Origin of the sequence: Marinobacter sp. (assembly GCF_041984545.1) — a bacterium.
In the GTDB taxonomy this organism is placed as follows: Bacteria; Pseudomonadota; Gammaproteobacteria; order Pseudomonadales; family Oleiphilaceae; genus Marinobacter.
This window is the reverse complement of the sequence record NZ_JBHIXV010000002.1, coordinates 1-57,671: the sequence shown is the minus strand read 5'-3', so window position 1 is coordinate 57,671 and position 57,671 is coordinate 1. Positions and strand designations below refer to the sequence as shown.

The following is a 57,671-nucleotide window of genomic DNA, read 5'->3' as shown; positions in this document are numbered from 1 at the left end:
GGTGATGACCGATTCCTTCCTGGCCCTTGGTTCGACCCTGACGCTGGTGGGCCTTATTGTGCGTCTTCAGGGAGGCCCTGAACGGTGGGGCTGGCTGTTTTTCGCAGGTCTGGCCATTGGCCTGCTTGCCAAGGGTCCGCTGGTACTGGTTTTGACCGGGTTGCCGGTGCTGCTCTGGGTCGCCGTCACCCGGAACTGGCTGACGCTATGGCGGGCGCTGCCCTGGGTCAGGGGCACCCTGCTGATGCTGGCGCTGGCTGTGCCGTGGTACGTACTGGCCGAGCTCAAAACGCCGGGGTTTCTGGACTACTTCCTCGTGGGCGAACACTTCAAGCGCTTTGTGGTCAGCAGCTGGCAGGGAGACCTCTACGGTAACGCTCATGAATTCCCGCGAGGCACCATCTGGCTGTATCTGGTGGCGGCGAGTTTTCCCTGGGGCCTGATTGCACTGGTGCTTGTGGCAAGAAGGCTCTGGCTCGGCCAGTCGCCCCGGCAGGAATGGCAAAACCACAACGCAGGGCTCGACGGACTGGTCCTGGCCGCCATGCTGAGCCCGGCCCTCTTTTTTACGCTGGCCGGCAACATTCTCTGGACTTACGTGCTGCCGGGGCTGCCGTTCCTGGCCGTGCTTGCCTCCGGCCTGTGGCCAGCGTCGCTTACACGGATGGCACACGTCGGGGCGCGTCTCGCGGTCTTGCTGGTACCGGTTCTGGCCACCGCAGCAGGTGGATGGTTTGCCCTTCACCCCGGGCAACTGAAAACCGAGCGGGAGCTGGTCGCCAGGGTAAACCAGATCCCGGGCATGGACGCCAGCGACCTGTTCTACCTTGACCATCCGCCATTCTCCGCGCGCTTTTACAGCCACGGTGAGGCCCGGGGCATCGACGATGAGAGCGTTGTCCGCCTGCTCGACGCCGGCACCCTCCCGCAGCCCATGGCGCTGGCCATCGAGAAGGGCAATGCCGCCCTGCTCGATCGTCTTGGCGACATCGCCCGCCCGGTCGCTGAAAATCGACGCTATCGCCTTTTCCTGCTGACGCCGACATCCGCCAGCACCGCCGTTGTACCCGATGGAAGCCGCAAAGCCGGCGGGATCGATTACAATTCACAGACACACGGTCCGCTGGGCTGAGGAACATCAACCGGATTGCCGCATGCGAATATTACTCGTAGAAGACGATCACCCCCTGGCCAACACCATGCTGGGCATGCTTCGCGACCAGCAGAACACCGTTGACTGGCTGGACGATGGCCAGCAAGCGCTGAACGCCCTGCTCAACGACAGCTTTGACCTGGCCATACTTGACCTGACCCTGCCTCGAGTGGACGGGATGGATATCGTCAACAGGGTCCGGAAGGAGGGCATCCAGACGCCTGTCATCATCCTGACGGCCCGCAGCGAGCTGAACGAAAAGTTGCAGGGCCTGAACGCCGGCGCCGATGATTACCTGACCAAACCCTTCGCCATGGCGGAACTCAAGGCGCGGATTCGTGCGGTCACGCGGCGCGGCGCCGGGGTTCGGTGCGGCGGCCTGCAAGTAGGCCGGCTGATCCTGGATCCGGATTCAGGCCAGCTGCAGGTTGGCAGTGAATCGGCGGCGCTGCCACGCAGTGAATTCCAGATCCTGCATTACCTGATGCGGCATCCCGACCAGGTGGCGACCCGCCGCCGGCTCGAGGAACAGCTCTATGGCTGGGAACACGGCGCGGAGAGCAATGCCCTGGAGGTCCATGTCCATCATCTTCGGCGTCGGGTTGGCAAACAAACCATTCGCACGATCCGGGGGGTGGGTTACATGCTCGACAGCAAGGCCGCCGCTGAGGGCACTCCGGAATGAGCCTGACTCGAAAGCTGACCTTACTGGTCACCAGCACCGTCTTTTTCATCACCCTGATTGCCGCGGGCTGGGGCTTCTACGTGAGCGACCACCAACTGGAAGAACTCTTCGACGCGGAGCTGGCCCAGAGCACCCGCATCGTACAGGGCCTGGTGGAACACCTGTCGTCAACCCAGTCGACGGAGCAAATTACCCATACCCTGGAAAAAACCCTTCAGTTGCCGGACAGCGTCTACCAGGGAGACGAAGAAGAGGATGAGATTCTGCCCGGCGGCGCGGGGCACAAGTACGAGCGCAAGATTGCGTTCGAAGTCTGGTCGCCGGACCGGGAACCCATTCTCGATACCCTGCGGGCCAATGACGCCCAGGGTCTTGAGCGCGGCTTTAGCTGGCAGGAGGTGGCCGGTTACCAGTGGCGTACGTTTACGCTTCAGGACCCGGCCACCGGCTTCTGGATCCGCACGGCGCAGAGGGAGGATGTGCGGGACGAGCTCAGCCAGGAAATCGCCATGGGTAACGTGCTGCCCTTCCTGATTGTGCTGCCTCTGCTCGCGCTCTCGGTGCTGATATCAATACAGGTGGGCTTTCAGCCGCTGCGGAAGCTGGAAAAGCCCGTCCGCAACATGGCCCCTGAAAACATCCACCCCCTGGACGACCGCCAGGCACCGAAGGAGGTGGCCGGCCTGGTGCAGGCAGTGAACGGCCTGCTGCGACGACTGAACCAGGCACTGGAGCGGGAGCGACGGTTCTCGGCGGACGCCGCCCATGAGTTACGCACGCCCCTCACCGCGCTGCGCCTGAACCTTGAAAAGGTCTGCGAGACCAATCCCGGGCAGTACGAGGACCTGATCCAGTCCGTGGATCGCATGGTGCACCTGGTGGAGCAGATGCTGCTGCTCAACCGGGTGGATTCGGGCGCCGACTTCACGCCCGAATACCACAACCTGTCAGCGATTGTGGAGCAGAGCATTGCCGACGTGGCACCGCTGGCCCTGAAAAAGCACATCGACCCGGTGCTTGAGGATCATACCGGCCAGGCCCTGGTGTGCTGTCATAGCGCCCTGATCAATACCCTGATGCGTTCCCTGCTGGCCAACGCCATCCAGTACAGCCCGGAGCACACCACCATCGAGACCCGGCTGACTCCCTCGGGAGAGGGTTACCTCATCACCGTCTGCGACCAGGGGCCGGGCATTCCCGCAAACGAACGGGAACGGGCCCTGAGCCGGTTCGTGCGCCTGGATCAGCGCCTGGGAGGCGGCGCCGGCCTCGGCCTTGCCATCGCCCGGCGCATTGCCGAGCTTCATGGCGGCCAGCTCACCCTCGCCGACCGGCCCGACGGTCAGCGGGGCCTGTGTGCCACCATCTGGCTTCCCGCCCGCCCATCCTCAAAGCGGAAGCGCGCTTAAGGTTGGTTTAAGGTTCAAGGCGGATACTCCTGCCCATCGCCAACTCCCTTTTCTAAGGATGATGCTTGATGGGCCAGGAACGAACTCTCTCGCTGGTTATCCCAGCCAAGGACGAAGCGGCCAACATTGCCAGCCTGCTCACCGAGGCCTTCGGTGTGATGCGGGACTACCATGGCTTCGAAGTGGTACTGGTGGACGACGGCAGCACCGACAACACACTCGATACCGCGATCCGGACCGCCCGGGCCCTTGGGGGACGACTGGCCACGGTTCGCCACGACCAGAGCATTGGCCAGAGCGGTGCACTGGCCTCCGGCATTCGTCGGGCCCGCAGCCGGTTGATCGTCACCATGGACGGCGACGGCCAGAATGACCCGGCCGACATTCCCGCGCTGCTGCAGAAAGCCAACACGCTGACCAATCCGGATTTCTGCATCGCCGGCTATCGGAAGAACCGCAAGGACACGGCATGGAAGCGATTCCAGTCGAAGCTGGCCAACCGCGTTCGCGACGCCCTGCTCCACGACGGGGTACCCGATACCGGCTGCGGCCTCAAGCTGTTTCCGCGGGACACCTTCCTGAAGCTGCCCTGGTTCGACCATGGCCACCGCTTTATCCCGGCGCTGGTGCGCGGTATTGGCGGAGACATAGCCGTGGTGGAGGTCAACCACCGGCCCCGAACCGCCGGCACCTCCAAATACAATGCCTGGAATCGTGCCTGGGCGGGGATCGTTGATCTGCTGGGTGTCCTCTGGCTGCTGCGTCGCACCCGGGTACCGGTAATTCGCGAGCTCGACCATGCCGGCACTCACGCATCCATGGCGGAGCGTACCTGAGATGCCAGACGGCTCCCGATGGCTTGCTTTCTCGGCGCTGGTGCTGGTTGGCTACCTCGCCATCCACTATGGCTGGCTGGACTTCATGACCAGTCAGACGGCGGTGGCCAGTTACCTGCAGAGTCATGGCGTAGTGGGGTTGGCGGCGCTCGTGATAGCCGGCGCCGTATTCACCGGCCTGGGTGCTCCCCGGCAGATACTCGCTTTCGTGTTCGGGTTTGCCCTGGGCGGCGTCAACGGCACCCTGGTGTCCACCCTGGCCACGGTGCTGGGCGCCACCGGCTGTTTTCTGGCGGCCCGGTGGCTTCTGCGAACCCCCCTTAGCCGCAGGTTCAGCAAACGCATGCAGACCTTCGACCGTCTGTTTCGCGAGCAGACCCTGTTGAAAGTGCTGATGGTCCGCCTGCTGCCGGTGGGCAGCAACCTGCTGACCAACCTTGTCGCCGGCTGCTCGGGCATCCGTTTCGCGCCATTTCTGGCCGGCAGCACCCTGGGGTACCTGCCACAGATGCTGGTGTTTGCCCTGGCGGGCGCCGGCATTGGCAATGCCAACGCCTATCAGCTTGCCCTGAGTATCGGCTTTTTTATTCTGGCCTCAGCCATCGGCGCCATTCTTTTCTACAACCAGAGGGCCAGAACCCTGGCCGATTCCGTTTCCGACACGCTTTAAGACCTGACCATGCCTGCATCGCCTTTCGTCCGGCACTTGCCGGAAACACTGTTCAATCTGTCTCGCCACCGACTGCTGCTGGTGTTGCTGGCTCTGGCGGCCCTCGTCATTTTTTCCGGCATTGGCCTGCGTTCACCCTGGCCGGCGGACGAGCCCCGATTTGCGGAAGTCGCCCGAGAGATGGTGGCCTCGGGGCAATGGCTGATCCCCATGCGCGGCGGCGAGTTCTACCCGGACAAACCCCCGGTGTTCATGTGGAGCATTGCCCTGTTCTATTGGCTGACCGGCAACCTCAAGATCGCCTTCCTGCTGCCCAACGCCCTTTGCAGCCTGCTGACACTGGGCCTGGTCTTCGATATGGGCACCCGTCTGTGGAACCAGCGCACGGGCGCCGTCGCGGTAATGCTGCTGATGCTGGCGCCGCAGTTTCTGATCCAGGCGCAAAAAGCCCAGATCGATGCCATGGTGGCCTGCTGGATTGCCGTCGCCTGCTACGGCCTGATCCGGCACTTTTTCCTGGGGCCGGCCTGGGCCTGGTACTTCGTTGGCTGGGCGTTCATGGGGCTCGGCATCATCACCAAAGGGGTGGGCTTCCTGCCAGCGCTCATGCTCATTCCGCTTTTGGTGATGAAGTTGCGCGATCGCTCACTGTTCCGGGACACCCTGACCTGGCGCAGCGCGCTGGGCCCACTGGCCATGCTGGCAGTGGTGGCAGCGTGGCTCATTCCCATGGTGCTCTACGTTAACCATCTCGGCACCGAAGAGGCGTTCGCCTACCGTGACAACATCCTGTTCAAGCAGACCGGCGAGCGCTACGCCGACTCCTGGGGTCATATCCAGCCCTGGTACTACTACCTCACCAGCGTGATCCCCGCGCTCTGGTTTCCTCTTCCCCTGTTGCTGCTGGCCCTGCTCCGGCCTCTGTCGGAAACCGCCCGTTACCGGCCCATCATTCCGGTGCTTCTGGTCTGGATCCTGCTGGTCCTTGTATTTTTCAGCCTCAGTCCCGGCAAGCGCGGTGTCTATCTGCTGCCGGCGCTGCCCATGCTGGCCCTGGTGCTGGCACCGATTGTCAGCAGCCAGCGGCCGGCACGCTGGTTCCCGCCGGTGTTGACCGGCCTGCACCTCCTGATTGGCGCGGCGCTGCTGACCGTGGGCGTTCTGGCCTGGAACGATCACCCACGACTGGTCGACAAGGTGAGCGACTACACCAGCGACCCGGCACGACTCCACGAGGCCGGCACCCTGGTCTTTACCATGGGTTCGGTGTGGCTGCTCAGTCTGTTCGGATTCTGGCGCTCGCGCCCGCTGGGACGGCTGTTCGCGGCCATGATGGTGAGCTGGCTGCTGCTGTCCACCTGGGGCTACCGGATTCTTGAGCCGCTGCGAACGCCGAAGAATATCCTGGCAGCCGCCGAACAGACTATTCCGCCCGGCGGGCAGCTTGGCATGATCGACTTCCGTGAGCAGTTCCTGCTGTTCTCAAAACGCGACTTTACCCATTTCAGCTTCTTTACCAGCCGGGAACAGGAAAACCGGAATGCCTGGCTGTGGATGAGCGACACTGCCGACAGCTACCTCCTCGTCGCCGAGCAGATCGAATTGCCCTGCTTCACCAAAGAGGGCGCCATTCCCCTGGGCACCGCCCACCGTGACAACTATCTTCTATTGTCCGATGAACAGATGACCCCGAGCTGTGCGACTCCGGACCGGATAAGACGCTTTACCACGTCCAATCCCGGAGATTGGCTGGACTGAGGCGAGGGGCTTGAAGTTTGCCAGTTGCCCTACTGGACGGGATGGATGGAGATCTTCTCATCAGGAAGCGGCAGCCCGGGAAGCAGGGCCTCCACATCAATCCTGTAGTCGGCAAAAAACGCTTCCGCCGCCTGAATCAAAGCGGTCTCGGTTTTGAGGATACCCAGGAAGATCGGCCACTCCGCGTCGACCAGTTCGGTGCTGTACTCGTCAGGATTGATTGCCAGCAGCTGAGCCAGAAACCGGAATTCCATGTCATTCATGACGATGTAATCGCACCGTTTTTGCAGAAAGATGTTCAACATCTGCTGCGCATCATACCCGTCGATGCGAACAAGATTGGCACCGAGGCGCCGCTCAAGCTGGTCACTGTAGACAAACCATCGTCGCAGACAGACGTTGCCCTGAAGGTCATCGAAGGAAAGGGGTTTTTGACCCGGTTGCGCAAACACCCGGTCACGCCAGGTTAACACCGGTCCTACGGCGTGCATCCGGTCCGGCAGCGGCATCCACAGAGGGTTGGCGAAAACCGCGTTGGCGTGTCCGTTTTCCAGGGCCCAGGCCTGTCGTTTACGGGGCATCGGCCGGAACCTGGCCGCGATACCGGTCTGCCCACTGAACTCCTGGATGACCTCGGCCAGAATGCCCTTGTCCAGGCTGTGGCCGTAATAGAATGGGAGAAAACCCTCACTCGATCCCATGATCTGGAGCGTTTGAGATGAAACTGGAGTGAACCACAATGCTGCCAGGATCAGCAGGCCTACTCTCATCAAGTCATTCTCTCAGTGATCGAGTGGGTCAGGCCGCATAGTCTCCGCTTGAGTGCGCCCAACATATCCCCAGCGTATCACAGGGGTGCTGATTTAAATGACGGAGACCATCACTTTTATCACAACCATAGAATCACAGTTCAGCGCTTTGCGACATTTAACATTTTCAGGGAGGTCGCCCGACTGCCGGCGGGGTGGGGGCCTGGCCAGACGGTAAATCAGCCCGGTACAAACACCGGAAATCCGTCCAGTTCGGCGGAAAGCAGACGTTGACCAAACAGGCTTTCGAGTGCCGACGTCACCAGCATGTCCCGGGCAGGGCCCCAGCAAGCCTGGCCGTCGGGGTATAACAGGAGGATCTGGTCGCACCATCGTGCAGCCAGGTTGAGGTCGTGGAGGCACATGAAGACCGCCCGATCGCATTGTGCCTGCTGGCGTAGCAGCGTCATGACGGCCGTCTGGTGCTGCAGATCCAGATGATTGGTCGGCTCGTCCAGGAGCCAGATTTCCGGGCTTTGGGTCATCAGGGTGGCAATGGCGACCCGCTGGCGTTCACCCCCGGACAGGGTGCTGACCAGTCGATCTTTCAGGTGGATAACGTCCAGGGCTTCCAGAGCCTGTTCGGCAATTGCCAGATCCTCACCGCTCTCCATCTGCCAGGCGGACAGCCAGGGGTGTCGACCAATCAGCGCGGTTTCCAGTGCCGTGGCGGGGAATCCATCCTGCCGGTCCTGGAACACCAGGCCCATCCGTTGCGAGACGATTTTGCGGCGGATATCGCCCAAAGGGGTGCCATCCAGTCGCAGCTGCCCGCGCCTGGGCTCCCGCAACCCCGCCAGGGTATGCAGCAGAGTGGTTTTGCCCACGCCGTTGGGACCCAGCACCCCCCAGACCTGCCCCGGCTCGATGGCCAGATCCAGCGGCGCACCGGAAGCACGCCCCGGAATATCGATGATCAGCGATTCCGTGGTCAGGCGCGTCATCATCGGCTCCGATACAGCAGATACAGGAACGTGGGCACACCGAGCAGCGCGGTAATCACCCCCACCGGCAACTGCTCCGGCGCAATCACCACCCGCGCCAGGGTATCCGCCAGCACCAGCAAAGTGCCGCCGGCCAGGACGCACGCTGGCAGCACCAGTCGCTGGTCGTTACCAAGGACCAGCCGCAGCATGTGCGGCACCACCAGGCCCACAAACCCCACCGAGCCGGCCATGGTCACTGCCGTGGCCGTCAGCAGGCTCGCCATGAGGTAGATGGACCACTCCAGGGGCCGCACCGACACGCCGAGTGCCGCCGCCTGCAGGGAACCCCTGGCCAGAACATTCAAAGCCCGCCCAAGAGGGAAGACCAGTACACACACCAGCACCAGAATGATGAGGCCGGGCCAGGGCGTGGCGGCGTGGGACAGATCGCCCATCAGCCAGTACAGCATGCCAGGCAGCCGACTGGCCGGCGTCATCGACAGGATCAGGGTGATGATGGCACCCCAGCCTGCGGCCACTACCACCCCCGTCAGTAGCAGCCTCGATGGCGTCCAGCTGCCACTGCCATGGGCCAGGCCGAACACCAGCAGGGTCGCCAGCAGGGCACCGGCAAAGGCCGAACCGGACACCAGGAACCCGGCAGCGCCGGCCAGCATGGCCAGCAGGGCGCCAACGGCGGCTCCGCCGGACAGCCCGAGCACGTAGGGATCGGCCAGCGGATTACGCAGCAGCACCTGCATCAGGGCTCCGGCCACCGCCAGCAGCCCACCGGTGGCGAAGGCACTCAGGGTGCGGGGCAATCGAAGCTCCAGGACCAGGGTCTGTTGCAAAGCGGTACCGCCACCGGTAACCACGCGCAGCGTGTCATCAATGCCCATAGGCGAGCTGCCGACACTCACCGACAGAAGGGCCGCTGCCAGGGCGGCCAGCAGCAGCACAATCAGGGGTTTGGAATAACTAGAGATTGGCACGGGCCTGCTCCAGGGTCTGGCACAGGTGGCGCGCACCTTGGGCAAAGCGGAGTGTGGGGCGTGCCAGCAGATCTGGCGGTTCCAGGAACAGGTTGCCTAGCGAAACCGCGGCCAGCTCAGGGTATTGCTGCCATTCCTTCAGCCAGGTGTCTTTGCCCGCATCGCCGGCGGTAACGATGGCTTGCGGATTGGCTGCCAGCACCGCCTCGATACTGAGCCGTGGCACCAGTCGCGGCAGATGGCCGAATACATTGACGCCACCACAGAGCTCGATGGCTTTGCTGATCAGTTCTTCCCGGTTCACGGTCATCAGCGGCTGGTCCCAGATCTGGAAGAACACCCGCACCGGGCTGGCACCGTCGTAGCGCGCCTGAAGTTCGGCGATGTCTGCCCGGAAAGCGTCGGCGCGATGCTGCCCAATGGTGGCATCGCCGGTCAACAGCGCCAGGTTCTCGACTGCCATGGCGATGTCGTTGAAGGTGCGCGGCGCCAGCCAGAAGACGGTAACGCCGAGGTTCTCCAATCGCTCCAGCTGGCTGCGGGAGTTACCATCCACCCAGGCGACCACCAGATCCGGCGCCAGGGACACAATGGCCTCCAGGTCCAGGCGATTGCTGTCGCCCACCTGGGGCAGGCTGGCAGCTTCTGCCGGGTAATCGCTCCAGGCGCTCACCGCCACCACCCGGTCGCCGGCGCCGGCCGAAAACAGCAACTCGGTGGCGCCGGGAGACAGGGAAACCACTCGCCTCGCAGGCGTCTCCAGACACACCTGCCTGTCCAGCGCATCCCCGGCGCAGATTGCCTGGGCTGTCAGTGGCACCAGAACAAGGCAGGCGACAAGCAGAACGAGTCCGCGCTGGATCATGGCGGTGGCATCTTGGGTCAGTGAATTGGCCTACTGGCGGAAATCATAGCGTATGGACGCCAGGTACGTCCGGCCCGCCGCCAGGTAATCGAATGGCGCTGTGCCGAAGCCCTGGCTGGTGGTGTACCGGCGATCCAGCACGTTATCCACCTTGAACTGAGCGGACCATCCCGGCAGGAAATTCCAGGCGGCGCGCAGGTCCAGGGTTCCGTAACCGGGAAGCCGGCTGTTATTGGCGGCATCGTTGTAGCGGTCACTTTCGGCAATCACGCTGGCGCCCACGGACCACTGGTCGAACAGACGGTCCACATCCAGCCGCACATTGCGCTCGGACCGGCGGGGCAGGCGCGCTCCAGTATCCCGGTTCTCGGTGTCGGACAGGGTAATGGCCGCGTTCACATCCCAGTTCACGGTTTCAAAGCCCGAAGACAGTTCGATGCCGCGAATCCGCGCGGATTCGACGTTCTCCACGGTGCCTTCAAACGTTACGGGATCAGACACAAAGGTAATCAGATCGTCTACATCGTTCTGGTAAACGGCCACATCCCAGAACCAATGGCTATAACGGCCACTTACCCCAATTTCCACCATCTGACCCTCTTCCGGATCAACGTCGGGGTTGCCGGTGTAAAAGGGCACCTGCAGGTAAAGGTCGTTGAAGGTGGGCGCACGAAAAGAGGTGGCGTAGCTCAACCGTGCCCGATGGGCCTGATCGAACTGGTGACCCAAAGCGATGCCGCCAGTTTCTTCCTTGCCGTACGCCTCGTTGTCGTCCAGCCGGGCACTGGCCATCACATCGGTGGGTCCGAAGTTCAGACGGGCTTGCCCGAAAATCGCGGTGTTGGTGCGGCTGTCTTCGCTGAACTGGCTGGTGCCTTCCACTTCATCCACGGTCGCCTCAGTGCCAAGCACGAACTCGTGTACGCCCGCGGTGAGGGTGTTTTCCCAACGGGCCGACCGGTGCAGGGTATCGAACACGCTAGGGAAGGAGCCGAAGGTATCCTGCTCGTCACGGGATTCGGAGAACTGGATCCGGGTGCGCCAGTAGTCGCTGGCTACGGCCTCCAGATGCAGGCCCATGGCGCGGACCAGAAAGTCTGTGTCGCCACCCTCAAACTCGGTATTCCCCTCGGACTGGAAAACCGTCACGCCGGCACCACCGCCCTGATCGAACCGGTGGCTGACCTTGGCCAGTCCGCCGGCATTGCGGAAGCCTTTGTCCTCACCACCAGCCCGGAGGTTGGTACCATCGGTATCCGAATACACACCACCGGCAAGAAAGCCGGTGCGACCTTCCCGCCCGGCCACGCCAGCGGTGGTTTCCAGCAGGCTGTGGGAGCCGCCAGACAGTTCCACCCAGCCCTGCCGGGCCGCTTCCGGCTCAAGTGTAAAAGCTTGCACCACACCACCAACGGCATCCGCTCCGTAAAGGGAACTCTTGGCGCCGCGCACCAGCTCAACCCGCTCGATCAGCTCGGGCGGCAGAAACTGCCAGGGTGGGATGCCCGCCGAGGCGGAGCGCAGGCGAATGCCATCCAGGAGCAAAACAGTGCCGGCACTGCCCGCACCCCGCAGAAATACGCTGGTGGTCTTGCCATAAGTGCCGTCCGACACCACATTCACACCCGGCTGCGCGTGCAGCAGGTCCCGGAACTCGGCCGGCTGCTGGCGGCGAATATCGTCTTTCTCGATCACGGTGACGGAAGACAGGCTCTCGCCCACGGTTTGCGGCCCGAGGGTTGCGGTGACCACGATGGGATCAAGCGCATCGGCCTGGTTATCAGACTGGGCCATTACGGCCAGCGGCAGGGCGGCGAGGGACACGCCCGCCAATACAACAGGAAAGGATTTTGAGGACATCAGTTTTGCTCCGCACTCCGCGCGCACCCGCACGGGATTCTGGGTTTTGTTGCGGAACAGGCACGGAGGGCAGGCGGCAGGTCGGGCAGGCCATGGGAAAGCGGCAGACTGCCCTCGTATTTCGCCCACCTGCGTCGCCCACCGCAACACCGGGTGTTTTTCCAGGCCGGTCTCCGGGCTGGCAGGCGGAACCGACGGTTCCCGGGCAATCACCTTCCCATGTCACACGACACAGTGGCGCATCAGATTGCCGTTATCCTGCTTACCGTTGCGGGGGCAGCATCGGACTTGCGCTGGCCAGGCCAGGCTCACCGATTTCCCGTTTCACCCGTCGCGCTTCGCGACGGACACCTGAAAAAGTGCGGCAAGGCTAGCAACATGGGCCTGAGCGGTCAATGAGATCCGTCAAAGGTCGGCATGGCCGCTGGCTGGCGCCACTGCTATATTGCTGTACTGACAACGACTTTTCTTCATCAACTCCGGGAGTCTTATGCAGGCCGAGCTCATCGACATCCGCAATCACATGGCCCAGTACCCGCCGTTTGACGAGATGCCCGATAAGCTGCTCGACCAGGTGGTCGGCAGCATTGAGGTCGTTTATTTCCGGGCCGGCACGCAGATTCTCGAGTTTGGCGAATCCAATAACTGGCTGTTCTACGTGCGCAGCGGCGCGGTTGAGATCTACCGGCGTTCCGGGGAACTGTATAACCGGATCAGCGAGGGCGAGATCTTCGGCCAGTTCGGTCTGCTGATGAACAAGCGGGTGCGGTTTCCGGCAAAGGCGCTGGAAGACACCCTGGTTTACAAGATCCCCGGCGAGATCTTTCAGCTGCTCTGGGAAAGCGACGACAATTTTGCCGATTTTGTCGAGATTGAGGACCGCAGCCGCCTGCGCTCCGCCCTCTCCCGGCGGGAGAAATCCAACGAGCTGATGACCTCCAAGGTAACCCGGCTGATCTCCCGCAAGCCGGTCTCGGCACCCCACACGGTACGCCTTCAGGAGGCGGCGCGAATCATGACCGAGCAGGGCGTGTCGGCCCTGCTATTGATGGATGAAGAAGGCGAGAAGCCCCTGCTGCGAGGCATTATCACCGACCGGGACCTGCGCACCCGTGCACTCAGCGAGGCCCTGCCCTCGGAGACGCCGATCAGCGAGATCATGTCGGAAGACCTGATCACCATCGGCTCCTCCGTGTTTATCTTCGAAGCCATGCTGACCATGCTGCACAACAACGTACACCACCTGCCAGTGATGGAAGGCGACGAAGTGCGCGGCGTCATTGCCCTGTCGGACATCGTGAAATACGAGAGCCAGAGCAGCCTCTATCTGGTGAGCAATATCTATCACCAGCAACACGTTCGGGGCCTGAAAAAAGTCAGCAAGGACGTGCGCGACAGTTTCGTGCGCATGGTCAACGAAGACGCCAATTCCCATATGATCGGCAGCGCGATGGCCGGCATCGGTCGAAGCTTTACCCAGCGGCTGCTGGAACTGGGCGAGGAAAAGCTTGGTCCGCCGCCCATTGCCTACTGCTTCATGGCCCTCGGTTCCATGGCGCGGGACGAGCAGCTGGTGGTCACCGACCAGGACAACGCCATGATCCTGGACGACAGCTTCGTGCCCGAGGAGCACGACGAGTATTTCCTGGCGCTGGCCAAGTTTGTCTCCGATGGCCTCGCAGAGTGCGGCTACAGCTACTGCACCGGCGATATCATGGCCACCAACCGGAAATGGCGGCAGCCGCTGAAGGTCTGGAAGGACTACTTCACCGACTGGATTGAGAACCCCAAGGCGGAAGCGCTGCTGAACAGCAACATCTTCTTCGATCTGGACGGCATCTACGGCCAGACCGACTTCGCCGAGCAGCTGAAAACCCTGGTGGCAAACAAGGCGGCCAACAGCCCCCGGTTCCTGGCCATGCTGGCGCGCAACGCCCTGAACCGGACCCCGCCCATTGGCTTCTTCCGGACGTTTGTACTGGAGGAGGACGGCAAACAGCAGAAGACCTTCAACCTGAAACGCCGGGGCACCGCGCCGCTGTCGGACCTGATCCGGGTGCACGCGCTGGCCTGCGGCTCCCGCGCCCAGAACTCTTTCGAACGCCTCAAGGCCATCGGCAACACCAAACTGCTGCTGGACGACGACCTGGGCAACCTGCGCGATGCCCTGGAGTTCATTTCCATTGTGCGGATACGACACCAGGCCCTGGCGATCGAGGCGGGCAAGGAGCCCGACAACAACGTTCGCCCCGAGGACCTCTCGCCCTTCGAGCGCAGCCACCTCAAGGATGCCTTCCAGGTGGTGAGTAACGCCCAGAAATTCCTGCGCTTCCGCTACAACGCCCAGGTGGTCCGCAATGTCTGAGCGCTCCCCTACCGAGCCCAACCAGACAGACCCGGAAGTAACGCGGCTACCCTGGCCGGAGCAGTACCAGGCCCTGGCAGAACGCAGCCAGTCGCCTCTGCTCAAGGCTTTCTATGAAAGCGGATGCGTCTCTGCCGACACCCCGCTCCGGGATGTCCCGATGGTAGCGCTGGACTTTGAAACTACCGGCCTGGATGCCAGCCAGCATTCGATTGTCAGCGTGGGGCTTGTGCCGTTCACGCTCGACGGGGTGCAGCTGGCACAAGCGCGGCATTGGATAGTCCGGCCCCGCCTGCCCCTGCACCAGACCTCCATCACGGTGCACGGCATCACCCACAGCGACATTGATGAAGCGCCGGATCTTGAGGACATTCTGGAGGAGCTGTTTGCCTGCCTGAACGGCCGGCTGCCGGTGGTGCATTACCGGAACATCGAGCGGCCTTTCCTGGATATTGCCCTGCGCTGGCGCCTGGGCGAAGGCATCCGGTTTCCGGTCCTGGACACCATGGCCATTGAGGCGCACCTGCATCCCAACCGGAATCCGTCGCGCTGGCAGCGACTGATGGGCCAGAAACCGGTGTCCATCCGCCTGGCCGACAGCCGGCAGCGCTACGGCCTGCCCCATTACGCCGCCCACAACGCGCTGATCGACGCCCTTGCCACCGCCGAGCTGCTGCAGGCGCAAGTCTGGCACCACTTCGGCCCGGAGACGGCGGTGGGGGATCTCTGGTTGTGACCTAAGTGTCGGATTACGCTGCGCTAATCCGACCTACCAGGGCTCATCCGGCCGGTCCGGGCTACGCCAACACGGCTTTACTGGCCTGCCACGTCGGTCTTCGGCTTCACCTCGTCGATCCACTGGCCGTAGCCGGCTTCTTTCATCTGGTCGAGCGGGATAAACTCCAGGGCCGCCGAATTCATGCAGTACCTCAGTCCGGTGGGCTGCGGTCCGTCGTTGAACACGTGTCCCAGGTGGGAGTCGGCGTAACGGCTGCGGATCTCGGTGCGGCTCATGAACAGCGAGTTGTCTTCCCGTTCCACCACCGCATCCGGCGTGATGGGCCGGGTAAAGCTGGGCCAGCCGGTGCCGGACTTGTACTTGTCCCGGGAGGAGAACAGCGGCTCGCCAGAGACGATGTCCACATACAGGCCGGGTTGCTTGTTGTCCCAGTACTTGTTGTTGAACGCCGGCTCGGTGCCGTCTTCCTGGGTGACCTCATACTGCATGTCGGTCAGGCGCTTTTTCAGGGTCTGCTGGCCTGGCATCTCGAAGGTCTTGGGGTTAAAGCCCTTGCCGCCCGCGTTATCGGTGGAGGCCGTCTTCCCACTGCCGGACACCAGATCATCGCTGGCGTCCACGGTGGCGTTCTCCTGGAACCGGCTGTAGTCCAGCTCATAATCCTCGCCATACACCTTTTCAATGAACTGGTAACGCCCGGAATTGAAGGTATAGAAGTTGTAGCGCACCGGGTTCTTCTTGTAATAGTCCTGATGGTATTCCTCGGCGGCGTAGAAGTTCTCCAGCGGCACGATCTCGATGACCACCGGTTTGTCATACACGCCGGAGGCCTCCAGTTCCGCCACCGCTTGGTCGGCCAGACGCTTCTGGGCCTCGTTGTGGTAGAAAATGGCCGGCCGGTACTGCTGGCCGCGATCCACGAACTGACCCTGATTATCGGTGGGATCCATCATCCGCCAGAGCGCCTGCAGCAGGCCTTCATAGGTCATTTCTTCCGGATCGTAGTACACCTGCACAGCTTCGGTGTGGCCGGTCTTGCCCGAGGACACCTGCTGGTAGGTCGGGTTGGCCTGATCACCGCCGGCATAGCCAGACACGGCTTCCACCACGCCCGGCACCCGCTTCTCGTAGCCCGCCTCCACGCACCAGAAGCAGCCACCGGCAAAGGTAGCCACCGCCAGCCCGGGCTGGTCAGGGGCGAATCGGGTGTCTTTGTTCTGGTGCTTGTCTGCGGTGGCCTGGGCCGTAAACAGGCCGCCGGCAGTCACCAGCGCCAGGGCGATCAAAGTGCCTGCAATTGTACGTTTCATAAGACATCTCCTCTGGATGATTCGATGGCTCTACCGTAAGGCTGCGGATTCACGAAAACGTTCAGTGTTTGTTACGAATTCATAAAGCTGTGGATTGTTCCCCGTCGCCACCGGCTGATTGCCCCGCCAGTGGCAACCAGACACCGAATACCGCCCCGTTGGCGTTGGTTGCCCTGAGCCGCCCGTGCTGAAGCGCCACCATGCGCTGGGCAATCGCCAGCCCCAGGCCCGCGTGTCCGGCGCGGGACGCGCCCGACGCCTGGTAGAAGGGTTCAAACAGGTGGTCCAGGTCGTCGGGATCAATGCCGGGGCCCTCGTCGGCCACCGATATCTCGACCCCGTCATCCTCAGCCGCCACGCTGAGGGTGACCGTACTGCCCTCGGGCGCGTGGTCGATGGCGTTGCCGATCAGGTTATCGAGTACCCGTTCGGTCATGGCGATGTCCGCCAGCACCTGCGCCGGCGCCACTTCGGTTACTGCCAGGGTTACGCCTGCACGCTCCGCTCTGGGCCGATGCTTGTGGGCCACATCGTGCAGCAACTCCGCCACCGTAAAGGGCTCCGGCACCGGCTGTTTCTCCCGGGCGTCCAGGGCCGCCAGTTCGAACAATTCCTCCACCAGTCGCCCTAGCCGATGGGTTTCGGCCAGGGCAATGCCCAGGAAGCGGGAGCGCTCATCCGCCTCGAGCGAGTCCTGCTTCAACCGCAGGGCCTCCAGATAGCCCTGGATGGATGCCAGCGGCGTGCGAAGGTCGTGGGACACCTGGGCCACCAGTTGCCGGCGCTGGGCGTCCTTGTCCTTGAGCAGGTCCAGTTGGGCTTCGATGCGCCTGGCCATCTGATCAAAGCGGGCGGACAGGTAATCGAGATCGTCGCCAGCGGTGGCCACGTCCGGCGCCTGGTCCACCGACATGCCCTGATTGAAGGCCTCCACCCGGTCGGTCAGTCGCGACAGCCGCCGGGTCAGCAACCGGAAGAATACCAGGCCCGCCAACAGCCCCACGGCCAGGCTGACGGCCAGGGCGCCTGCCCCCATCTGCAGCAGGCGGTCGCTGTGCACCATGCTCTCGGCCAGATCGTACTCCTCGCCCCGGAGCACCACGTACAGGTAACCGGTCGGGTTGTCGGCATCCGGCACCGGTGTCACCGAGAACACCTTGCGACGGTCATGGCTGCGGGGATCGTCGCCGGGCAGCGGGTAAGCGTCCGGGTTGTCCAGCAGCGTTATGATCGGCTTGAGCGACACCCGGTTGCGTTTGATCTTTTCGGGGTCGGCCGAGTAAGAGAGGATCTTGCCCTGACGGTCCAGCAGGTAGATTTCAATGCTGGGGTTGATGGTCATGTACAGCTCGAACAGCTGCTTGAGGGCATCGCGATTGAGCTGGCCGTCGGTCACCAGATTGCGGTCGGCCACCAGGTTGCGGGCCAGGTCTCGGTTGAGCTGCTGATTGATCGCCGCCGAGTACTCCCGCACCGACGAGAGGCTCAAAAAGGTGAACAGACCGCCCACCACCAGCAGCAACAGGAACAGACCGATGGCCAGGCGTGCGTACAGGGTGCGGAACAGGGGCGGCGCCATGATCAGTCCATGAACCGGTAGCCCACACCCCAAACGGTCTGGACGTAGTGCGGGTCGGCCGGGTCGGCTTCAATCTTGTTGCGCAGGCGATTGATGTGGGTGTTCACCGTGTGCTCGTAGCCCTCGTGGTTGTAACCCCACACCGCGTCCAGCAACTGCGACCGGCTGAACACCCGTCCCCGGTGGGAGGCAAAATGCCAGAGCAGGTCGAACTCCCGGGCGGTCAGCTCCACCGGCTGGTTATCCACCGACACGCGTCGACGCACCGGGTCGATTCGCAACCGGTCCACCTCGATTTCACTGGCATCGTCGCCGGTAGAGACACTTTTCGAGAAAGCGTCCACCCTTCGGAACAGGGCCTTGATCCGGGCCGACAGCTCCGCCACGCTGAAGGGCTTGGTGAGGTAATCGTCCGCGCCCATCTCGAGCCCCAGCACCCGGTCAAGCTCGGTGCTTTTCGCCGTCAGCATCAGTACCGGCACATAGCCGGGGCCGGACCGGATTTCCCTGCACACCGCCAGGCCATCGAGGCCCGGCAGCATCAGGTCCAGGATCACCAGGTCAATGCCACCCTCGCGGAACCGCTCCAGCCCGGTATCGCCCCGATCCACCAGCACCGGCTCCATACCCAGATCCGACACCTGCATGCGCACAAGTTCTCCGATACCCGGGTTGTCCTCGATGATCAATACGGTTCTCGTCATGGTGACCATGGCTCCTGCACTTGGCCGTCGTGGGGAACTTTAAGGACAGCCACGTTGGCAGTGTAGGCCGAAAACTTCACAAAACCATCACAGCCCCGAGCCCGGCTGCGCGTGGCGGGTTTGTGGTTTAGTGGTTAGAATGAACCGAAATTCCGGCATGAGGTGGCAGTGACAGACAGAACCGTTCCCAGGGCAACACCCGCGGAGGCTTTCAAACGGGCCCGTCGCATGTGGCTCAAGGGTGAGCGTATCCACCTGGCACCCCTGTCGGAAGAACTCGGCATTGGCCGCGCCACCCTGTTCCGCTGGGTTGGCAACCGGGATCTGCTGATCGGCGAGATACTCTGGTCGCTGTACGAACCCCTCTGGCGGCAGGCCATGGCGGAAACACCAGGCGCAGGTATCGACTACATCGTGGGCGTGTATCGACGCACCAATTCCACCATCCTGCATTTTGAACCCCTGCGGCGGTTCATCCACCAGGACCCGGAATACGCCCTGAAGATACTTACCTCATCGCAGTCGATCCTGCACACCCGCACCGTGGAAACCAACACCCGGATGCTGAAGGACCAGGTGGCCGCCGGGCATATCAAGCCCCCGATGAACATTTTCAGCCTGTCCTACTTCATGATCCGCCTGGCCGAATCCTGTCTGTACAGTGACATTATCGCCGGTCGTGAGCCTAGAGAAGCGGAGCTGGAAGATGCCTGCACGGCTGTGCGGATTCTGCTGGGAGGAAAGGCGTAGGACGAATCTCCCAGAACCCGCTCAGGTCGGGGGTCAGACGAAAGCTTTCATCTGGCCCCTCGTTCATTCAGATTGAAATCAGACCACTTCAAACAAGCCTGCGGCGCCCTGGCCGCCACCAATGCACATGGTAATCACCACATACTTTGCACCACGACGCTTGCCTTCAATCAGGGCGTGCCCCGTCATTCGGGCGCCAGTCATACCGAAGGGGTGACCAATAGAAATGGAACCGCCGTTGACGTTCAGTTTTTCCATGGGAATACCGAGGCGGTCACGGCAATAAATGACCTGGGATGCAAAGGCTTCGTTCAGCTCCCACAGATCGATGTCGTCCATGGTCAGTCCGTTCCGATCAAGCAGGCGCGGGATCGCATACACCGGGCCGATGCCCATCTCATCCGGTTCACACCCGGCGACGGCAAGGCCCCTGAAGATTCCCATGGGTTCGATGTTGTGCTTCTCGGCGTAGGTGCTGTTCATCACCGTGCACACGGAGGCCCCGTCGGACAGCTGGCTGGCATTACCGGCCGTAATGAACTGCTCCGGGCCACGGACCGGCTCCAGACCCGCCAGGCCCTCGAGGGTCGTGTTTGGCCGGTTGCATTCGTCAGCACTCAGAGTCACCTGTTTCTCGCTGACCTCACCGGTTTCTTTGTCCTTGACCAGCATGGTGGTGTCGAACGGCACAATCTCATCGTCGAACCTGCCGGCCTGCTGGGCCGCTGCCGTGCGCTGCTGGGAAATCAGGGCATACTCATCCTGGGCTTCCCGGCTGACGTTGTAGCGCCTGGCAACAATGTCTGCCGTCTCGATCATCGAGAGGTACAGCTCCGGTTTGTTCTTCATCAGCCACTCATTGGTGGCATGGAAGCTGTTCATCTTCTCGTTTTGCACGAGGGAAATGGACTCGACCCCGCCAGCCACCATAGCGGGAACCTTCTCGGAAACAACCCGCTGGGCGGCGAGGGCAATGGACTGCAGACCAGAGCTGCAGAACCGGTTGATGGAAAACCCGGCGGTGGTTACCGGGAGTCCGGCGCGTATAGCTGCCAGACGGGCAATGTTCCGGCCCTGGGTGCCTTCCTGGTAGGCCGCACCCATGATCACGTCCTCAACGATCGACGGATCAATGCCTGCGCGCTCAACAGCGTGTTTGATGACATGGCCTGCCATATCCACGCTGTGCGTATTATTCAAAGAGCCCCGGTAGGATTTGGCAAGACCGGTCCGGGCGGTGGAAACGATGACTGCATCAGACATAACACTACTCCTTTAAAGATCGCCGAATTTCTTGCCTTCGCGCACCAGCCTTTCAAGTAAGGCCGCCGGCTCCCACTGCTCACCACCAACGGTATCCTGGTACTTTTTCACTGCCGAGAGAATGGTGTCGAGGCCTTCCTGATCGGCCCAGAACATGGGGCCACCGCGATAGGCCGGGAAGCCGTAGCCGTAGATCCAGACGATGTCGATATCCAGCGGACGGTCGGCGATGCCTTCCTCCAGGATCTTCGCGCCTTCATTGACCATGACATACACGCACCGCTCAAGGATTTCCTGGTCGGTAATCTCCCGGGGCGTAATGCCCTGTTCCTTGCGGAACTGCTCGATCAGCTGCTCGACCTCCGGATCCGGGATCGGCTTTCGGCTGCCTTCCTCATACTTGTAGACTCCCGCCTGGGTCTTCTGGCCAAGGCGGCCCTGTTCTGCGAGTTTGTCCATCCAGCTTGCAGGGATGTCCTCACCCGACTTGCGACGCTCCTCTCGTATGCGGTAACCCACATCAATCCCGGCCAGATCGGACATGGCAAACTGCCCCATGGGGAAGCCGAGGTCGGTCAGCACCTTGTCGACCTGCTGCGGTGTGGCGCCCTCATCTACAAGCGACATGGCTTCGGTGCCGCGCTTGTGGAGCATCCGATTGCCGACAAAGCCATAGCAGTTGCCCACCATGACACCGACTTTCCCGATCTTCCTGGAAACCGCCATCACCGTGGCTTTGACCTCATCGGAGGTTTTGCTGCCACGCACGTTCTCCAGCAGCTTCATCACGTTGGCCGGGCTGAAGAAGTGCATACCCACCACGTCTTCCGGGCGACTGGTGGCAGAGGCAATTTCGTCGATATCCAGGGTTGAGGTATTGGACGCCAGAATCGCACCCGGCTTGCAGACCTCATCGAGCCTGGCAAAGATTTCCTTCTTGATGGCCATGTTCTCGAACACCGCCTCGATCACCAGGTCAACGTCCCGGAAATCGTCGTAGGTCAGGCTCGGGGTGATCAGGGCCATCCGCTGTTCCACCTGCTCCTGGGTCAGCTTGCCCTTCTTCGCGGAGTTCTCATAGTTGCGACGAATGATGGCCAGGCCTTTGTCCAGAGCCTCCTGCTTTACCTCGACGATGGTGACCGGGATACCCACGTTCGCAAAGTTCATGGCGATACCACCACCCATGGTGCCGGCACCGATGATGCCAACAGTGTTCACGTCGCGAACCGGCGTATCCTTGGGCAGTCCCTTCACCTTGGAGACTTCCCGCTCGCCGAAGAACGAATGGATCAGCCCTGCACGCTGGGGCGATTCCATACACTCCGTGAACAGTGCCCGCTCACGCTTCAGGCCTTCTTCAAAGGGCAGGTTGAACGCAGCTTCCACCGCATCAACACATTTGAATGGCGAGAACAGGCCCCGGGCCCGCTTCTTCAGCTCATCACGGAACTGGTCAAAGACATCGCTGCCCTTGTCCGCCTCGATCTTGTCGTTCATATCGCGAACACGACGCACCGGCTTTTTGTCGTCGATCACCTTCTGTGCGTAGGCCATACCGACAGCGCGGATATCATCGCCTTCCTCCACGGCATCAAGAATGCCGAGGGCGAGCGCATCGTTGGCGCCGATGAACTCACCCGTGGTAATCATTTCAAGCGCTTTGCGGGCGCCGGTCAGGCGGGGCAGGCGCTGGGTGCCGCCAGCGCCGGGTAGCAGACCCAGCTTCACTTCCGGCAGCCCAACCTTCGCGTTGCTCAGCGCAACCCGGTAGTGACAGCCCAGCGCGGTTTCCAGACCACCCCCCAGAGCAGTCCCATGGATTGCAGCAATCAGCGGTTTGTCGCTGTTCTCCAGGGCATTGACGAGGGTCGGCAGCAGGGGCTCCTGAATGGGTTTACCGAATTCGCGAATGTCGGCGCCGGCGATGAAGGTGCGCCCCTCGCAAACCAACAGGATTGCCCTGGCCTCAGCATCGTTCTGGCCCTGCTCGAGCGCTGCGAGCAGACCGGAACGGACAGCATGGCCGAGGGCGTTTACCGGCGGGTAGTTCACAGTAATAACGCCGATGCTGCCTTCCCGGTTATAGCTAACGACCTCAGACATGTTTTCTCCTCGCACGTGTTCTGAAATATGATTTTAACTAGCGAAACATGCGTACGATTTAATACAAGTTCGGCGGTGTTTTCAACCATCCGGCTAACAGCGGGCACAAAAAAAACCGCAGAGGCGTCTCTGCGGTTTTTTGCCTTGGAGTTTGTCGGGAGGCGGCGCCGCCTCCCTTCGCTACTTAGGAGTTAGTCTCAGACGCCCAAGGATTCAATATCGCTCGCCAGCATCGCCAGCTGGTGGGCAATGGAACCACGGAGCTTTTCCGCTGGCACCAGATAAGACGGGGCGGCACAGGTCAGAGCCATGATGGTGCCATCCTGCAGGTGGATTGGCACGCCGGCGGAGTTGATGTTCCGGTCCCACTCGCCGGTGGACAGGCAGAAACCGTGTTCCTTGTAATCCTTCATGGCCTGGTCCAGGCCAGCTTTCTTCTCGGGCCAGTCTTTGCCGTATTTGGCCGCCATGGCGTCGTCAATCACCAGGCGGGCCTTGTCGCTGATGGCGCAGTAATAGGCGCGCCCGGCAGAGGTTGTAGCCATGGGCAGCTTGAGGCCGATATCCATGCGAAGCAGTGAGGCCTCCGGTGGCAGACGATTCTCCACGTAGATCATGTGCAACCGGTCGCGGCAGGTCAGGCCTATCGACATGTTGGTCTGGCGGGCAAACTCGTCCATGTAGGGCTTGGCGAGCTGACGCACTTTGAGATTGGATACGTAGGCGTAACCGAGCGCCAGTACTCCGGAGCTGAGCTGGTATTTCTCCAACTGGGTGTTATAGCTGAGATACCCCAGCTTGGTAAGCGTGTAGGTCATCCGCGACACGGTTGGCTTGGGCAGCCCGGTGATGCGTGCGATGTCCTGGTTGCCGAGGATAACAGGACCCTGGCTGAAGGCACGAAGCACGTCCAGGCCCCGGGACAGGGCCTCGACAAACTTGCGGTCTTTTTCCGGCTTCACGGGCTCACCGTCAGTGGATGCCACTGTCAGTTCCGGTGAGATCTTTTTTCTTCCTGCCATAATGGGACGTCCTCCAACCGCGTCGCCCGCTCTTGTAACCGGTGTATTAATTTGGTGAATGACCAACGATGCGCCATTTTAATCGCTGCAGAAATCAAGTACCAGAAAGTCTTTTCAAAACTCCCACCAAATATGAAACACTTGCTGAAGATGTCTCAAACCCGAAACCGCATGGCGGTATTTCATACCATGATTTATTGCCCGTGCCGTTTTCATATTCTGCATTGCAAAACAAACTAGCAGTCAACGAACCCTGTGACGACCCCCGGAGGCAAAATGAAGATTCTTTTCGTGGCAGGCGATCCAAAACCCGAGCGCTGGACAGTGCCCATTAAAGAATGCCTGCCGGACGCCGAAGTTTATGTCTGGGACCCGCACGGGCCCGCTGTTGATGCGGATTACGCCATCGTCTGGCAACCGCCAGAAGCCCTTTTCGAGCGGGAAACCCATCTGAAGGCCGTATTCAACCTGGGGGCCGGTATCGACGGCTTGCTCAAGGTTGCCAACCTGCCGAAAAATCTCACGATTGTGCGCCTGGAAGACGCGGGCATGTCGGTGCAGATGGCGGAGTACGTCCTGCACCAGCTGCTGGAAGCCAGTCGCGGGATGGAAACCTACCGGGAGCAGCAGCGCCAGAGCCTCTGGAAAATTCATCGCCCCATCAAACGCAGCGAGTGGCCGGTGGGCGTTATGGGGCTCGGTCATATCGGCAAGCGAGTGGCCCGCACGTTGGCCAATCTGGATTATCAGGTCAGCGGCTGGGCCCGCAGAGAACACAGCCTGGAAGGCGTCCGCACCTACGCCGGCCCCGGCCAGCTGGGCGACTTTCTTCAAGCTACCCGGGTCCTGGTCAATACCCTGCCCCTGACCGACGAGACCCGGGACATCATCAATTATGAGCTGCTGAGCCAGCTCCGGCCCGATGCCGTTTTAATCAACGTTGGCCGGGGTGAACACCTGGTTGAGGACGACCTGCTCAGGGCCCTGGACGACGGTACCTTGCTGCGCGCGTCCCTCGATGTGTTCCGCAAAGAACCCCTTCCGGAGGGGCACCCATTCTGGCAACGGCAGGAGATCACCATTACACCGCACATCTCGGCCCGGACCCTTCGGGACGCCACCATTGAACAGATCACCGGCAAGATCCGGGATCACGCCGCCGGGCGTGCCATTTCCGGGATTGTGGATACCAACCGGGGTTACTGACCCGGTACCAGCCAGGCGACCAGCGCTGTCAGTACCAGAAGAGCTGGCAGCGTTATCAATGCAAACAAACCGTTCCACCCAAACGCCACGACCCAGCGGGAAATCTGCCCGAAACGGGACAGCAGCATGACCGATGGACCGAAAGGCGACAGCATCATGGCCAGGGAGAAGCCAATTACCAGAGCCACGGCGACCGGTAGCAGATCCATTCCTTCCGCCACCAGCTGGGGCAACAAACCGGCCTGAACACTCAGGACCGTAATGGGAATGATGCCGATCATGGAGAACATTGGCAGCATCAGCATGCCAACGACAGCCACCAGGAAAACCCCGCCGCCAGTGGCGACCAGCCCCGCCAGGGCATCTGCCGGGATGACCGCGGACAGGGCAACACCGAGGATGGCGGAAGCGGCGAAGATGGCCATTTCGTTCTGCATGGCCCATATCTGGCCCGCACCTTCCTGCAGAACGGAGGTCAGTCCCCGCTCCTGCCAGAGCATATAGAGCAGCGTCACGGTCGGCACCGACAACATGGCTGCCACCGACACCTTGAAACCGGTTATGGCCACCAGGCCCGCCATCACCGTGAACACCAGCAGGATAAGAAACAGGAGGCGACCGGTACCCGGGAGCCAACCTTCAATAGCGACACGCTCGCTGCTGACCTTGCGGAACCGGCGCTGCTCGAGCACCCAGCCAATCAACACCATTACCAGCGCCGCGACCATACCGAAGGGTAACAGTTGCGACCAGCTCAGCTGCGGTAACTCCCTGGTAAGAATGGCAACAGCGACGCTGGTGGGCGCCACCAACGGCACCAGGGCAAATCCCCTCAGGGCACTGATCAGAACACTCCGCAACCACTGCAGGCGGGATTCACCGCCGATGCCGCGCTCCCGGAGGGTGTCAGAAAGGCTTCCGCACAGCAGGTTCATCATGCCGAAACTCAGAACCGTAGCAACGCCACAGCTGACCAGGGCGTACTTGGGATAGAGCAGTATGGGCTTCCCACCCAGCAGGACATCGTGGATCCGGCGCAATACTTCGAACCGGCGCACGAGGCACTGCATCAGGCCCAGGCTGCCCAAAAACGCGGAATAGAACGCGGCATCAGATGCCGCCTTCAACACCTGCCCCCCGTTCAGCGACCCGCGCCAGGCAAGCCCTCCCAGAACCAGAAGGGCGATAACCAGTAACATCCGGGCGTACCTCTGCAGGCGCCCGGCCCCTGCCAGAAAGGCAGCGACAAACGCCACGCCCGCCAGCGCACTGAGCTCCTGGCGATCAAGACAGATAGCCAGGAGCTCAGTGACCAACGCCAGGGACACCAACCATCGAAGCATTCCGCTCAGCACAGAGGCACCTCGTCAGCCTTGAACACTGCTTGCATTTCCATAACACCCGGATTAGTCTTTCACGAGTCATTTACAAAACTGTGTTTCGCTTAATGAAACAACATTGATACAAAGATAGCATAAATCGCTCCCCCGCCCCTAATGCTGGGCTTTCGATATTCGCTTTCAGGAGAGAACACAATGGATTCCGCACCCTGGAATGATCTTCTCGGTTTTGATGGCCAACTGGACGAAACCGAGCGTCAGGTCCGTGACAGCATCCGCAGCTTCTGTGATGAGCAGCTCATGCCTGGCATCACCGAGGCCAACCGGCACGAGAAGTTCGACCGCACCATTTTCAACCAGATGGGCGAACTCGGCATGCTGGGGGCGACCCTGCCGGAAGAATACGGCGGTCCAGGGCTGAACCATGTCTGCTACGGCCTGATAGCGCGGGAAGTGGAACGGGTGGATTCAGCCTATCGCTCGGCTCTGAGCGTCCAGTCCTCTCTGGTCATGTATCCGATCTATTCCTATGGCAAGGAAGCGATGAAAAAACGCATCCTGCCCAAGCTGGCCTCTGGCGAGTACGTCGGCTGTTTTGGACTGACCGAGCCGAATCATGGCTCCGACCCGGGCGGCATGGAAACCCGGGCCAGGAAAGTGGACGGCGGCTACCTGTTGAGTGGTTCGAAAACCTGGATCACCAACTCACCGATTGCCGATGTCTTTGTGGTCTGGGCCAAGCTGGACGGAAAGGTGAACGGCTTTGTGATTGAGCGCGAAGACGCCAAGGGGCTGGACACACCAAAGATCCAGGGCAAGTTTTCCCTGCGGGCGTCGGAAACCGGCTCCATCTTTATGGATGAAGTATTCGTTCCGGAAGAAAACCATCTTGAGGTGGAAGGCCTGAAAGGCCCGTTCAGTTGCCTTAACAAGGCCCGTTTCGGCATTAGCTGGGGTTCACTGGGTGCGGCAGAATTCTGCTGGCACGCGGCCCGGAACTACACCCTCGAGCGCGTGCAGTTCGGCAAACCCCTGGCCGCCAACCAGCTGATCCAGAAAAAGCTGGTGGATATGCAGACCGAGATCACCATCGGCCTTCAGTCGGTGCTGCAACTGGGCCGCATGATGGATGCCGGCACGGCCACGCCGGATGCCATTTCACTGCTCAAGCGCAACAACTGCGGCAAGGCTCTGGACATTGCCCGGGTTGCCCGGGACATGCACGGCGGCAACGGCATTTCAGATGAGTACCACGTTATCCGCCACGTCATGAACCTTGAGGCTGTAAACACCTATGAGGGCACACACGATGTCCACGCCCTTATCCTGGGCCGTGGCCAGACCGGCATTCAGGCCTTCAGCTGATTTACAGATCAACGCGACAGAGGTTTTCCCATGAACTTGAATTACACCACTGAGGAACTCGCCTTCCGTGACGAGGTCCGCGCATTCCTGGATGAAAAGCTGCCCGGGGATATTGCTGCCAAGGTGAAAGGCTTCCGCCGGCTATCCAGGGAAGACCACCAGCGCTGGCAGAAGATACTCAGCGAGCAGGGCTGGTACGCCACTCACTGGCCAGAAGAATACGGCGGCGTGAACTGGAGCCCGGTTCAGAAGCACATCTGGGATGAGGAGTCCTCTCGCTATGGGGCGCCCCGTTCTGTGCCATTCGGTGTCAACATGGTGGCGCCGGTGATTATCAAGTTTGGTACCGAAGAGCAGAAGCAAAGATACCTGCCAAGAATCCTCAGCGGCGAAGACTGGTGGTGCCAGGGCTATTCCGAGCCGGGCGCCGGTTCAGATCTGGCCTCGCTCAAGACCCGGGCCGTCCGCGACGGCGATCACTATATTGTGAATGGCCAGAAAACCTGGACCACCCTCGGCCAGCACGCCAACATGATTTTCTGCCTGGTGCGCACCAATACCGAGGTGAAGGCCCAGGAGGGCATCTCGTTCCTGCTGATCGACATGAACACACCGGGCATTACGGTGCGTCCGATCATTACCCTCGATGGTGAGCATGAAGTCAACGAAGTGTTCTTCGAGGATGTAAAAGTCCCCGCCGAGAACCTGGTAGGCGAGGAAGACAAGGGCTGGACCTACGCCAAGTACCTGCTCACCTATGAGCGCACCGGTCTGGCCGGCATTGGCATTTCCAAGGCCGCACTCCAGCACCTGAAAGAACTTGCCTCCCGCCGTACCAAGAATGGTCGTCCGCTGATCGAAGACGCGTCGTTCGCCCGGCGCATCGCCCAGGTTGAGATCGATCTGATGGCCGCCGCCATCAGCAATCTGCGCATCATCGCCTCAGTCGAGGGCGGCGGCATGCCGGGCGCGGAAAGTTCCATGCTGAAAGTCCGCGGCACCGAGATTCGCCAGACCATCAACGATCTGGCACGCCGGGCGATTGGTCCCTACGCCATTCCCTTCGTGGAAGAGGAACTGGATCTGGATTACAGCGGTGAATTCCTTTCGGACAAAAATGCCGCACCACTGGCTGCCCAGTACTTCAACAACCGCAAGCTGTCCATTTTCGGCGGATCAAACGAGATCCAGAAGAACATTGTGTCGAAAATGATTCTCGGGCTCTAAGGAGGCGACCATGGATTTCCGACTGAATGAAGAGCAGCAGATGCTGCAGGACACCGTGGCCCGTCTGGTGCGCGGTGAATACAGTTTTGAAAAGCGTCTGGAATACAGCGAATCCGAGCTGGGGTTCAGCGCCGATTTCTGGAAACAGCTGGGTGAGCTGGGTCTTACGGCCGTGCCCTTCCCGGAAGAACTCGGCGGATTTGGCGGCAGCGGCGTGGAAGTGCAGAGCGTGATGACCGAGCTTGGTCGCGGCCTTTGCCTGGAGCCCTACCTGCAGTCGGTCGTTCTCGGAGGCGGGCTTATCAGCCAGGCTGGCAACAGCGAGCAACAGGAACAGTGGCTCAGCGGCATTGCCAGCGGCGAGGTTCGCGCGGCTGCCGGGCTCGAGGAGCCGCAGAGCTTCTATAACCTGAACGATGTCGAAACCCGCGCCGAAAAGTCCGGTGACGGCTACGTTTTGAACGGTCGCAAGGCAGTCGTAATCGGGGGGCATTGTGCCGACGTGCTGGTGGTGTCTGCCCGCACGTCCGGTGACAGCCGCGATGCCGATGGCATCAGCCTGTTTCTGGTAAACCCGGACACCGAAGGCCTCGAACGCCGCACCTACCCGACCATTGACGGCTCCAAAGGCTGCGATCTGTTCCTGAACAACGTCAAGCTGGGGCCCGATGCCCTGCTCGGCGAGGAAGGCAAGGCGTCTGACGTGATCGAGTACCAGGCAGGACGCGCCATTTCCGCACTCTGCGGTGAAGCCGTGGGTGCGATGGAAGTGGCCTGTGACCTGACCCTGGACTACCTTAAACAGCGCAAGCAGTTCGGTGTTCCCATCGGCAGGTTCCAGGTGCTGCAGCACCGGATGGTGGACATGATGTCGGAGCTTGAACAGGCCCGTTCCATGGCCATTCTGGCCGCCAGCATGGCCGACGAGCCCCAGAGCGACGAACGCCGGCGCGTTCTTGCAGCCGCGAAGAACGTGATTGGCCGCAGCGGCCAATTCATCTCCGAGCAGGGCATCCAGTCCCACGGTGGTATTGGTATGACCTGGGAGTACAACTTCGCCCACTATGCCAAGCGGCTGATCATGATCAATCATCAGCTTGGCGACGACGACTTCCAGCTGGAGACTTACGCCAACCTTTTACAGGCAAGCTAGAATCCCCTCATCAGTGAGCCTGGAAGCTTCTGTTGTTCAGAAGCCTTTTTCGGGGGTGGTCGCAAGGCCACCCCTTTTTCGAATCCGGAGGTGAACAACAATGACAAAAACTGAAGCAATACCGGACGCCGACAACCGCCAGACTGGCGAGTGGCAGGTCCGAACCGAGCTCGCCGCGGCCTATCGTCTGGTCGCTCTGTTTGGCTGGGACGATCTGGTTTTTACCCATCTTTCGGCCCGGGTGCCGGGGCCTGAGCACCACTTCCTGATCAATCCCTATGGTCTGCTGTTCCATGAAATCACCGCGTCCTCACTGGTCAAGGTGGATCGGGACGGCCAGGTGGTGCAGGCCGGCGGGCTCGGACGGGTCAATCCGGCCGGCTTCACCATTCACAGCGCCGTGCATATGGGACGGGAAGATGCGGGCGCGGTCATGCACCTGCACGCCGCGGACGGCGTGGCCGTATCGGCTCATCGGGACGGCCTGCTGCCCCTGAGCCAGACCGCCATGCTCTGTCTCGATCACCTGAGCTACCACGATTACGAAGGCGTGGCCCTGAACCTCGACGAGCGCGAGCGGCTGATCCGGGACCTGGGCGACAAATCCATGATGCTGCTGCGTAACCACGGCGTGCTGACCGCCGGGAAGGATGTTCCCGAGACCTTTACCTACCTGTATTTCCTGATGAAGGCCTGTGAAATCCAGGTCAAGGCCCAGAGCTGCGGTCCCACCCACCTGCCCTCGGAACAGGCCATTCGCACCACCGCCGAGCAGTCGCAACAGCTGGGCATGGCCGCGAAGCTGACCTGGCCAGCTCTGTTACGACTGCTGGACAGCAAGAACCCGGGCTACAGCGTCTAGGGGGTAGGAATGAAAGAAGTACAGCTTTCAGAACTTGCCGACATGGCAGGAGAACTGACGTGCCACAGCCCCTGGCTCACCATCACCCAGGACATGGTCAATGCCTTTGCCGACGTGACCGGTGATCACCAATGGATTCATGTGGATGTCGAGCGGGCCAGGCGCGAGTCGCCCTGGAAAAGCCCGATTGCCCATGGCTATCTCACGGTCGCGCTCATATCGAGATTGAATCCTCAGGCGCTCCGGGTGATCGGGCCGACCGCGACCATCAACTACGGCCTGAACCGGCTTCGATTCCCGTCGGCGGTGAAAGTCGGCTCAAGCATCCGCACCCGGGTGGAGCTGTTGTCGGTTGATCACGTGGATAATCAGCGACAGCTTGCCACCTACAAAACCACCATCGAGATCCAGGGCGAGGACAGACCGGCCTGTGTGGCGGAAAATCTGATTATGTATGTGACCTGACGAGCCCTGATCGGCGGATGCTCGAAAAGGGCTGGACTCCCCGCCTATTCAGGTCCGCTGCTTCCATTCCTCTTCCTGCAGGGCCCGCCACATCAGCTTGCCAGTGGGGGATTTCGGCAGCGCCTCCACAAACTCCACTATGGTCGGTATCTTGTAGGCCGCCATCTGCTCACGGCACCAGTTGATGATGTCTTCTGCCGAGGTTTTACCCTCCGCCTCGGGTGTCAGGACAATGCAGGCCTTGACCGTTTCACCCCGTTTCGGATCCGGCGCGGAGATGATGCAGACTTCGTGGATGGCCGGGTGCCGGTACATCAGCCCTTCAACCTCGGAGGGCCAGACCTTGAAACCGGACGCGTTGATCATGCGTTTGACCCGATCCACCATGAAGAAATAGCCATCCTCGTCGTAATAGCCGAGGTCTCCGGTCCGGAAGAAACTTTTGCCGTCAATCTCCACGAACGCGGCCTCGGTTTCCGCCGGCCGGTTCCAGTACCCGATGGTTACCTGTGGGCCGGACGAGACGATTTCACCGGTTTCACCGGGGCCCTTTTCCTCCAGGGTATCCACGTCGATGATCCGGCTGTCCACATCGAAAACAGGGATACCCAGGCACTGGGCCTTGGGCTGCTTAACCGGGTTGATGTGCGTAGCGGCCATGGTCTCGGACAGGCCATAGCCCTCGATATAGTCCAGCCCCGTCATGGTTTTCAGTTTTTCCGCCACCGCCGCCGGCATGGCCGCCCCTCCCCCGCCGATGGTATTCAGGCTGCTGAGGTCGTACTGGCCGATGTCCGGATTCGACAGGAAGTCCACCGCCATGGTCACGATGTTGGTCCAGCCCGTGACCCGGTAGCGCTCGATGAGACGGGCTGCGGTGGTACGATCCCAGCGGGTCATGATCACCGACGTGGAACCGCTGTAAATGGGACTGTTCATGGAGCCGGTCATGCCGGTTACATGGAAGAACGGCAGCGTGGACAGTTGCACCGTATCCGGTGTGCTCAGGTTCCAGAACGCCCGGTGCATGGCCGTTGCCATGACCGAGCGATGGGTGTGCATACAGCCCTTGGGCGCACCGGTCGTACCCGAGCTGTAGGGGATGACGGCCAGATCGGCAGGTCCAGCCGTGTGGGCTGACGGCTCGTATCCAGCTGCCAGGGCAGCCTCCCAGGTCACCACACCCCGTACACCCCGGGACCAGACCGGGGCGGCAACTTCCGCCGGAAGATCGAGATCGGTATCCGGTTTGATGTAGCTGCTGTAGGAGGCCACCACAACCTGCTTCAGATCCGTTTCCGGCAGCAGTGGAATGATGAAGTCCGCCAGCTCCTGGCCGGCCAGGCAGATCGATGCTTCCGTGTCGGCAATAAAGTGCTCGAGCTCCGCTGCACGGTTCATCGGATTGACCGGAATCACCACGGCGTCCGCCCTAAGGATGGCGTAGTAGGCGATCACATACTGCGGTGAGTTCTGCATGTAGAGCAGTACCCTATCTCCCTTTGAGACGCCCTGTGACTGGAGATAGCCCGCCATGGCTTCCACTTCTGACAAAAGGCGCCGGTAGGTGAGGGGCGCATCGTAGAAGATGATCGCGTTGTGATCCGGGTAGCGCAGCGCGGATATTTCCAGGTTCCTGAAAACACTGGTTTCCGGCAGAGTCATGGTCTTGGGCAGTTCTCGGGGCCAGACCTTGAAATGGCGTGTGAACATGCGTGTTGCTCTCCAGGGTTCAGTCAGTCGGCCACAGGTGCAGCCAGCTATTATTCATTCGTGCCCGCTGGCAATCTGCCAGCCGATGTCCGCCAACAGGCTAGCCCGCTTGCCGACATTCAGCGCGTTGGCATTGGCGGCGTTACCGTCCAGCGCCCGCTTGTAGACCCCCTGCAGGATGGCAGCCAGCCGAAACAGGGAAAACGCCAGGAACACGTGCCAGTCCTCAATACCGTCGCGCCCGGTCTGCGTGCAGTAGCGGGCGATGGTCGACTGTTCATCGGGAATACCCAGTGCCTCCAGATCCTCTCCCTGCAAACCGCGCATGCCTTCCATATCGGAGGGCAGATAGTACGGCAGGCAGAAATAGGCCAGGTCCGCCAGCGGATGGCCCAGCGTCGACAGCTCCCAATCGAGGATCCCGATCACCTCGGGCTTGTCCGGCGCCAGCATGAGGTTGCCGAACCGGTAGTCGCCGTGGGCGATGGCGGTTTCGTCCGCGGCAGGAATATTCGCCGGCAACCAGGCCATGAGCTTGTCCATTGCGGGCAGCTCGTCCGTCTTCGACGCCAGGTACTGCTTGCTCCAGCGCGCCACCTGTCGCGCCACATAACCTTCGGGACGGCCGTAATCTCCGAGGCCGATCGTGTTCACATCCACCGAGTGCAGGGCCGCCAGGGTATCGATGGCCGATTGGTGCGCAAGCAGGCGATCCTCCCGGCCCAGCTCCGGCAGCGCCGAATGACTGAGAATCCGGCCGTCCAGAAAGTCCATGACATAGAACGGTGTCCCGATAACGGCGCTTTCTTCGCACAGCACCCTCACCATGGGAACCGGTACCCCGGTGTGGTCTGCCAGGGCCTTCATAACCCGGTATTCGCGCTCTACCATATGGGCCGAGGGCAGGGTCTTTCCGGGCGGCTTCTTGCGCAGGACGTATTGCCCGCCATCGGTACCCAGCAGGAACGTCGGATTGGACTGCCCACCCTGGAACTGCCGAACGTCCAGGCGTTCACCCACCTCGGGCAGTTCTGCCTGAAGCCAGGCCAGCAGCCGCTGCTCGTCAAATCTGTGTGCCGGCAGAACGTCCACCAGCTCTGGAGCTGTCGTCATAGCGTCTCTGTAGCGTCCGTTAGCAAATGGTCTCGCCACCGTCGGCAACGATGACCTGGCCGGTGATGTAGGCACTCGCCCTGGTGGACAGGAACACGGCCAGGCCGGCGATATCCACGGGGTCCCCGATGCGGCGCAGCGGGGTCTTGTCCTCCGCCCGTTTCACCCGAACCGGATCTTCCCAGAGGGCCTTGGCGAAGTCAGTCCTGATCAGGCCCGGGGCAATGCTGTTAACGCGGATTCCTTTCGGTCCCCATTCCACCGCCAGGTTGCGGGCCAGGGCCGCCTCGGCGGCTTTCGACACCCCGTAGGTTCCGATGGTGGTGTTGCCCCGAAGGCCGGCAATGCTGGACAGCAGAACCACTGCCCCTTCCCCCTTCTCCGCCATCTGGGGCAGGACCATGTTGGTGAGCCAGAAGGTGCCCTTGACGTTGGTGTCCATGATCTTGTCCCAGGCCTCGTCGGTCATCTCGGCGGTGGTGCCATAGACCGGGTTGGTGGCCGCATTGCACACCAGCACGTCGATCGGGCCCCAGGCTTCGTTGGTCCTGTCCACCAGATTCTGCAAATCGTCTTTGCGGCCCACATGGCAGGGCACGGCCATGGCTTCGAAGCCCTGCGCTTTCAGCTCGTTAGCCACCTGCTCGCAGGCGTCCGCCTTGCGGCTGGAAATCACCACCCGGGCACCAAGACGGGCCATTTCCTCGGCGATGGCGCGGCCAATGCCCTTGGTGGAGCCGGTTATGACAGCGACCTTGCCGGTCATATCAAACAGCGAATTGGTCATGGTTCGATCCTCATGCCGGTGAATCAGCGGTATTGCCGGAGTTCCATTTTGGCCACGGAGTCCAGGTGCACCTCATCCGGACCATCCGCCAGTCGCAGCGTCCGTACCTTGGCCCAGGCGGACGCCAGGAAGGTGTCCTGGCTGACACCGGCACCGCCGTGAACCTGGATCGCCCGATCAAGCACCTTCAGCGCCATGCTGGGTGCGATCACCTTGATCATGGCGATCTCCTGGCGGGCCACCTTGTTGCCCACGGTGTCCATCATGTGCGCCGCCTTTAGAGTCATCAGGCGCGCCTGCTCAATCTCGATACGGCTGCGGGCGATGTCCTTGCGGATGGAATCGAAACTCGATAGCGGCTTGCCGAACGCCTCGCGCTCGCCGGCACGCCGACACATCAACTCCAGGGCCCGTTCGGCAACACCGATGGTGCGCATGCAGTGATGAATACGGCCCGGCCCGAGCCGGCCCTGTGCGATCTCGAAACCACGGCCTTCGCCGAGCAGTATGTTACTGGCCGGTACACGTACGTTGTCGTAGTGAATCTCGGCGTGGCCATGGGGCGCGTGGTCATAGCCAAACACGGTCAGCGGCCGAATCATCTTCACACCCGGCGTATCCAGGGGCACCAGAATCATCGACTGCTGCTTGTGTTTCTCAGCGGTGGGGTCGGTCTTACCCATAACGATGGCAATTTTCGAGGTGGTGGTCATCGCGCCGGAGGACCACCACTTCCGGCCATTGATCACATACTCATCGCCCTCGCGGCGGATCTCACAGGCGATGTTGGTGGCATCGGAGGAGGCCACATCGGGCTCGGTCATCGAGAAGCAGGAACGGATTTTCCCGGCCAACAGCGGCTTGAGCCACTGTTCCTGCTGTTCGGCGTTGCCAAAGCGGGCAATGGTTTCCATGTTGCCGGTATCGGGTGCGGAACAGTTGAACACTTCCGGTGCCATCTCCGAGCGGCCCATGATTTCGCACAGGTGGGCGTATTCGAAATTACTCAGCCCGGCACCGTAGTCGCTCTCGGGGAGAAAGAGGTTCCAGAGGCCCTCGGCTTTGGCTTTTTCTTTCAGTTCTTCGATGATCGGAACCGGAGCCCAGCGGTTCTCGGCCTGCGCGATCTGCTCGTGATGCAGGTGCTCGTTGGGATAGATGTGCTCATCCATGAAGGCCCTGAGCTGGGACTGCAGCGCTTTGGCTTTGTCAGACAGATCGAACATGTCCGCTTCCTCTAATTGTTATTAATTCTGTTACCACCCGGCTGCGGGAGAGCCGCTAGATGGAAGCACCGTCTGGCTTGCAGTTGCCAGCAAGGATGTGCTGTGGTTTTCACCTGCGTAATAATTTGTCACGCATTATGGCTTTCAGTCAATATATTCGGAAACCAGTTTCACTAGACAAAACAAAGTGGCTTCCACATTGCTGAAAATGAAAAGCGATCCGGGTGAAACAGCGCTTTCGGCGACGGCATACCAGGATGACACCCTGCCAGCACCGGAGCGAGGCTGTTATTTCCACCGAGTTCAGGGACTATCCGCACCGGCCCACAAAAAGCGAGGCCAAGAAACCGGCGCTTCACAAGCCCTACCAAGAGGTAAGAAAACATCCTGTTGCAAAACCCGGATCTTGTGTTAGATTCAGATGATAGTAATTCACCCTGCAGTTATCAGTTCTGCAGAGTGAAACTAAAGCAAGAGCACACTGATCACGGTAACTCATTACAACAACGAACGAGGCCCTGTCATGAATCTCCTTGGAAATGCCCGTAAAGTCCTCACCGTCTATGCGTCTGCCCTGACCATCGGGCTATCTGCGACTCTGGCTGCCGGTACTGCGACCGCTCAGGAAACCGTCACCTGGAAGGTCCAGTCACACTGGCCCGGCTCCAGCAGTTCCTACACGGACAGTCTCGGCCGCATCAAACGAGTGCTCGAAGAACGCACGGATGGCCGCCTGAAGCTCCAGCTCTATGAAGCCGGTGCGCTCTTCAAGGCCAAGGACACCTTCAACGCCGTCAGTCGTGGCATCCTGGAAATGGGTACCATTTCTCCGGCCTACGCCCAGGACAAGATTTCCCTCGCAGGCATTGCTTCCGGTCTGCCGTTCGCCTTCCGAAATGTCTGGGAGGCTGCCTACTTCCACCAGAACCTGGGGTTCGAGCAGATGCTCCGGGACGAAGCAGCAGAGCATGGCGTCTACTGGGCCACGGACAAAGTCTATCCGACCGAAATGGTGGTCAAGCAGCCGATTGAAAGCGTGGAAGACTTCAACAGCCTGAAAATCCGCTCCTCCGGCGCCCTGCAAACCTTCCTGACCGAAGCTGGCGCCGCCGCCTCCTACATCCCGGGCAGCGAACTCTACTCAGCTCTGGATTCCGGCATCGTGGACGGTGCCCACTGGGGTGCGGCTCAGGGGGCCTACAGCATGGGCCTGTATGAAGTCGCCAAGTACCATGTGCAGCCGGCCCTGAACATTGCCGGTACCGACGTCATCATTGTCAGCCAGAAGGCTCTGGACAAGCTGCCAGAAGACATGCAGAAAATCGTCAAGGACGCGCTGAACGAGCAGTTCTGGATCCGCACCAACGAGTACCAGTACAAGGAGCGGATCACCCTGGCCAAGGCCATCGAAGAGCAGGGCGTGCAGCTCAATGTCCTTCCGGACCCGGTTCAGGAAAAGCTGGTCGCCACCGCCCAGGCCATGTGGGATGAAGAGGGCAAGCGCAGCGAGAACGCCAAGAAGGCCCTCGACATGCTGAAAAGCTACCTGACCGATCTCGGTTACCTCTGATCAGCCATTGTTCTGTCGCAGGCCGGGGTTTCTGATCCCGGCCTTTCTGTAAACCTACCCGAACCGTATGCCGTGGGAGTTAAACGTGAGTGTGATGATCGCCGCATTCATGAGAGGGGTCACCCGTCTCAATGATCTTATCGGTCGGTGGGTAGCCCTCCTGATCTTCGCAATGTTCGCGTTTCTGCTGCTGGAAGTGGGCTTCCGCTACCTGTTCAACTCCCCCACGGTATGGACCAATGAGCTGACCCAGATGTTGTTTGGTATCTACGCGGTAATGTCGGGCGGCTACATCATGGCTCATCGCGGGCACGTCAACGTTGATCTTCTGCATTCACATCTCAAACCACGGAAACGGGCAGCTCTGGACATTGTCACCTCTTCGGTCTTTTTCATTTTTACTCTGGCGCTGCTGTGGTTTGGCATCGATATGGCCCAGGAGTCCATGGCCAGCTGGGAAACGTCTTACTCGGCATGGAATCCGCCGATCTGGCCGGTAAAACTTGCCATACCCATCGGCACCGCTCTGTTGGTTCTTCAGGGATTGGTCAAACTGCTTGAAGACATCGCCGTGGCGTTCAACCTGAGTTACTACACGCCGGAAGAGTCCAGATCTGAAGGAGATCAGCTGTGAGCATCGAAGCCCTGACTCTCCTGTTCTTTGGCGCGCTGCTGTTTTTCCTGCTGCTGGGCCTGCCACTGGCGTTTGTTCTTGGTGGCGTCTCGGTGGTGTTTCTGTACTTCACCTGGGGCTTTGATTCCTTCTATATGGTGGCCTCGCAGATCTGGGGCACCATGGAGAGCTTCACCCTCGTCGCCATTCCTCTGTTTGTCTTCATGGCGATGATTCTGGAGCGTACAGGTGTGGCCCGGGACCTGTACCGGATGATGCACTTGTGGTGCGGCGGCCTGCGAGGTGGTCTGGCCCTGGGCACCCTCGGCATCTGTGCGGTATTTGCCGCGATGGTGGGCATCAGCGGTGCCGCGGTGGTGGCCATGGGCACGATCGCCTTGCCCTCCATGCTGGAACGGGGCTATGACAAAAACATGGCCCTGGGCGTGATCAATACCGGCGGTGGCTGGGGCATCCTGATTCCGCCCAGCATTCTGATGATCCTGTACGCACTGATCACCGGCGTTTCCGTCGGCCAGATGTTCGCCGCCGGCATCATGCCGGGCATCCTGCTGATGGTTCTTACCGCCATTTACATTATTGTGCGCTGCCACCTGCAACCCGAGCTTGCGCCGGCGCTGCCGAAAGAAGAACGGGGCACCTGGCCAGAGAAGTTCCGGGCGCTGAGAGCCGTGCTTCTGCCGATTGGCGTGGTGGTCATGGTTTTGGGTTCCATCATCGGAGGTATCACAACGCCGACCGAAGCTGCTGCCGTGGGCGTTCTGGGAGCACTGATTTCCGCGGCTGTTTACAGGGAGCTCAAGTGGAGCATTCTTAAAGAGGCGGCCATCCGCACCTTCAAGCTCACCGGCATGATCATGTGGATTCTGTTTGCCGCCCATGCCTTCAGCGCGGCCTACCAGAGCATGGGCGCCCAGGAGCTGATTGAAGGCCTGATGAACATGGTGCCGGGAGGCCCCTGGGGCATCATTATCGCGATGATGGTGATTGTCTTCCTGCTGGCCATGGTGCTGGACCCCGTGGGTATCATGCTGATCACCCTGCCGGTATTCATGCCGATCGTGGAGTCTCTGGGTTTCGACCCGATCTGGTTCGGCATCCTGTTCGTGATCAACATGGAAATCGGCTACATGACACCCCCCTTCGGCTTCAACCTGTTTTATCTGAAAGGCATCGTGCCGCCGTCGATCACTATGAAGGACATTTACAAGTCGATCATTCCTTTCGTGATTGTTGAAATCGTGGGCATCATCCTGATCATGATTTTCCCCGAGATTGCGACCTGGCTGCCGGATCTGCTCTTCTAGTGACCAATGGAAGAAAACCGGTCGGACGGTGGCCGGCCCGGCCCTGGCGTCATCGCTGACAGGGCGGAGCAAAGAGTGCAGTCTGATTTCCGGCATTCCGCAGTATTGTGGCGGACAAACTCCCGGGCCAGACCGGGTTCTGCCGTGCGCAGCTGACCAGTACAGATGGCAACGTGCCGGTACAGCGCCTCGATCGCCTCGGGCCGAGAATAGTAAGGCCCGAGTTCCGGTATTTCCCGCGTTCGAACCAGCCATTTGCCGCTTTTGAAGATCAGCCGCTTGTCGATGTCGAACAGCGGTGCCGTGTTCAGAATCTCGAACATGGTTTTAAGTCCCCTCGAAGTGGGCCGACCGGGGCAACGGCTCCCGGTCGGCTGCAGGTAGAACCCGGTTCTCAGCGAACCCCGGCCCGGCGCAGTGCGGCCGGCGTGTACTCACGTGAGCTCCGCTCGGTGTCGTACTCGTAGGGCGTCTCTTCTTCGTTGGTCAGCCCCATCACCAGGTAGCGGCCAGACAGAAGGTCGTACAGGGTTTCAAAGGCGTACGCCGGGATGTTGGCGTCGTAGATCTGCATGGCATGCGCCTCGGCAACGCGCCAGAGATTGCCCCGTCCGTCGTAGTGGTCAACCAGCGCGATCTGCCAGGTGTCCTCGTCGATGTAGAAATCGCGCACTTCGTACACGTGACGCTCGCCGTCCTTGAGCGTTGCCTTGACGTGCCACACCCGGTGAAGCTCGTAGCGGGCCAGGCTCTGGTCGATGTGGCCGGGCTGGATGATGTCTTCATAGCTCAGGTCGGCACTGGCCAGACGGTAAGCGTTGTAGGGAATGTACATCTCCTTCTTGCCCACCAGCTCCCAGTTGTATTTGTCCGGGGCGCCGTTGTAGAGGTCCAGGTTGTCCGAGGTACGCTGACCGTCAGCCGCCGTACCCGGTCCGTCGTAAGCCACGTTCGGAGCCCGGCGCACGCGACGCTGACCGGAGTTGTACAGCCAGGCGCGGCGCGGCTCCTTGACCTGGTTGATGGTCTCGTGAACCAGCAGAACGTTACCGGCCAGACGAGAAGGAGCGGTGATCGCCTGCTTGAAATAGAACATCACGTTGGGGTCTTCGGCCGGATCGTAATCTTCCAGGGCCACACGTTCGGTGAAGTACTCGGTGAACTTCACCGGGCTGAAATCGCCGTTGGGCTGAGGCGTTACCTGGGCCACGTTCCGGGTGAAGGAACCACCGCGGTACCGGGTAATGTGGTTGAAAATGGCTTCCAGACCGTTCTGGGGGATGGGGAACGGTGTGGCGGTCTGGTAATTCTTGAGACCGTTGCCGCTTTCCACCAGCTCCACCTTGGTGGCGTTCTCGATGGTCTGCTTTTCCACCTTGTCCGGGTAGCTCGCGGTGCGGCGGGTCTGATAGACGGGGATGAAATAGTCCTCGTACTTCTCGATCATGGCCACCTGGCCCGGGCTCAGGTTCTCGGCGTACTGGTCGACGTTGCTCTGGTCAATCCGGAACAGTTCCTTGTCTTCCGGGAACGGGTTCACGTAGCGGCCATCGCCCTTGTAGTCGGCCGGCGGCTGGTCCAGCCCGCCGTCCCAGGCGGGAATCTCGTCGCCATTACCCGCCTTGACGGCACCCATGGGAGTCAGGGTGTCGCCCAGTTTTGCCGCTTCCTGCTGGGACACGGCGGCCAGGGCCTCGCCCGAGGTCAACAGAGTCCCGGCAATGGCGCCGTACAGTATGGTTCGCATCATGGTCATTGGAGTGAACTCCTCTCTAGGTGGTGTCTTGTTCAGAATGAGTAGGAAACGGAAGCGGCGATGAAATCACGGTCACTGATCTCGTTGTATTCGCCACCGAAGTAGTTGGTGTAACTGATCGACGCCTTGTAGGCGTTCTGATAGGTGGCGTCGAGGCCCAGCCCGATGGACTTGTTGCCTTCCTTGAAGTTGCCACCGGGATCCGGCGCATAGCCCTGCACGTCATGGCTCAGGAAGAGCTTCGGCAGCAGGTTCACACCGGCAAAGGCGCTCGGGTAATCCCAGGCAAACAGCGCCCGGTAGCCCCAGGAGAACGAGGTGGTAAAGCCATCACCGCCGCAGTTGGTGGGGTTGATGTTCAGGCGTTTGGTCGGATCATTGGGGTCCGGGCTTTGGCTGCAGAAGTCACCGGTGAAGCTCTCGCCCTCCAGCGGAACCGGACCGACACCGTAGATACCGGAGCGTCCATAGCGGGCCTCGGATTTGCCGGGCAGGTCGTGCACGTAGGTGGCGCCAACCTCGGCCACGATGATGAAGCGGGCAGCGCCCATCACCCGGTCGATGAAGTGAATCGCCGTGGCCTGGGCCTGTGAAACCCCGTAGCGGTCGTAACCTTCAACCGCCGTACCCGCATAGGTACCGCCTTTCTCCGCGCGACGCTGTTCAAGCTTCGAGACAATCTGGCCATCCGGTCCGCGCTGCTGCAGGCCGCCGTAGATCAGCTCAAAGGTGTTCCACTGGATCGGCAGGTTCGGCCGGTAGCTGTACTCGGCCCCGAGGGAGGTGCCGGTCGGCAGCGTGGTGTTGATGCTGATGCCGTACAGATCAATGCCCTTCGGATACTCGATGAAGTAGCTCGGGAAGCGCGCATCCGGCTTGCTCGGGTCGTACTGCTGCGTTTCGTCGGCATCCGAGGGATTGTTCACCACGCCGCTGATGTAGGGCAGGCGGCTGTGGTAACGGGTATAGAAGAAGCCGAGTTCGGCGTCGAGTTCGGTCACGAACCAGCGCGCCGCCACACCGAACTGGTCGCGATCACCCGGTTCCTTGTCTCCCTGTCTTGGCGCGATGAAGCCCTCTTCGAACGCCTGGGAGTCCGGCACCTGGCCCGCCAGCAATACCGGGCCGCAGCCATCGGCCGCCACGTCTGCGGTGGAGAAAAAGGTGCCGCAGTCATCGATTCGGAACGGTTCCCAATCGGTCTGGACGAACGCTTCCACATTGATCTCAGGCGTTATACCCACCGAGGTGTAGAGCATTTCCACCGGCAGCAGCACGTCCTTGAGTTCGGCACCGGGGGCACGGAAAGCCGGCACGTCGATCGGATTGACCGCGTTGATACCACCGAGAATAAAGGTGCTCTCGCCCCAGTTGACCACCTGGCGTCCGTAACGCACCGACACCGGCGTGTCGCCGAAGTACCAGTCGGTGAACACGTAGGCGTCCAGCAGATCGGCGCCGGCGGCATTGTCTTTCGCCTGGGGGTTCAGTTCCCGCTGCTGACCCACCGGATCAACGGCGCGCGGATTATCCTTGAGCTCGTAATCGTAGTAATAGGTGCCACGAACCAGGGCGCCCACCCGGGTCAGCGTATCGCTGTCGGGCGCGTAGTCCAGGAACAGCTCTGTCCGTCCCCGCACAATCTGGGAATAGGGATCGTTTTTCTCGAAGTTCAGGTTACCGTCATCGAAGTTGTTGGACGACGCGCCAACGTTGCTATAGGCAAACTCCGGGCCCAGGTTGCCCTGGGTGATGAGGGATTTGTCCTGGTCTTCAAGACGAATACCGATGCCCGCCGTGAGCGTTGTGCTCAGGGACGCATCAATCTCGTAGACGCTGAAGTTGAAGGCGCCGGCAGTCGGTGCCAGACAGGCCAGCTGAACCGCCAGGGCCAGACGGACCGGTTTTGCCAGGGCAGTGTTTATTGTTTTCATTGCGTTCACTCCGCAAGTTCTGGGCAAAGCCTCCCCCTACGGCGAGGCAGAGCCGTTATTTTTTCTGTCGTGGAAGGGCGTGGTGCGTTGGCCTGGCCTGGACCGCTAGGCCAACGCTTCTGGATCAGATGCCGAAGATGTCGCCGATGATGTCGCCGGTTCCGCCATCACCGCCGTCGCCGCCATCCCCACCGGAGCCGCCGCCGGAGCTGCCGTCACCAGCATCGGTGTTGCCTTCGGCCGAGCAGTCAGTACCGTCGGTGTTGGCATTCTTCACGACGCAGGGATTGCTGACCGATACCGTGCCGTCGGTAAACAGCTCCAGCATCTGCGCGGTCATCTCCGTGAACACGGCACTGGAAGAGAAGCTGTCTGCTTCCTTCTGGCCCGCGGAAATCGGATTACCGTGGGAGCCTTCCAGGTAGCGGGTAATGAACGGCAAGCCAGTACCCAGGGGCGTGGATTCGGCGTTCATGGCCGCAGCCAGGGGATCCGTACCGGCAATCGGCATGTTCTCGCCCTCGATCACAAAGCCGGTTTCCGGAATGGTGGTCGACAGCGGCCCCAGCAGGTAACGGTCGGCATCCGCGGCGTTCGGAATGGTGTCGTCGGTCGGACGGTCGGGATCGTTCGGCACGCCAACAATCTCCGTCAGCAGCAGCGGCTGATCCTTGTACAGGGGCGCGAAGGCGGTCGGGTCCGCAGAGTCCAGAAGACCCTGGAAGACATTGAAGTAGATGTTCAGCTCGGTGCGTCCCTGGCTCAGGAGGCCGTCCGACGCCGCATCCAATCCCGGCAGCACACGGGGCGCAACCGACTGGGAGTTCTCGACCAGGCGCGTGAAGCCACCGCCGGTGTTGAGGAAGTTGGAGGCGGAGATGTTGAACAGGTTCGGGTTATCGGCGGCCGCCGTGTTGGTGACGTAGGGCACCGCAGCGCCACCCATGCCGCTGAGCGAGTGCGTCAGGAAGTACACCCGGCTAGTGTTGATCTGCAGATCATTGGTGCAGGAACCGCAGGCGTTGACCGCGTCCTCAATGGCCTGCAGGGAAGCATTGACGTTCAGCAGGTCCAGGGCGCCCTGGCGCATGTTGTCGCGGGTATTCGCGTAGTTGGCAAAGTTGAGGAACAGGGTGCCCGATTCCGGCGATTCCAGCTGGCCCGCCGGAACCGGATTCAGGTTGGCGTCAGCGGCAAAGCCGAAGTGTCGCTCGGTGGCGTCTGTCGACGCCCCGGCCTGGGCGGTAATCGGCGACAGTCCGACGATACCGGTGTCGAAGATACCGTGGAGCGGCTGATCAATGCCGATGGTCACGAAGCAGTCCTTGGTGTTATCGGCCAGGCAGGTGAGACCTGCGGCTGTTGCCAGCGGCAGGATTGCCGAACGATCGGTGGTCGCCGCATGCTGGTAGATGATCACCGGATAGCCACCGGTCGGTGGTACGGATGTGGTTGACGGCCCGGTCACCACAAGAGGCACAGTGGTATCGGCAACCTTCCGGGCAAACGGGAAACGGTAGGAGATGCGGCTTGATGGCGCGGCATCCAGCTGATCGTTTCCGGTGAAGTCCGCAGGCTTCCAGCTAGAGGTTTTCAGAGGGGTACCGCTGCCTTCCTCAGGCAATGCCTGGAAATAGGGCAGGGTGATTTCGCCCTCATAGACCCGGATATCAATGTCTGTACCAACTCCAGCAATCTCGATCCGCTGGCGCAGGGCCGGGTTTACATCGCCACCTTCTTTCTCACTGAACACGCTCACCGTACGCGGCTTGGGGGTATCGACCAGCGGCGCCGCGGCCGAGGCCAGGGCCTGGGCGCGGGTTTCCGTATCGATGTTTTCGTCCGTGGCCTCAGCGGTGGCCACTTGAATGGCATGGGCCATGCGGCGATCCGCCTCTACGTCGGCAACCACGTCGCTATACAGCACCACGGTGCCGCTGGTATTGGCATCGGTCAGAATGCCTGCCAGGCCCTCGTCGTATAGCCGGAACGCCGGATCGGTAAGCTTGGTGTAGATCGCCGTGTTAACGCTGGACTCTTCCGCGCTGGCCTCACCATCGAGGGGCTGGTTGCTGAGGTTATAGAAACCGGCCACAAGCTTGCCCAGTTCCTGCTGACGCTGAGACACCTGCAGCGTCTCCCGGAAGTGGGTGACCGGAGCAGCATTGGCCAGCAGCACATCCTCAACCGCAGTGGTGGTGATGGCCGTGGCATAGGTTACGTCGTCAAAGGTGGGGGCAAAGCCAGACGATGCCGGATATTCGCGCTTGAAGTCGAAGTAGTCGGCCGCCAGTTGACGCGCGGGTAGCATCGCTTCGCGGAACGGCTGGAAGGCCGCATTGGACAGTACCTTGTCGGGGTCGGCGACCGACTGATACGTGGGGGAGCCCACCAGAGGTTCGCCGTTGGCATCGACAATATCGTTGGTCAACGCCAGCACGTATTGGGTCTTTGACGCCAGAGGCGTGAGCGGCAGAATGCGGATCAGGTTATTCTGACCACCGTCGATATCCAGCAGCTCAACCCGGAGCTTTTCGGTAATCAGGTCGCTGAAAATGGCGTCCGCTTCGGCGGTGTTGCCCTGCTCCCTGAGTTTCAGCGCTTCTCGGTACCGTGCCGCCGGCGTGAGCCCCGGGGCCTCGAGATCCTCCGGGAATACAGCGTCGCCGCCGGCGTATTCAACGGGAATCAGGAAGACATTCTGATCGGGGTTTGGAACCACCACGCCCTCAACCTCAACAAACCCCCTGGCATCAAGGATTTGCTGACTGTCCAGGCTGGCACTGATCTTGACATCAATCGGCGCCAGAACCGAAGCGCCGTCCAGGAAACCAATACCCTGGGTGACCGGGTTGGCCGGATCGGTGCCATTGAGCATGGTGCCATCGTCCACCTCGCTCAGGTAGAACAGGGCGTCGCTGGGGATGACGAATTCGGTTTCCAGCGGATCAAACAGCGGATGGGTACCACGTTCGATGCCACTGCCACTGATCTGGTAATCGGGGTTGGCATTCCTGCTGGTCTGGCCGCCGCTTTCGAGACAGCCGGTCAGGCCGAGTGTGGCCGCCGAGACGGCGACAAACAATGCGTTGCGGATAAGCATACTCTGTTACCTTTGGTCTTTTTGTAGTTGAGCGATTCCGTCGCTTCTGACCGCCTACCACGTAGGTCTAATTGCAAAGGTTCCAGAACAATGTGAGATTTTTTTGCCAGACTACCCCTAGCAGGACCCAAATATCTGATTCAGAGCAGATTTTTGGCGTTCTTTTTTTTACATTATCGCCATACCCCCAGCCCGCGCGGGCTGATAGACTGATTACTGCGTAAATTTGACTCGCGTGCACAGATTTTGTGTGCATCGTATCGATCAGGGGTGTCCATTGGCCTTGCTGCCATTCCGCCAGTCCAAATCCAAGCGTTTTGAGGCTCTCATTCGCCCTCACCTGCGGGCGCTGCACGGCTTTGCCTTTCGATTGACCGGCAACCAGCACGACGCGGAGGACCTGGTGCAGGATGTGGTCACCAAGCTGGTATCCAAGGTGGACGAACTGGAGCAGGTCGACGACCTCAAGCCCTGGCTGCACCGGGTCACCTACCGGCAATTCATCGACACCATCCGCAAACGTCCAGCAGGGCGTGAGACCTCCGCCAGCGCCCTGGACACTCGCGAGGATCAGACGCCCTTTCTGGAAACCCTGCCAGACACAGAGTCTGACCCGGCGCTGCGAACCGAGCACCAGCGAAACGCGGATACCCTCCGCCGACTGGTGGGCGAGCTCAAACCCGATCAACGCACGCTTTTGCTGATGCACGACTCCGACGGCTGGCGCCTGGAGGAGATTGCCGAGGTTCTCGACGTACCCCTGGGCACCATAAAATCCCGCCTGCATCGCGTCAGGGCACTGCTTCGAACAAAACTGGAAGCGGAAATGGAACCTTTTGGAGAGCAACAACGTGGCTGCCAATGAGGTGAAGACAATGAACTGCAGCGAATTCAGACAAAACGTGGATGCCCTGGCGACCGGAGAACTTCCGGAGATCGCCGATCGCGCCATGCGTGAGCACGCCGCGGGCTGCAAGGATTGTTCTGCAACGCTCGCCACTGCGACCTTCGTTGCCCGGGAAATCGCCCGGGATCATGCCCCGGAGACGGACCCCGATTTTGAGTCCCGCATTCTTGGCCGTGCCCTGGCAGACAGCGCCAACAACCAGCCCAGACGTTGGTCCACGCCTCTGTGGAGTGGGGCCGTGGCGGCAGCGCTGGTGGTCGGTGTGTTCCTGGGAGGGCAATGGAACCGGTCTCCGGAACCACAGGGTAATGTCGTGGCGGAATCGGTGGTGTCTCCAGCGCAGCCCGGTGAAAGCCAGCACAAGGTGGTCCGGCTGGCCTTCACGTCCAAGGAAGCAGTTGAGAACGTCACCCTGACGCTGGAACTGCCGCCGAACATGGAACTGACACCGTTCCCTGGAAGGCATCGGGTGAGCTGGAAAGTCAGTCTCAAGCCCGGCGACAACCTTCTGGCCCTGCCGGTGAACATTCTGTTCCCCGGAGAGGGCAGTCTGGTAGCTCACCTGGGTGAAGGCGACAAGAGAAAAACCTTCAGAACTGACATTGGCAAGTTAACGGAGCCATCGTCATGACACGCACTAGAAATCACAGAATACGGTGGATGGCCGCCCTGCTGTTGGGGTGCCTGAGCTTGTCGTTCCAGGCCGCGGCCGAGACGGATTACGACGTCACCATGCGCATGGTGGAAGACGAAGAGGCGCTGGATTCGTCGTTCGTGCAGGAGATGCAGATTCCCGAGTCGATCAACGAGCTGGAATACGACGCGCCGCTGGAGCCCCTCGATTCGGCCGAGATCGCCAATGACGCGCGGGAGAGTTTCGACAATCTGTCCTCCCAGGCGAGAGAGACGCGAGATGCCCTGGATTCGGAGCTTCCCGGAGAGGAAGTCCTGGACAACCCCCTCGACGGCATTACAGACCCGGGTCTGTCGGATCCGGATCTGACCGATCCTTTACCCGACACCGGGCTGGATCTTGTCGACGATCCGGAATCCACCATCAATGACACCCTGAACCAGTAACCACCAACGACGGGCTCTGCCAGCAAGGTTCCGGACCGAAAACTGATGAATTCAGTTTCAGCTTTTTGCTCCTAAGGAACGTTATTGGATGAATTCCACCGTCAGTCTGGGTTAAGCTCCCCCTGTAATGCAGGTTCGGGCGCGTTTTTTTGCGTCTGCGGATTGTCCGGCTCCCAGGGGATCGCGTTTGCTGTCTCGATCGCTTCTTCTATTCGTCCTGTTGGTGGGTACCAGCCTCAATGGCATGGCTGGCGAACACCTTGAGGAACGCTATCGACAGGACTTCAAGGCGGGCATCGCAGCCTTCCGCAACAACAATCTGGAGGAAGCCCGACAGCGTCTGGAGTCCGCCGCCACGGGACTTGAATCCCGCGCCCTCACCTACAACCTGGGCGTACTGTATTACCGGCTCGAGGAATTTGATCTGGCCGAACAGCAGTTTCGCAAACTGCTGGATACCGCTCAGCGCGCCCTCGCCTTTTATAACCTCGGCCTGATTGCCCTTGCCCGTGATGACCAGACCGCGGCCAGGGAAGCCTTCCACAGCGCCGCCAGCGAAACCACTGAGGAAAACCTTGCCAGACTGGCCCGGGCCAAACTGCGAGACCTGAAGGCTCCTCTGCCTGCACGGGACTGGCAGGCGCTCGCGTCCATTGCCGCCGGGTATGAGAACAACATTGGTCTGTTCCCGGATTCGGCACCCAGCGCCATCGACGGCAGCTTCACAGAAACCATTGCCGCACTGTCCGGCACGCCATTGGAAGAAGGCAAGGATGCCCTGAAAACCACGCTTCAGCTCTATGGCCGGGATTACATGGGCAATGACCGCTTCAACGCGCACCTGGTAAGGGGGCTGGCAGCCTGGCAGCGAACCCTGGAGGATGCAAAGTTCGAACTGGGCCTGGGCGCGGATCAGGTGTGGCTCGGCAATCGCAGCCGCGAACAACGAGCCCGGCTGGCCGGAAAATGGACCACCAGAGGCTGCGCCCTGGGCTCGGAAAGCGCCCGGTGCAGTCTGGCGCTGAACGTCGAGCAGGTGTTCGCCGCCCCCCGGTATAACGCCTACGATGGCCAGCATTACCAGGCGGAGGCCCGCTACCGGGCCCGACAGGGCAAGTGGCTGGGCCAGGCGCAGTACCGCCTGGAATACGACGACCGGGAAAACTTTGATACCGGCCGGGAATTTTTCAGTGTCTCACCCATCGCGCACACCCTGAAGCTGGGCCTGGATTATGCGCTGACGCCGTCGTTTGATGTCGGCGCCTCCGTCGGGTACCGGTTCAGCCACTACCGAAGCGCCCACCGGTTGCTGGTGCCAGAGGGGCTGCTCTCCATACAACGGCAGGACAACCGTGTGCAGGTTGCCCTGGAAGGAGAATATCAGGCCACCGAGCGGGTTTCGGTGCTGCTCAAACTGCAGACAACGGACAACAACAGCAACATTGCCCGCTACGACTACAACCGGCAAACCGCCACGCTGGGCGTGGCGGTTCGGCTTTGATGACGCTTACTCGATCTCGACCAGCACCTCACCCGGTACCACCCGGTCACCCTTCTTGATGGCAACGCTGGCCACGGTTCCAGCAATGGTGGCTTTCACCTCCGTCTCCATCTTCATGGCCTCGATGATCAGCACCGGATCGCCGGCCTGAACCCGGTCGCCTTCTTTGACCAGCACATCCACTATGTTTCCGGGCATGCTCGTAGTTACGTGGCCTTCCTTGGTCGCGGTAGCGCGCCCCCCACTGGAACGGGCACCGGTACCGTCCTCGCCCAGGGAGGCCAGGTGGATCTCCTCGGGCACGCCGTCCACGGTCATGTAGAAGCGGCGCTCGTTCTCCCCGGTCGGGTTGGCACCGGTCACATGGATGTCGTAACTCTCGCCATGCACGGTGATCTTGAACTTGGTCGACACGCCGCCTCCCGAGGAGCCGGTGGGGATGGGCTCCAGCGGCTCGGGCTGGAGGGTCCCGTCGCGACGCTGTTCCAGATAGGTCTTCGCCTGGTCCGGGAACATGGCGTAGGTGAGCACATCTTCCTCACTGGTCGCCAGGTCACCGACCTGCTTGCGCAGCTCGTCCAGCTCCCGGGGAATCAGGTTGGCAGGGCGCTCTTCAATCAGGTCCTCCTTGCCCACGGCCCGCTGCTGAAGCGCTGTGTCGACGTCTGCAGGCGCCTTGCCGTACCAGCCCTGCAGGTATTTTTTGACCTCATTGGTAATGGACTCGTAGCGCTTGCCCGCCAGCACGTTGATCACCGCCTGGGTACCGACAATCTGTGAAGTCGGCGTAACCAGCGGCGGGTAGCCCAGATCCTTGCGCACCCGGGGTATCTCCTCGAACACCTCCTGGATGCGATCCAGGGCGCCCTGCTCTTTCAACTGGTTGGCCAGGTTGGACATCATGCCGCCCGGCACCTGGGACAGCAGCACGGAGGTATCCACTCCGTTGTAGGCGCTCTCGAACTGATGGTATTTCTTGCGCACTTCCCGGAAATAGCGGGTGGCTTCGTCGAGCAGTTCCAGATTGAGACCGGTTTCCAGGCCAGCATCGTGCAACGCCGCCACCAGGGATTCCGTGGGCGGATGGCTGGTGCCGCCGGCAAACGCCGACAGGGCGGTGTCGATGTGGTCCACGCCCGCTTCCATGGCGGCCCACTGGCACATGGGGGCCATACCCGAGGTGGCATGGGAATGCAGGAACACCGGCAGATCGAGGGTCTTCTTCAGCTTGCTTACCAGCTCGGCGGTCACCGCCGGGGTCAGCAGGCCCGCCATGTCCTTGATGGCAATACTGTCGGCGCCCATCTCGGCCATGGTTTTGGCCTGCTCGAGGTAGGCATCGGTGGTGTGCACCGGGCTGACGGTGTAGCAGATGGTGCCCTGGGCGTGTTTACCGGCTTTTTTCACCGCCTTGATGCTGGTTTCCAGGTTGCGCACGTCGTTGAGCGCATCAAAGATACGGAACACGTCCATGCCGTTCTCGGCGGCCTTGGCCACAAAGGCTTCCACCACATCGTCGCCGTAATGGCGGTAACCCAGCAGGTTCTGGCCCCGCAGCAGCATCTGCAGACGGGTGTTGGGCAGGGCCTGGCGAAGGGTGCGCAGGCGCTCCCAGGGGTCTTCTTTCAGGAAGCGCACGCAGGCATCAAAGGTGGCCCCGCCCCAGCACTCCAGAGACCAGTAGCCAGCCTGGTCCAGCCATTCACAGGCCGGCAACATGTCTTCGGTCCGCAGGCGGGTAGCGATCAGGGATTGATGGGCGTCCCTGAGAATAACGTCGGTAATGTGGATCTTGCGCTTGGTCATTGGGTCTCTCCGATATTCTTTTACAGGCCCGCCTGGGCTGCGATGGCGGCAGCGATGGCTGTGGCGATGGATTCAGGGCGGGTCTTGGTGCTGTACTCGAGCAGCTGCGGATTACGCTCCACAAAGCCGGTATTGAAATTCGCGGCCTGGAAGTCCGGATGCTCCAGAATCTGCTTGTAATAGGGAATGGTGGTCTGCACGCCGTAGATGCCCATGTCACCGAGGGCACGACGGGACCGGGCAATCAGCTCCTCCCAGTCCATGGCCCAGACAATCAGCTTGGCGCACATGGAGTCGTAGTAGGGGGGAATCTCGTAACCGGTGTACATGTTGGCGTCGGTGCGCACACCGGGGCCGCCCGCGGAGTAATACCGGCTGATGCGCCCGAAGCTGGGCAGAAAGCCATTCTTCGGATCTTCCGCGTTGATGCGGAACTGCGCCGCGAAACCGCGGTAGGAGATGTCTTCCTGTTGGATTCCCAGCGGCTCGCCGGCCGCAATCCGGATCTGGGCCTTGATGATATCCACCCCGGTGATTTCCTCGGTGATGGTGTGCTCCACCTGCACCCGGGTGTTCATTTCCATGAAGTAGAAGCTGCCATCGTGATCCAGCAGAAACTCCACGGTGCCGGCGTTCACATACCCGCACTGCCTTGCCACTCGCTTGGCGAGATCGCCTATGTACTCGCGCTGGCTTTCCTCAAGCTGGGGTGAGGGCGCCAGTTCGATCAGTTTCTGGTTCCGGCGCTGGATGGAGCAGTCCCGCTCATAGAGGTGAACCACATTGCCGTGAGTGTCGGCGAGGATCTGAACCTCAATGTGCCGGGGCTCAATGATGCACTTTTCCAGGAACACCTCGGCACTGCCGAAGGCTTTGGTGGCCTCGGAGATCACCCGCTCGTAATTCTGCCGCAACTCCTTCTCGTTGTCGCAACGCCGGATACCCCGACCGCCACCGCCAGAGGTGGCCTTAAGCATCACGGGATAGCCAATGTCCGCGGCCTGGGCTACGGCATCCTCAACGTTCTCGAGGTTGCCCTCGGAACCCGGGGTCACGGGAACACCCGCCGCCACTGCTGTCTGCCTGGCCTGGGTCTTGTCGCCCATGGACGAAATGGCACTGGCCGACGGCCCCACGAAGGTAATTCCCCGCTGCTCGCAAATGGCCGCAAGCTCGGCATTCTCGGACAGGAAGCCGTAACCGGGATGCAGGGCATCGCAGCCGGTTTCCACCGCCATGTTCACAATATGGTGGGGGTTCAGGTACCCGGACAGCGGGTCCTTGCTGATCTGATAGGCCTCGTCGGCTTTCTTGACGTGCAGTGAATACTCGTCAGCCTCGGAATGAATAGCAACCGAGCGTATGCCCAGCTCGCTGCAGGCCCGGGCAATCCTGACCGCAATCTCTCCGCGATTGGCGATCAGCAGCTTCCGTATAGCCATGGATGTTCCTCCAGGTGATGGAAGTCGTGGTATTGAAAGGGGTGATTGTGCCTCGGCTTGCGCCTTTGGCGTGGTCGGTAATCAGGACCGGGGCGGCGCCTGGGGCAACACCGGAAAACTGGCGCTGGACACTGCCCCACGATACCCGCCAAGGGGCATGGGGTCCGACGCCTTCGCTCCGGCAGAACGCCGGAGAACGCTGCACCTGGCAGCACCGCCCTCCAGGCCGCCATCGCCCAGCGCATCCGACACAACCAGACCGCTGCTCGGGTCGGCCGTCAGGGAAGTCAGGGATACTTCGGCGGATTGGGCGGGTAAACACACCAGACCAGTGGCCAGAATCAGAATGAGTCCGAAGACCCGACTCCGGCAATTCGGGTGGGCGTCCTGCATGGGCGTCCTTCAGGGGTGACGAAAGTCGTACGTAGTTTTACGTGGTTGGCGTGTCGGTTCAATACGGTTTTTTGGGGCCGAAGGATCGTTTTTTTCGAAGCATGACAATTCCATACTCCAATTTCAGGCTGCCAAAAACGAAACCTGGCACTCCGTTTTTCTTATTGGCTTACTGACGATTACAAGGGTAAATGATCCATAAAAATAATAAGGGAACCATAAAAAAGCACCCTTTTATTTGCCCGAAAAACACACTGAAATGCAAATAAGTGCAACCAGAGAAAAAAGCGAACCACCTTTAAATTCAACCGATTAGACACATCAGACTACACCCTCTACCGTCCTTGAGTAGCGCTGAAAAAATAACGCCTCGCAGACCATTCGCCAGTGGTTCTCTATAACTAAAAACCCGGACGGTATAGAGCATGACTCAGTTCCTGTTAAACGCATCGGTTAAAACCAAACTATTATCCGCCTTCGCACTTATTCTTCTTCTTTTAATTACCAGTTCGATTATTTCCTACTCAGCCGTAAATGAGCTCTTCGAGAAAAATGATCAGACCCGCGCGGTCTCCAGGCTCAACAACCTGGTTGACCAGGCCCGGCTGAACGAAAAAAACTTCTTTCTCCGCAACGATCCCAGGTACGCGCAAAGCACCCTGAGTACCATTGAAGAAGCCATCGAGCTTGCCGAATACGAACGTGGCGTTCTTCAAACACCGGAAGAAAAAGAAGCCATGGCAATCATCGCCAAGGATCTGACCGAGTATCGCAAAGCGTTCGAACGCATGGTGTCACAGCAGGCCGACCCCGTGGATTCTTCAGCACGGGAGAGCACCACCACGACAATGGATCAGGACGAGTCCAGGGTCATTGAACTGGCACGGGACGCCCGGGCCCAGGCCGATGCCGCCCTGGCCTTGGGGCGCGCCCAGACGGAACAGACCCGGGACACAACCACGCTGATTCTGCTGGTGACCGGGATTATTGCCGTGATTGTGGGGAGTGCCTCGGCACTGCTGATCACCCGCTCGATTGTCCGCCCGCTGGACCAGCTCTCGGAGCATGCCGCCCGGGTTGCCGATGGCGACCTGACCCAGAACCTGCACGCCGACCGCAAGGACGATCTGGGCCGTTTGATGGAAGCCATGCAGGCGATGACCGAAAACCTTCGGCACATGGTGCGCGAGGTTACCGACGGCATTGCCCAGGTTGCCAGCTCGGCCGAGGAGCTGTCGGCCGTCACCGAGCAGAGCAGCGCCGGCGCAACCCAACAGCGGGACCAGACCGATCAGGTGGCCACCGCCATGAACCAGATGACCGCAACCATCCAGGACGTGGCACGCAACGCCGAGGAAGCCGCCACCGCCGCCTCGGAAACCGATACCCGCGCCAAAGAAGGCTACGACACCGTATCCACGGCCATGACCCGAATCGAGGCACTGTCCCGGGATATTAACCAGAGCGCCGAGTCCATCGGCCGGCTGCGCGAGGAAAGCGCCAATATCGGGACCATTCTGGATGTCATCCGTGAGATTGCCGAGCAAACCAACCTGCTGGCCCTCAACGCGGCCATTGAAGCCGCCAGAGCTGGCGAGCAAGGCAGAGGCTTTGCGGTGGTTGCCGACGAAGTGCGGGGGCTGGCGCAGCGAACCCACCAATCCACCGGTGAAATCGAATCCCTGGTCAGCGCACTGCAGAACCGGGCCAACGAAGCGGTGGAGAACATGCACACCAACAGCCAGAGTGCCGAGTCGGCCGTGAATGCCTCACGTTCCGTGGGCGAGGCTCTGGCCAGCATCGTCACCTCGGTTTCGACCATACAATCGATGAACCAGCAGATTGCCACGGCGGTTGAGGAACAGACCTCGGTGGCCGAGGACATCAGCAAGAATGTGGTCAGCATCCGCGAAGTTACCGACCAGAACGCCACCGCCAACCAGCAAATCGCGGTATCGTCGAACGACCTCGCCAGCCTGGGAAGTGATCTGAAAGGCATTTCCGAGCGTTTTCGTCTGGCGTGAGGTTGCATTTCAAGGCAGGCAGCCACCGGCAATGACTGGCTTCGTTCAGAGCCGGTGGCGTTTGCTGCAAAGGCTTTATCAACCCCGAATTTATGTGCTTAATGCAACTTTGTCTGTTTCTGTTTTTGCCGGTAAGATCAGGGTGTTGCTAGCAGGTAAATCCAATGAATCTAGGGCAGGCGATCAGACGCTTGAGAAAACAGCAAGGCATGACTCTGGCAGAGATGGCCCAGCGTTGCGACTCACACGTCGGTAACCTGTCCAGAATCGAGCGAGGACTCGCGAAGCCGAGCCTGGAACTGCTCTACCGCCTGGCCGAGGCGCTCAATCTGGCGGTGGCGGATATCTTCTCCATCGCCGAACGAAAGCATCTCGATACCAAGCAGGACGCCTTGAACGCCGCCTTTGTCTTGCTACCGGACACGGACCGGGTGTTGCTGCTCGAATTCGCCAGGCTCCTCAAGCGTCGCCACAATCTCCAGCCGGAAGCGGGCAACGCCGATCGGGTGGAGGCGTCCACACAATCGGCGCCGCCGGCACCGTACCTCAGCGGACAGGAAGAGACGCCTAACTGATCATTGCCGGGCTCAGCATCTAGAGCCTGAGCCAGTCCAAGGAACGCCCTCTCATTGTCGGCTCGGCCAGAAGGGTTGAGGCAAATGTCCTTAACACCCGAATCGAGGGGATCCGGTTCCTGCTGCACGAGCAGCCCCCGAAGATTGAGCTGGCCAAGAAACTCGCGCAGAAAGCCAGTGATATTGCAGCGCCCTTGAAAGCGGTACTCTTAGTTACCTTCATCGCCGTGCTGCTCGCGCTGGTGATTGCCTGGCCGATGACCCGCACCATTCTGGGCCCGTAACCGAATCCGTGAAAACCACCAATGTAAGAACCCCTCCGGGAAACTGACGCTGGAGGTTCGCAATGATCGGGGCGACGCATTCGGCTAGTTGCTGTCTGCCTTCGGCCCCATGGTAACAAGCATTCGGGAGCCAATTCGCGAAATCCACACCGGGGCCCGCAGCGTTGACTCGCCCCAGGAGGATCTGCCCACCGTTACCAGACAGCTAACAAAGATGTGGCCGAAGGGCCCATTACTGCGATCACCCGCTTTTTAATTTTGAGGCGCCAGACCCGACTAAAAAAGCCTTTTATGCATTTATGGGAACAAACTTTATTTGATTAGCATTATTAAAAAGGAATATCACCTGGAATTAGGGAAGGTCTGAATAACCGCTGATTTTTGTCGATTTTGGGTTTAACCGGCAAAAAACCGAAGATTCAGACACTATTTTCCCGTTATTTGTGTGTTTTTTTGCCCGTTTCCCGCCATTTTGGCGGAAAACAGGCGCACTGGCCCTACGCCAGCACGTATTTTTCACCCATCAAAAGGTTGCTGAACGCAGCCAGCAAGTGCAGCCGGTTGGTATTCTTGGCCAGGCCGCGATAACGGACTTTGCTGTAACCAAAGACCTGTTTGATGTACCGGAAGGGATGCTCCACCTTGGCGCGAACACTGGCTTTGATTTTCTCGGCTTTCAGTTTGTTGGCGGTCAGCTTCTTCCGGGTGCCGGGCCGTTTGGCGATGAACCAGGAGACGTTTTCACGGTGCTTGTGCTCGTCCCGTTTTTGAAGCCCAAGATAGCCGGCATCACCAAAGACGCGTTGCTCTTCGCCGTGCAGCAGCTTACCGGTAGGTAGGATGTCGTGAACGTTGGCGGCGGTGGTCTCAAGGCTGTGAATCAGCCCCAGCGTATCGTCGACACCGATGTGCATTTTCATCCCGAAATGCCATTCGTTGCCCTTCTTGGTCTGGTGCATTTCCGGATCACGTTTGCCCGTGCTGTTCTTGGTAGAGCTGGGGGCGGAGATAATAGTGGCGTCAACAATGCTGCCTTCACGCAGCATCAGGCCATTTTTCTCCAAATGCTTGTTCACTTCCTTGAACAGCACCTTGCC

The 57,671-nt window shown here is 60.6% G+C and carries 48 protein-coding genes and 1 riboswitch (1 of these 49 running past the window's edge); of the genes, 24 read left to right on the top strand and 24 right to left on the bottom strand.

Annotation, left to right across the window (positions count from 1 at the left end):
* The 6 genes from ACFC20_RS01290 to ACFC20_RS01265 form a co-directional block, all read left to right on the top strand.
* A protein-coding gene (locus tag ACFC20_RS01290; RefSeq protein WP_375191432.1) for an ArnT family glycosyltransferase crosses the window boundary here: on the top strand, positions 1-1,132 show its 3' portion. 416 nt of this gene lie to the left of the window's left edge; 1,132 of the gene's 1,548 nt are visible here — the last part of the coding sequence; the start codon falls outside the window, past its left edge; it ends in the stop codon at positions 1,130-1,132.
* A gap of 22 nt (positions 1,133-1,154) precedes the next feature.
* Complete coding sequence (locus ACFC20_RS01285; RefSeq protein ID WP_375191431.1) at positions 1,155-1,838, top strand: response regulator transcription factor; 684 nt, start codon at positions 1,155-1,157, stop codon at positions 1,836-1,838.
* A complete protein-coding gene (locus ACFC20_RS01280) occupies positions 1,835-3,247 on the top strand; it encodes an ATP-binding protein (protein ID WP_375183122.1) in 1,413 nt (470 codons plus the stop codon). The genes ACFC20_RS01285 and ACFC20_RS01280 overlap by 4 nt, the downstream gene beginning before the upstream one ends.
* Before the next feature lie 68 nt (positions 3,248-3,315).
* On the top strand, positions 3,316-4,083 hold the full coding sequence (locus ACFC20_RS01275; protein ID WP_375183121.1) for a glycosyltransferase family 2 protein: 768 nt from the start codon (positions 3,316-3,318) through the stop codon (positions 4,081-4,083).
* Between the two features lies 1 nt (position 4,084).
* Positions 4,085-4,753, top strand: coding sequence for a TVP38/TMEM64 family protein (locus tag ACFC20_RS01270; protein ID WP_375183120.1), 669 nt, complete (start codon positions 4,085-4,087; stop codon positions 4,751-4,753).
* Between the two features lie 9 nt (positions 4,754-4,762).
* Complete coding sequence (locus tag ACFC20_RS01265) at positions 4,763-6,511, top strand: ArnT family glycosyltransferase (RefSeq protein ID WP_375183119.1); 1,749 nt, start codon at positions 4,763-4,765, stop codon at positions 6,509-6,511.
* Positions 6,512-6,540: 29 nt separating this feature from the next.
* Here ACFC20_RS01265 and ACFC20_RS01260 read toward each other — a convergent pair whose 3' ends face one another.
* From ACFC20_RS01260 to ACFC20_RS01240, 5 genes are all read right to left on the bottom strand, one after another.
* On the bottom strand, positions 6,541-7,281 hold the full coding sequence (locus ACFC20_RS01260) for a substrate-binding periplasmic protein (protein ID WP_375183118.1): 741 nt from the start codon (positions 7,279-7,281) through the stop codon (positions 6,541-6,543).
* A 218-nt stretch (positions 7,282-7,499) separates the two neighbouring features.
* Positions 7,500-8,264 carry an ABC transporter ATP-binding protein gene (locus tag ACFC20_RS01255; RefSeq protein WP_375183117.1) on the bottom strand — a complete coding sequence of 255 codons (765 nt, stop codon included), beginning with the start codon at positions 8,262-8,264 and terminating at the stop codon, positions 7,500-7,502.
* Positions 8,264-9,238, bottom strand: a complete 975-nt coding sequence (locus ACFC20_RS01250; RefSeq protein ID WP_375191430.1) for a FecCD family ABC transporter permease — start codon at positions 9,236-9,238, stop codon at positions 8,264-8,266. The genes ACFC20_RS01255 and ACFC20_RS01250 overlap by 1 nt, the downstream gene beginning before the upstream one ends.
* Positions 9,225-10,103 (bottom strand): cobalamin-binding protein, encoded by an 879-nt coding sequence (locus ACFC20_RS01245; RefSeq protein WP_375191429.1) that lies wholly within the window; start codon positions 10,101-10,103, stop codon positions 9,225-9,227. Before ACFC20_RS01245 ends, ACFC20_RS01250 begins: the two co-directional genes overlap by 14 nt.
* 30 nt (positions 10,104-10,133) lie before the next feature.
* The gene (locus ACFC20_RS01240; RefSeq protein WP_375191428.1) at positions 10,134-11,963 is read right to left on the bottom strand and encodes a TonB-dependent receptor; all 1,830 of its coding nucleotides are present in this window, start codon (positions 11,961-11,963) and stop codon (positions 10,134-10,136) included.
* Between the two features lie 146 nt (positions 11,964-12,109).
* A riboswitch (cobalamin riboswitch) is annotated at positions 12,110-12,333 on the bottom strand.
* A gap of 120 nt (positions 12,334-12,453) precedes the next feature.
* Here ACFC20_RS01240 and ACFC20_RS01235 point away from each other — a divergent pair.
* Together ACFC20_RS01235 and ACFC20_RS01230 are read left to right on the top strand one after the other, a co-directional pair.
* Positions 12,454-14,328: a putative nucleotidyltransferase substrate binding domain-containing protein gene (locus ACFC20_RS01235; protein ID WP_375183283.1), complete on the top strand. Its 1,875-nt coding sequence runs from the start codon at positions 12,454-12,456 to the stop codon at positions 14,326-14,328.
* Complete coding sequence (locus ACFC20_RS01230; RefSeq protein WP_375183282.1) at positions 14,321-15,064, top strand: 3'-5' exonuclease; 744 nt, start codon at positions 14,321-14,323, stop codon at positions 15,062-15,064. The genes ACFC20_RS01235 and ACFC20_RS01230 overlap by 8 nt, the downstream gene beginning before the upstream one ends.
* A gap of 77 nt (positions 15,065-15,141) precedes the next feature.
* Here the strand turns inward: ACFC20_RS01230 and msrB are convergent, their stop codons facing one another.
* From msrB to ACFC20_RS01215, 3 genes are all read right to left on the bottom strand, one after another.
* Positions 15,142-16,377, bottom strand: coding sequence for a peptide-methionine (R)-S-oxide reductase MsrB (gene msrB, locus ACFC20_RS01225; protein ID WP_375183281.1), 1,236 nt, complete (start codon positions 16,375-16,377; stop codon positions 15,142-15,144).
* 79 nt (positions 16,378-16,456) lie between these two features.
* The gene (locus tag ACFC20_RS01220) at positions 16,457-17,956 is read right to left on the bottom strand and encodes an ATP-binding protein (protein WP_375191427.1); all 1,500 of its coding nucleotides are present in this window, start codon (positions 17,954-17,956) and stop codon (positions 16,457-16,459) included.
* 2 nt (positions 17,957-17,958) lie between these two features.
* Complete coding sequence (locus tag ACFC20_RS01215; RefSeq protein ID WP_375191426.1) at positions 17,959-18,660, bottom strand: response regulator transcription factor; 702 nt, start codon at positions 18,658-18,660, stop codon at positions 17,959-17,961.
* A gap of 168 nt (positions 18,661-18,828) precedes the next feature.
* Between ACFC20_RS01215 and ACFC20_RS01210 the strand changes: the two genes are divergently transcribed.
* Complete coding sequence (locus ACFC20_RS01210; protein WP_375191425.1) at positions 18,829-19,410, top strand: QsdR family transcriptional regulator; 582 nt, start codon at positions 18,829-18,831, stop codon at positions 19,408-19,410.
* Positions 19,411-19,488: 78 nt separating this feature from the next.
* On the opposite strand, the gene ACFC20_RS01205 is transcribed toward ACFC20_RS01210, so the two are convergent.
* From ACFC20_RS01205 to ACFC20_RS01195, 3 genes are all read right to left on the bottom strand, one after another.
* Positions 19,489-20,673 (bottom strand): acetyl-CoA C-acyltransferase, encoded by a 1,185-nt coding sequence (locus ACFC20_RS01205; RefSeq protein ID WP_375191424.1) that lies wholly within the window; start codon positions 20,671-20,673, stop codon positions 19,489-19,491.
* Between the two features lie 12 nt (positions 20,674-20,685).
* Positions 20,686-22,779, bottom strand: a complete 2,094-nt coding sequence (locus ACFC20_RS01200; protein WP_375191423.1) for a 3-hydroxyacyl-CoA dehydrogenase NAD-binding domain-containing protein — start codon at positions 22,777-22,779, stop codon at positions 20,686-20,688.
* Between the two features lie 197 nt (positions 22,780-22,976).
* Positions 22,977-23,801 (bottom strand): IclR family transcriptional regulator, encoded by an 825-nt coding sequence (locus tag ACFC20_RS01195; protein ID WP_375191422.1) that lies wholly within the window; start codon positions 23,799-23,801, stop codon positions 22,977-22,979.
* A gap of 276 nt (positions 23,802-24,077) precedes the next feature.
* Between ACFC20_RS01195 and ACFC20_RS01190 the strand changes: the two genes are divergently transcribed.
* Positions 24,078-25,007, top strand: a complete 930-nt coding sequence (locus ACFC20_RS01190; protein WP_375191421.1) for a 2-hydroxyacid dehydrogenase — start codon at positions 24,078-24,080, stop codon at positions 25,005-25,007.
* On the opposite strand, the gene ACFC20_RS01185 is transcribed toward ACFC20_RS01190, so the two are convergent.
* Positions 25,001-26,350 carry a hypothetical protein gene (locus tag ACFC20_RS01185; protein WP_375191420.1) on the bottom strand — a complete coding sequence of 450 codons (1,350 nt, stop codon included), beginning with the start codon at positions 26,348-26,350 and terminating at the stop codon, positions 25,001-25,003. The two genes, ACFC20_RS01190 and ACFC20_RS01185, sit on opposite strands and share 7 nt — an antisense overlap.
* Before the next feature lie 192 nt (positions 26,351-26,542).
* Between ACFC20_RS01185 and ACFC20_RS01180 the strand changes: the two genes are divergently transcribed.
* From ACFC20_RS01180 to ACFC20_RS01160, 5 genes are all read left to right on the top strand, one after another.
* Positions 26,543-27,712 carry an acyl-CoA dehydrogenase gene (locus ACFC20_RS01180; protein WP_375191419.1) on the top strand — a complete coding sequence of 390 codons (1,170 nt, stop codon included), beginning with the start codon at positions 26,543-26,545 and terminating at the stop codon, positions 27,710-27,712.
* A gap of 30 nt (positions 27,713-27,742) precedes the next feature.
* The gene (locus ACFC20_RS01175) at positions 27,743-28,939 is read left to right on the top strand and encodes an acyl-CoA dehydrogenase family protein (protein ID WP_375191418.1); all 1,197 of its coding nucleotides are present in this window, start codon (positions 27,743-27,745) and stop codon (positions 28,937-28,939) included.
* Between the two features lie 10 nt (positions 28,940-28,949).
* A complete protein-coding gene (locus ACFC20_RS01170; protein WP_375191417.1) occupies positions 28,950-30,092 on the top strand; it encodes an acyl-CoA dehydrogenase family protein in 1,143 nt (380 codons plus the stop codon).
* Between the two features lie 100 nt (positions 30,093-30,192).
* Positions 30,193-30,954 carry a class II aldolase/adducin family protein gene (locus ACFC20_RS01165; RefSeq protein WP_375191416.1) on the top strand — a complete coding sequence of 254 codons (762 nt, stop codon included), beginning with the start codon at positions 30,193-30,195 and terminating at the stop codon, positions 30,952-30,954.
* 9 nt (positions 30,955-30,963) lie between these two features.
* A complete protein-coding gene (locus ACFC20_RS01160; RefSeq protein WP_375191415.1) occupies positions 30,964-31,419 on the top strand; it encodes a MaoC family dehydratase in 456 nt (151 codons plus the stop codon).
* A 48-nt stretch (positions 31,420-31,467) separates the two neighbouring features.
* Here the strand turns inward: ACFC20_RS01160 and ACFC20_RS01155 are convergent, their stop codons facing one another.
* From ACFC20_RS01155 to ACFC20_RS01140, 4 genes are read right to left on the bottom strand one after another with little or no spacing between them, the layout of a single operon-like run.
* Positions 31,468-33,132 (bottom strand): long-chain fatty acid--CoA ligase, encoded by a 1,665-nt coding sequence (locus ACFC20_RS01155; protein WP_375191414.1) that lies wholly within the window; start codon positions 33,130-33,132, stop codon positions 31,468-31,470.
* A gap of 54 nt (positions 33,133-33,186) precedes the next feature.
* The gene (locus tag ACFC20_RS01150; RefSeq protein ID WP_375191413.1) at positions 33,187-34,245 is read right to left on the bottom strand and encodes a phosphotransferase; all 1,059 of its coding nucleotides are present in this window, start codon (positions 34,243-34,245) and stop codon (positions 33,187-33,189) included.
* 19 nt (positions 34,246-34,264) lie between these two features.
* Positions 34,265-35,032, bottom strand: a complete 768-nt coding sequence (locus ACFC20_RS01145; protein ID WP_375191412.1) for an SDR family NAD(P)-dependent oxidoreductase — start codon at positions 35,030-35,032, stop codon at positions 34,265-34,267.
* A gap of 23 nt (positions 35,033-35,055) precedes the next feature.
* Positions 35,056-36,258 carry an acyl-CoA dehydrogenase family protein gene (locus ACFC20_RS01140; protein WP_375191411.1) on the bottom strand — a complete coding sequence of 401 codons (1,203 nt, stop codon included), beginning with the start codon at positions 36,256-36,258 and terminating at the stop codon, positions 35,056-35,058.
* A 523-nt stretch (positions 36,259-36,781) separates the two neighbouring features.
* Between ACFC20_RS01140 and dctP the strand changes: the two genes are divergently transcribed.
* The 3 genes from dctP to ACFC20_RS01125 all read left to right on the top strand — a co-directional run bounded on the left by dctP (position 36,782) and on the right by ACFC20_RS01125 (position 39,769).
* Positions 36,782-37,828 (top strand): TRAP transporter substrate-binding protein DctP, encoded by a 1,047-nt coding sequence (gene dctP / locus ACFC20_RS01135; protein ID WP_375191410.1) that lies wholly within the window; start codon positions 36,782-36,784, stop codon positions 37,826-37,828.
* Between the two features lie 94 nt (positions 37,829-37,922).
* Complete coding sequence (locus ACFC20_RS01130; RefSeq protein ID WP_375191511.1) at positions 37,923-38,462, top strand: TRAP transporter small permease subunit; 540 nt, start codon at positions 37,923-37,925, stop codon at positions 38,460-38,462.
* Positions 38,459-39,769: a TRAP transporter large permease subunit gene (locus ACFC20_RS01125; RefSeq protein WP_375191409.1), complete on the top strand. Its 1,311-nt coding sequence runs from the start codon at positions 38,459-38,461 to the stop codon at positions 39,767-39,769. The genes ACFC20_RS01130 and ACFC20_RS01125 overlap by 4 nt, the downstream gene beginning before the upstream one ends.
* On the opposite strand, the gene ACFC20_RS01120 is transcribed toward ACFC20_RS01125, so the two are convergent.
* The 4 genes from ACFC20_RS01120 to ACFC20_RS01105 form a co-directional block, all read right to left on the bottom strand.
* Positions 39,766-40,092, bottom strand: coding sequence for a hypothetical protein (locus tag ACFC20_RS01120; protein ID WP_375191408.1), 327 nt, complete (start codon positions 40,090-40,092; stop codon positions 39,766-39,768). The two genes, ACFC20_RS01125 and ACFC20_RS01120, sit on opposite strands and share 4 nt — an antisense overlap.
* Positions 40,093-40,163: 71 nt before the next feature.
* Positions 40,164-41,525 carry a DUF1329 domain-containing protein gene (locus tag ACFC20_RS01115; protein WP_375191407.1) on the bottom strand — a complete coding sequence of 454 codons (1,362 nt, stop codon included), beginning with the start codon at positions 41,523-41,525 and terminating at the stop codon, positions 40,164-40,166.
* A gap of 32 nt (positions 41,526-41,557) precedes the next feature.
* Positions 41,558-43,459 carry a DUF1302 domain-containing protein gene (locus ACFC20_RS01110; protein ID WP_375191406.1) on the bottom strand — a complete coding sequence of 634 codons (1,902 nt, stop codon included), beginning with the start codon at positions 43,457-43,459 and terminating at the stop codon, positions 41,558-41,560.
* 124 nt (positions 43,460-43,583) lie between these two features.
* Complete coding sequence (locus ACFC20_RS01105; RefSeq protein ID WP_375191405.1) at positions 43,584-46,562, bottom strand: hypothetical protein; 2,979 nt, start codon at positions 46,560-46,562, stop codon at positions 43,584-43,586.
* A 277-nt stretch (positions 46,563-46,839) separates the two neighbouring features.
* Here ACFC20_RS01105 and ACFC20_RS01100 point away from each other — a divergent pair, with 277 nt between their 5' ends.
* The 4 genes from ACFC20_RS01100 to ACFC20_RS01085 all read left to right on the top strand — a co-directional run bounded on the left by ACFC20_RS01100 (position 46,840) and on the right by ACFC20_RS01085 (position 50,050).
* Positions 46,840-47,427 carry an RNA polymerase sigma factor gene (locus tag ACFC20_RS01100; RefSeq protein WP_375191404.1) on the top strand — a complete coding sequence of 196 codons (588 nt, stop codon included), beginning with the start codon at positions 46,840-46,842 and terminating at the stop codon, positions 47,425-47,427.
* Between the two features lie 10 nt (positions 47,428-47,437).
* The gene (locus tag ACFC20_RS01095) at positions 47,438-48,100 is read left to right on the top strand and encodes a zf-HC2 domain-containing protein (protein WP_375191403.1); all 663 of its coding nucleotides are present in this window, start codon (positions 47,438-47,440) and stop codon (positions 48,098-48,100) included.
* A complete protein-coding gene (locus ACFC20_RS01090; RefSeq protein ID WP_375191402.1) occupies positions 48,097-48,549 on the top strand; it encodes a hypothetical protein in 453 nt (150 codons plus the stop codon). Before ACFC20_RS01095 ends, ACFC20_RS01090 begins: the two co-directional genes overlap by 4 nt.
* Before the next feature lie 187 nt (positions 48,550-48,736).
* Positions 48,737-50,050 carry a hypothetical protein gene (locus ACFC20_RS01085; RefSeq protein WP_375191401.1) on the top strand — a complete coding sequence of 438 codons (1,314 nt, stop codon included), beginning with the start codon at positions 48,737-48,739 and terminating at the stop codon, positions 50,048-50,050.
* A gap of 6 nt (positions 50,051-50,056) precedes the next feature.
* On the opposite strand, the gene oadA is transcribed toward ACFC20_RS01085, so the two are convergent.
* The 3 genes from oadA to ACFC20_RS01070 all read right to left on the bottom strand — a co-directional run bounded on the left by oadA (position 50,057) and on the right by ACFC20_RS01070 (position 53,691).
* Positions 50,057-51,856, bottom strand: coding sequence for a sodium-extruding oxaloacetate decarboxylase subunit alpha (gene oadA, locus ACFC20_RS01080; protein WP_375191400.1), 1,800 nt, complete (start codon positions 51,854-51,856; stop codon positions 50,057-50,059).
* Between the two features lie 20 nt (positions 51,857-51,876).
* Complete coding sequence (locus ACFC20_RS01075) at positions 51,877-53,298, bottom strand: acetyl-CoA carboxylase biotin carboxylase subunit (RefSeq protein ID WP_091989812.1); 1,422 nt, start codon at positions 53,296-53,298, stop codon at positions 51,877-51,879.
* Between the two features lie 81 nt (positions 53,299-53,379).
* Positions 53,380-53,691 (bottom strand): hypothetical protein, encoded by a 312-nt coding sequence (locus ACFC20_RS01070; RefSeq protein WP_375191399.1) that lies wholly within the window; start codon positions 53,689-53,691, stop codon positions 53,380-53,382.
* A 425-nt stretch (positions 53,692-54,116) separates the two neighbouring features.
* Between ACFC20_RS01070 and ACFC20_RS01065 the strand changes: the two genes are divergently transcribed.
* Together ACFC20_RS01065 and ACFC20_RS01060 are read left to right on the top strand one after the other, a co-directional pair.
* Positions 54,117-55,715 (top strand): methyl-accepting chemotaxis protein, encoded by a 1,599-nt coding sequence (locus tag ACFC20_RS01065; RefSeq protein ID WP_375191398.1) that lies wholly within the window; start codon positions 54,117-54,119, stop codon positions 55,713-55,715.
* Between the two features lie 164 nt (positions 55,716-55,879).
* The gene (locus tag ACFC20_RS01060; protein ID WP_375191397.1) at positions 55,880-56,290 is read left to right on the top strand and encodes a helix-turn-helix domain-containing protein; all 411 of its coding nucleotides are present in this window, start codon (positions 55,880-55,882) and stop codon (positions 56,288-56,290) included.
* Between the two features lie 781 nt (positions 56,291-57,071).
* On the opposite strand, the gene ACFC20_RS01055 is transcribed toward ACFC20_RS01060, so the two are convergent.
* A partial coding sequence (locus tag ACFC20_RS01055) for an IS5 family transposase (RefSeq protein ID WP_375191396.1) occupies positions 57,072-57,671 on the bottom strand: 600 nt, incomplete at its 5' end.

Excerpts from the sequence above, each read along its gene's own strand:
- ACFC20_RS01245 (WP_375191429.1), bottom strand. The coding sequence starts at position 10,103 with ATGATCCAGCGCGGACTCGTTCTGCTTGTCGCCTGCCTTGTTCTGGTG.
- ACFC20_RS01195 (WP_375191422.1), bottom strand. The coding sequence starts at position 23,801 with ATGGCAGGAAGAAAAAAGATCTCACCGGAACTGACAGTGGCATCCACT.
- oadA (WP_375191400.1), bottom strand. The coding sequence starts at position 51,856 with ATGACCAAGCGCAAGATCCACATTACCGACGTTATTCTCAGGGACGCC.
- ACFC20_RS01090 (WP_375191402.1), top strand. The coding sequence starts at position 48,097 with ATGACACGCACTAGAAATCACAGAATACGGTGGATGGCCGCCCTGCTG.
- ACFC20_RS01065 (WP_375191398.1), top strand. The coding sequence starts at position 54,117 with ATGACTCAGTTCCTGTTAAACGCATCGGTTAAAACCAAACTATTATCC.
- ACFC20_RS01240 (WP_375191428.1), bottom strand. The coding sequence starts at position 11,963 with ATGTCCTCAAAATCCTTTCCTGTTGTATTGGCGGGCGTGTCCCTCGCC.
- ACFC20_RS01150 (WP_375191413.1), bottom strand. The coding sequence starts at position 34,245 with ATGACGACAGCTCCAGAGCTGGTGGACGTTCTGCCGGCACACAGATTT.
- ACFC20_RS01165 (WP_375191416.1), top strand. The coding sequence starts at position 30,193 with ATGACAAAAACTGAAGCAATACCGGACGCCGACAACCGCCAGACTGGC.
- ACFC20_RS01255 (WP_375183117.1), bottom strand. The coding sequence starts at position 8,264 with ATGACGCGCCTGACCACGGAATCGCTGATCATCGATATTCCGGGGCGT.
- ACFC20_RS01260 (WP_375183118.1), bottom strand. The coding sequence starts at position 7,281 with ATGAGAGTAGGCCTGCTGATCCTGGCAGCATTGTGGTTCACTCCAGTT.
- ACFC20_RS01280 (WP_375183122.1), top strand. The coding sequence starts at position 1,835 with ATGAGCCTGACTCGAAAGCTGACCTTACTGGTCACCAGCACCGTCTTT.
- ACFC20_RS01105 (WP_375191405.1), bottom strand. The coding sequence starts at position 46,562 with ATGCTTATCCGCAACGCATTGTTTGTCGCCGTCTCGGCGGCCACACTC.
- ACFC20_RS01155 (WP_375191414.1), bottom strand. The coding sequence starts at position 33,132 with ATGTTCACACGCCATTTCAAGGTCTGGCCCCGAGAACTGCCCAAGACC.
- ACFC20_RS01235 (WP_375183283.1), top strand. The coding sequence starts at position 12,454 with ATGCAGGCCGAGCTCATCGACATCCGCAATCACATGGCCCAGTACCCG.
- ACFC20_RS01140 (WP_375191411.1), bottom strand. The coding sequence starts at position 36,258 with ATGTTCGATCTGTCTGACAAAGCCAAAGCGCTGCAGTCCCAGCTCAGG.
- dctP (WP_375191410.1), top strand. The coding sequence starts at position 36,782 with ATGAATCTCCTTGGAAATGCCCGTAAAGTCCTCACCGTCTATGCGTCT.
- ACFC20_RS01180 (WP_375191419.1), top strand. The coding sequence starts at position 26,543 with ATGGATTCCGCACCCTGGAATGATCTTCTCGGTTTTGATGGCCAACTG.
- ACFC20_RS01215 (WP_375191426.1), bottom strand. The coding sequence starts at position 18,660 with ATGACGAGAACCGTATTGATCATCGAGGACAACCCGGGTATCGGAGAA.
- ACFC20_RS01130 (WP_375191511.1), top strand. The coding sequence starts at position 37,923 with ATGATCGCCGCATTCATGAGAGGGGTCACCCGTCTCAATGATCTTATC.
- ACFC20_RS01265 (WP_375183119.1), top strand. The coding sequence starts at position 4,763 with ATGCCTGCATCGCCTTTCGTCCGGCACTTGCCGGAAACACTGTTCAAT.
- ACFC20_RS01190 (WP_375191421.1), top strand. The coding sequence starts at position 24,078 with ATGAAGATTCTTTTCGTGGCAGGCGATCCAAAACCCGAGCGCTGGACA.
- ACFC20_RS01075 (WP_091989812.1), bottom strand. The coding sequence starts at position 53,298 with ATGGCTATACGGAAGCTGCTGATCGCCAATCGCGGAGAGATTGCGGTC.
- ACFC20_RS01170 (WP_375191417.1), top strand. The coding sequence starts at position 28,950 with ATGGATTTCCGACTGAATGAAGAGCAGCAGATGCTGCAGGACACCGTG.
- ACFC20_RS01220 (WP_375191427.1), bottom strand. The coding sequence starts at position 17,956 with ATGGCGCCGCCCCTGTTCCGCACCCTGTACGCACGCCTGGCCATCGGT.
- ACFC20_RS01275 (WP_375183121.1), top strand. The coding sequence starts at position 3,316 with ATGGGCCAGGAACGAACTCTCTCGCTGGTTATCCCAGCCAAGGACGAA.
- ACFC20_RS01060 (WP_375191397.1), top strand. The coding sequence starts at position 55,880 with ATGAATCTAGGGCAGGCGATCAGACGCTTGAGAAAACAGCAAGGCATG.
- ACFC20_RS01160 (WP_375191415.1), top strand. The coding sequence starts at position 30,964 with ATGAAAGAAGTACAGCTTTCAGAACTTGCCGACATGGCAGGAGAACTG.
- ACFC20_RS01070 (WP_375191399.1), bottom strand. The coding sequence starts at position 53,691 with ATGCAGGACGCCCACCCGAATTGCCGGAGTCGGGTCTTCGGACTCATT.
- ACFC20_RS01115 (WP_375191407.1), bottom strand. The coding sequence starts at position 41,525 with ATGACCATGATGCGAACCATACTGTACGGCGCCATTGCCGGGACTCTG.
- msrB (WP_375183281.1), bottom strand. The coding sequence starts at position 16,377 with ATGAAACGTACAATTGCAGGCACTTTGATCGCCCTGGCGCTGGTGACT.
- ACFC20_RS01185 (WP_375191420.1), bottom strand. The coding sequence starts at position 26,350 with ATGCTTCGATGGTTGGTGTCCCTGGCGTTGGTCACTGAGCTCCTGGCT.
- ACFC20_RS01285 (WP_375191431.1), top strand. The coding sequence starts at position 1,155 with ATGCGAATATTACTCGTAGAAGACGATCACCCCCTGGCCAACACCATG.
- ACFC20_RS01270 (WP_375183120.1), top strand. The coding sequence starts at position 4,085 with ATGCCAGACGGCTCCCGATGGCTTGCTTTCTCGGCGCTGGTGCTGGTT.
- ACFC20_RS01205 (WP_375191424.1), bottom strand. The coding sequence starts at position 20,673 with ATGTCTGATGCAGTCATCGTTTCCACCGCCCGGACCGGTCTTGCCAAA.
- ACFC20_RS01110 (WP_375191406.1), bottom strand. The coding sequence starts at position 43,459 with ATGAAAACAATAAACACTGCCCTGGCAAAACCGGTCCGTCTGGCCCTG.
- ACFC20_RS01200 (WP_375191423.1), bottom strand. The coding sequence starts at position 22,779 with ATGTCTGAGGTCGTTAGCTATAACCGGGAAGGCAGCATCGGCGTTATT.
- ACFC20_RS01095 (WP_375191403.1), top strand. The coding sequence starts at position 47,438 with ATGAACTGCAGCGAATTCAGACAAAACGTGGATGCCCTGGCGACCGGA.
- ACFC20_RS01120 (WP_375191408.1), bottom strand. The coding sequence starts at position 40,092 with ATGTTCGAGATTCTGAACACGGCACCGCTGTTCGACATCGACAAGCGG.
- ACFC20_RS01230 (WP_375183282.1), top strand. The coding sequence starts at position 14,321 with ATGTCTGAGCGCTCCCCTACCGAGCCCAACCAGACAGACCCGGAAGTA.
- ACFC20_RS01145 (WP_375191412.1), bottom strand. The coding sequence starts at position 35,032 with ATGACCAATTCGCTGTTTGATATGACCGGCAAGGTCGCTGTCATAACC.
- ACFC20_RS01175 (WP_375191418.1), top strand. The coding sequence starts at position 27,743 with ATGAACTTGAATTACACCACTGAGGAACTCGCCTTCCGTGACGAGGTC.